Source organism: Streptomyces sp. NPDC006435, from assembly GCF_040612315.1.
Lineage (GTDB): Bacteria > Actinomycetota > Actinomycetes > Streptomycetales > Streptomycetaceae > Streptomyces.
Map to the genome: position 1 here is coordinate 112,281 of NZ_JBEXPY010000012.1, position 55,862 is coordinate 168,142.

General features: G+C 73.3%; 52 protein-coding genes and 1 other RNA gene (2 of these 53 cut by a window edge). 21 read left to right on the forward strand and 32 right to left on the reverse strand.

The window, feature by feature from the left end; translation table 11 throughout:
* Together eda and yaaA are read right to left on the reverse strand one after the other, a co-directional pair.
* Positions 1-202, reverse strand: partial view of a bifunctional 4-hydroxy-2-oxoglutarate aldolase/2-dehydro-3-deoxy-phosphogluconate aldolase gene (eda, locus tag ABZZ04_RS15195; RefSeq protein WP_356932646.1) — the start only. 446 nt of this gene lie to the left of the window's left edge; the window shows 202 of its 648 coding nt (coding positions 1-202); the start codon lies at positions 200-202; its stop codon lies off the left edge, out of view.
* Positions 203-303: 101 nt separating this feature from the next.
* Positions 304-1,104, reverse strand: coding sequence for a peroxide stress protein YaaA (yaaA, locus tag ABZZ04_RS15200; RefSeq protein ID WP_356932647.1), 801 nt, complete (start codon positions 1,102-1,104; stop codon positions 304-306).
* A gap of 175 nt (positions 1,105-1,279) precedes the next feature.
* Here yaaA and ABZZ04_RS15205 point away from each other — a divergent pair, with 175 nt between their 5' ends.
* A complete protein-coding gene (locus ABZZ04_RS15205; RefSeq protein ID WP_356932648.1) occupies positions 1,280-2,722 on the forward strand; it encodes an RNB domain-containing ribonuclease in 1,443 nt (480 codons plus the stop codon).
* Here ABZZ04_RS15205 and ABZZ04_RS15210 read toward each other — a convergent pair.
* Together ABZZ04_RS15210 and ABZZ04_RS15215 are read right to left on the reverse strand one after the other, a co-directional pair.
* A complete protein-coding gene (locus tag ABZZ04_RS15210; protein ID WP_356932649.1) occupies positions 2,667-3,536 on the reverse strand; it encodes a hypothetical protein in 870 nt (289 codons plus the stop codon). The genes ABZZ04_RS15205 and ABZZ04_RS15210 overlap by 56 nt on opposite strands.
* Entirely contained in the window at positions 3,533-4,300 is a 768-nt protein-coding gene (locus tag ABZZ04_RS15215) for a MerR family transcriptional regulator (RefSeq protein WP_356932650.1), read from the reverse strand. The genes ABZZ04_RS15210 and ABZZ04_RS15215 overlap by 4 nt, the downstream gene beginning before the upstream one ends.
* A 178-nt stretch (positions 4,301-4,478) precedes the next feature.
* On the opposite strand from ABZZ04_RS15215, the gene ABZZ04_RS15220 reads away from it, so the two are divergent.
* From ABZZ04_RS15220 to ABZZ04_RS15230, 3 genes are all read left to right on the forward strand, one after another.
* Positions 4,479-5,048, forward strand: a complete 570-nt coding sequence (locus ABZZ04_RS15220) for a Uma2 family endonuclease (RefSeq protein ID WP_356932707.1) — start codon at positions 4,479-4,481, stop codon at positions 5,046-5,048.
* A gap of 87 nt (positions 5,049-5,135) precedes the next feature.
* An RNA gene (gene rnpB, locus ABZZ04_RS15225) (RNase P RNA component class A) lies at positions 5,136-5,537 on the forward strand.
* 159 nt (positions 5,538-5,696) lie between these two features.
* On the forward strand, positions 5,697-6,470 hold the full coding sequence (locus tag ABZZ04_RS15230) for a glycosyltransferase family 2 protein (RefSeq protein WP_356932651.1): 774 nt from the start codon (positions 5,697-5,699) through the stop codon (positions 6,468-6,470).
* 30 nt (positions 6,471-6,500) lie between these two features.
* Here ABZZ04_RS15230 and ABZZ04_RS15235 read toward each other — a convergent pair whose 3' ends face one another.
* A complete protein-coding gene (locus tag ABZZ04_RS15235) occupies positions 6,501-7,148 on the reverse strand; it encodes a response regulator transcription factor (RefSeq protein ID WP_356932708.1) in 648 nt (215 codons plus the stop codon).
* A 217-nt stretch (positions 7,149-7,365) separates the two neighbouring features.
* On the opposite strand from ABZZ04_RS15235, the gene ABZZ04_RS15240 reads away from it, so the two are divergent.
* Together ABZZ04_RS15240 and ABZZ04_RS15245 are read left to right on the forward strand one after the other, a co-directional pair.
* The gene (locus tag ABZZ04_RS15240; protein WP_356932652.1) at positions 7,366-8,355 is read left to right on the forward strand and encodes an ABC transporter ATP-binding protein; all 990 of its coding nucleotides are present in this window, start codon (positions 7,366-7,368) and stop codon (positions 8,353-8,355) included.
* Positions 8,352-9,158 carry an ABC transporter permease gene (locus tag ABZZ04_RS15245; RefSeq protein ID WP_356932653.1) on the forward strand — a complete coding sequence of 269 codons (807 nt, stop codon included), beginning with the start codon at positions 8,352-8,354 and terminating at the stop codon, positions 9,156-9,158. Before ABZZ04_RS15240 ends, ABZZ04_RS15245 begins: the two co-directional genes overlap by 4 nt.
* 80 nt (positions 9,159-9,238) lie before the next feature.
* Here ABZZ04_RS15245 and ABZZ04_RS15250 read toward each other — a convergent pair whose 3' ends face one another.
* From ABZZ04_RS15250 to ABZZ04_RS15270, 5 genes are all read right to left on the reverse strand, one after another.
* Positions 9,239-10,888 (reverse strand): histidine kinase, encoded by a 1,650-nt coding sequence (locus tag ABZZ04_RS15250; protein WP_356932654.1) that lies wholly within the window; start codon positions 10,886-10,888, stop codon positions 9,239-9,241.
* Positions 10,889-10,943: 55 nt separating this feature from the next.
* Positions 10,944-11,165 (reverse strand): hypothetical protein, encoded by a 222-nt coding sequence (locus tag ABZZ04_RS15255; protein ID WP_356932655.1) that lies wholly within the window; start codon positions 11,163-11,165, stop codon positions 10,944-10,946.
* Positions 11,166-11,382: 217 nt separating this feature from the next.
* Positions 11,383-12,054, reverse strand: a complete 672-nt coding sequence (locus ABZZ04_RS15260) for a hypothetical protein (protein WP_356932656.1) — start codon at positions 12,052-12,054, stop codon at positions 11,383-11,385.
* Positions 12,055-12,119: 65 nt separating this feature from the next.
* Positions 12,120-13,196 (reverse strand): SMI1/KNR4 family protein, encoded by a 1,077-nt coding sequence (locus tag ABZZ04_RS15265; RefSeq protein WP_356932657.1) that lies wholly within the window; start codon positions 13,194-13,196, stop codon positions 12,120-12,122.
* 44 nt (positions 13,197-13,240) lie between these two features.
* Positions 13,241-15,694 carry a SpoIIE family protein phosphatase gene (locus ABZZ04_RS15270; RefSeq protein ID WP_356932658.1) on the reverse strand — a complete coding sequence of 818 codons (2,454 nt, stop codon included), beginning with the start codon at positions 15,692-15,694 and terminating at the stop codon, positions 13,241-13,243.
* A gap of 563 nt (positions 15,695-16,257) precedes the next feature.
* Between ABZZ04_RS15270 and ABZZ04_RS15275 the strand changes: the two genes are divergently transcribed.
* A complete protein-coding gene (locus ABZZ04_RS15275; protein WP_356932659.1) occupies positions 16,258-17,157 on the forward strand; it encodes a metallophosphoesterase in 900 nt (299 codons plus the stop codon).
* Here the strand turns inward: ABZZ04_RS15275 and ABZZ04_RS15280 are convergent.
* Positions 17,135-17,500, reverse strand: coding sequence for a VOC family protein (locus tag ABZZ04_RS15280; RefSeq protein WP_356932660.1), 366 nt, complete (start codon positions 17,498-17,500; stop codon positions 17,135-17,137). The genes ABZZ04_RS15275 and ABZZ04_RS15280 overlap by 23 nt on opposite strands.
* A gap of 116 nt (positions 17,501-17,616) precedes the next feature.
* Between ABZZ04_RS15280 and ABZZ04_RS15285 the strand changes: the two genes are divergently transcribed.
* Together ABZZ04_RS15285 and ABZZ04_RS15290 are read left to right on the forward strand one after the other, a co-directional pair.
* A complete protein-coding gene (locus tag ABZZ04_RS15285) occupies positions 17,617-18,180 on the forward strand; it encodes a GNAT family N-acetyltransferase (RefSeq protein WP_356932661.1) in 564 nt (187 codons plus the stop codon).
* A gap of 48 nt (positions 18,181-18,228) precedes the next feature.
* Positions 18,229-19,029 carry an inositol monophosphatase family protein gene (locus tag ABZZ04_RS15290; protein WP_356932662.1) on the forward strand — a complete coding sequence of 267 codons (801 nt, stop codon included), beginning with the start codon at positions 18,229-18,231 and terminating at the stop codon, positions 19,027-19,029.
* A 45-nt stretch (positions 19,030-19,074) separates the two neighbouring features.
* On the opposite strand, the gene ABZZ04_RS15295 is transcribed toward ABZZ04_RS15290, so the two are convergent.
* From ABZZ04_RS15295 to ABZZ04_RS15305, 3 genes are all read right to left on the reverse strand, one after another.
* On the reverse strand, positions 19,075-19,974 hold the full coding sequence (locus ABZZ04_RS15295; protein ID WP_356932663.1) for a PhzF family phenazine biosynthesis isomerase: 900 nt from the start codon (positions 19,972-19,974) through the stop codon (positions 19,075-19,077).
* 141 nt (positions 19,975-20,115) lie between these two features.
* Entirely contained in the window at positions 20,116-20,583 is a 468-nt protein-coding gene (locus ABZZ04_RS15300; protein ID WP_356932664.1) for a lamin tail domain-containing protein, read from the reverse strand.
* A 180-nt stretch (positions 20,584-20,763) separates the two neighbouring features.
* Entirely contained in the window at positions 20,764-21,537 is a 774-nt protein-coding gene (locus tag ABZZ04_RS15305; RefSeq protein WP_356932665.1) for an SDR family oxidoreductase, read from the reverse strand.
* A 271-nt stretch (positions 21,538-21,808) separates the two neighbouring features.
* On the opposite strand from ABZZ04_RS15305, the gene ABZZ04_RS15310 reads away from it, so the two are divergent.
* Entirely contained in the window at positions 21,809-23,437 is a 1,629-nt protein-coding gene (locus ABZZ04_RS15310) for an alkaline phosphatase D family protein (protein ID WP_356932666.1), read from the forward strand.
* A 36-nt stretch (positions 23,438-23,473) separates the two neighbouring features.
* Here ABZZ04_RS15310 and ABZZ04_RS15315 read toward each other — a convergent pair whose 3' ends face one another.
* The gene (locus tag ABZZ04_RS15315) at positions 23,474-24,496 is read right to left on the reverse strand and encodes a Gfo/Idh/MocA family oxidoreductase (protein WP_356932709.1); all 1,023 of its coding nucleotides are present in this window, start codon (positions 24,494-24,496) and stop codon (positions 23,474-23,476) included.
* A gap of 87 nt (positions 24,497-24,583) precedes the next feature.
* Here ABZZ04_RS15315 and ABZZ04_RS15320 point away from each other — a divergent pair, with 87 nt between their 5' ends.
* Positions 24,584-26,005, forward strand: coding sequence for a multidrug effflux MFS transporter (locus ABZZ04_RS15320; RefSeq protein WP_356932710.1), 1,422 nt, complete (start codon positions 24,584-24,586; stop codon positions 26,003-26,005).
* Positions 26,006-26,149: 144 nt separating this feature from the next.
* Here ABZZ04_RS15320 and ABZZ04_RS15325 read toward each other — a convergent pair whose 3' ends face one another.
* Positions 26,150-27,460: a hypothetical protein gene (locus tag ABZZ04_RS15325; RefSeq protein WP_356932667.1), complete on the reverse strand. Its 1,311-nt coding sequence runs from the start codon at positions 27,458-27,460 to the stop codon at positions 26,150-26,152.
* Between the two features lie 141 nt (positions 27,461-27,601).
* Between ABZZ04_RS15325 and ABZZ04_RS15330 the strand changes: the two genes are divergently transcribed.
* Positions 27,602-28,600, forward strand: coding sequence for a small ribosomal subunit Rsm22 family protein (locus tag ABZZ04_RS15330; RefSeq protein ID WP_356932668.1), 999 nt, complete (start codon positions 27,602-27,604; stop codon positions 28,598-28,600).
* Between the two features lie 64 nt (positions 28,601-28,664).
* Here ABZZ04_RS15330 and ddaH read toward each other — a convergent pair whose 3' ends face one another.
* Entirely contained in the window at positions 28,665-29,480 is an 816-nt protein-coding gene (ddaH, locus tag ABZZ04_RS15335) for a dimethylargininase (protein WP_187438498.1), read from the reverse strand.
* Between the two features lie 215 nt (positions 29,481-29,695).
* On the opposite strand from ddaH, the gene ABZZ04_RS15340 reads away from it, so the two are divergent.
* Positions 29,696-30,316, forward strand: coding sequence for a TetR/AcrR family transcriptional regulator (locus ABZZ04_RS15340; RefSeq protein WP_356932669.1), 621 nt, complete (start codon positions 29,696-29,698; stop codon positions 30,314-30,316).
* 155 nt (positions 30,317-30,471) lie between these two features.
* A complete protein-coding gene (locus ABZZ04_RS15345) occupies positions 30,472-31,218 on the forward strand; it encodes a bifunctional DNA primase/polymerase (RefSeq protein ID WP_356932670.1) in 747 nt (248 codons plus the stop codon).
* Between the two features lie 114 nt (positions 31,219-31,332).
* Here ABZZ04_RS15345 and ABZZ04_RS15350 read toward each other — a convergent pair whose 3' ends face one another.
* The 7 genes from ABZZ04_RS15350 to ABZZ04_RS15380 all read right to left on the reverse strand — a co-directional run bounded on the left by ABZZ04_RS15350 (position 31,333) and on the right by ABZZ04_RS15380 (position 38,995).
* Positions 31,333-32,271: a hypothetical protein gene (locus tag ABZZ04_RS15350; protein ID WP_356932671.1), complete on the reverse strand. Its 939-nt coding sequence runs from the start codon at positions 32,269-32,271 to the stop codon at positions 31,333-31,335.
* Positions 32,204-33,187 (reverse strand): iron uptake transporter permease EfeU, encoded by a 984-nt coding sequence (efeU, locus tag ABZZ04_RS15355; RefSeq protein WP_356932672.1) that lies wholly within the window; start codon positions 33,185-33,187, stop codon positions 32,204-32,206. The genes ABZZ04_RS15350 and efeU overlap by 68 nt, the downstream gene beginning before the upstream one ends.
* Before the next feature lie 29 nt (positions 33,188-33,216).
* Entirely contained in the window at positions 33,217-34,491 is a 1,275-nt protein-coding gene (efeB, locus tag ABZZ04_RS15360) for an iron uptake transporter deferrochelatase/peroxidase subunit (RefSeq protein WP_356932673.1), read from the reverse strand.
* A 20-nt stretch (positions 34,492-34,511) separates the two neighbouring features.
* On the reverse strand, positions 34,512-35,648 hold the full coding sequence (efeO, locus tag ABZZ04_RS15365; protein ID WP_356932674.1) for an iron uptake system protein EfeO: 1,137 nt from the start codon (positions 35,646-35,648) through the stop codon (positions 34,512-34,514).
* Positions 35,649-35,826: 178 nt separating this feature from the next.
* Positions 35,827-36,759 carry a heme ABC transporter ATP-binding protein gene (locus ABZZ04_RS15370; RefSeq protein WP_356932675.1) on the reverse strand — a complete coding sequence of 311 codons (933 nt, stop codon included), beginning with the start codon at positions 36,757-36,759 and terminating at the stop codon, positions 35,827-35,829.
* Positions 36,756-37,904 carry an iron ABC transporter permease gene (locus ABZZ04_RS15375; RefSeq protein WP_356932676.1) on the reverse strand — a complete coding sequence of 383 codons (1,149 nt, stop codon included), beginning with the start codon at positions 37,902-37,904 and terminating at the stop codon, positions 36,756-36,758. Before ABZZ04_RS15375 ends, ABZZ04_RS15370 begins: the two co-directional genes overlap by 4 nt.
* Entirely contained in the window at positions 37,901-38,995 is a 1,095-nt protein-coding gene (locus ABZZ04_RS15380; RefSeq protein WP_356932677.1) for an ABC transporter substrate-binding protein, read from the reverse strand. Before ABZZ04_RS15380 ends, ABZZ04_RS15375 begins: the two co-directional genes overlap by 4 nt.
* A 134-nt stretch (positions 38,996-39,129) precedes the next feature.
* On the opposite strand from ABZZ04_RS15380, the gene ABZZ04_RS15385 reads away from it, so the two are divergent.
* The 3 genes from ABZZ04_RS15385 (at position 39,130) to ABZZ04_RS15395 (ending at position 42,986) form a co-directional block, all read left to right on the forward strand.
* Positions 39,130-40,545, forward strand: coding sequence for an HtaA domain-containing protein (locus ABZZ04_RS15385; protein WP_356932678.1), 1,416 nt, complete (start codon positions 39,130-39,132; stop codon positions 40,543-40,545).
* A 78-nt stretch (positions 40,546-40,623) separates the two neighbouring features.
* A complete protein-coding gene (locus tag ABZZ04_RS15390) occupies positions 40,624-42,207 on the forward strand; it encodes an HtaA domain-containing protein (RefSeq protein ID WP_356932679.1) in 1,584 nt (527 codons plus the stop codon).
* 104 nt (positions 42,208-42,311) lie between these two features.
* Positions 42,312-42,986 carry a PhzF family phenazine biosynthesis protein gene (locus ABZZ04_RS15395; protein ID WP_356932711.1) on the forward strand — a complete coding sequence of 225 codons (675 nt, stop codon included), beginning with the start codon at positions 42,312-42,314 and terminating at the stop codon, positions 42,984-42,986.
* Positions 42,987-43,049: 63 nt separating this feature from the next.
* Here the strand turns inward: ABZZ04_RS15395 and ABZZ04_RS15400 are convergent, their stop codons facing one another.
* Together ABZZ04_RS15400 and map are read right to left on the reverse strand one after the other, a co-directional pair.
* Positions 43,050-43,712, reverse strand: a complete 663-nt coding sequence (locus ABZZ04_RS15400; RefSeq protein WP_356932680.1) for a biliverdin-producing heme oxygenase — start codon at positions 43,710-43,712, stop codon at positions 43,050-43,052.
* Between the two features lie 282 nt (positions 43,713-43,994).
* Positions 43,995-44,852, reverse strand: a complete 858-nt coding sequence (gene map / locus ABZZ04_RS15405) for a type I methionyl aminopeptidase (RefSeq protein WP_356932681.1) — start codon at positions 44,850-44,852, stop codon at positions 43,995-43,997.
* Positions 44,853-44,909: 57 nt separating this feature from the next.
* Here map and ABZZ04_RS15410 point away from each other — a divergent pair, with 57 nt between their 5' ends.
* On the forward strand, positions 44,910-45,140 hold the full coding sequence (locus tag ABZZ04_RS15410; protein WP_356932682.1) for a hypothetical protein: 231 nt from the start codon (positions 44,910-44,912) through the stop codon (positions 45,138-45,140).
* Positions 45,141-45,221: 81 nt separating this feature from the next.
* Here the strand turns inward: ABZZ04_RS15410 and ABZZ04_RS15415 are convergent, their stop codons facing one another.
* Both ABZZ04_RS15415 and ABZZ04_RS15420 read right to left on the reverse strand, forming a co-directional pair.
* Complete coding sequence (locus ABZZ04_RS15415) at positions 45,222-46,583, reverse strand: MFS transporter (RefSeq protein WP_356932683.1); 1,362 nt, start codon at positions 46,581-46,583, stop codon at positions 45,222-45,224.
* 112 nt (positions 46,584-46,695) lie between these two features.
* Positions 46,696-47,298: a hypothetical protein gene (locus ABZZ04_RS15420; RefSeq protein ID WP_356932684.1), complete on the reverse strand. Its 603-nt coding sequence runs from the start codon at positions 47,296-47,298 to the stop codon at positions 46,696-46,698.
* Positions 47,299-47,450: 152 nt separating this feature from the next.
* Between ABZZ04_RS15420 and npdG the strand changes: the two genes are divergently transcribed.
* Together npdG and ABZZ04_RS15430 are read left to right on the forward strand one after the other, a co-directional pair.
* Complete coding sequence (gene npdG / locus ABZZ04_RS15425) at positions 47,451-48,161, forward strand: NADPH-dependent F420 reductase (RefSeq protein ID WP_356932685.1); 711 nt, start codon at positions 47,451-47,453, stop codon at positions 48,159-48,161.
* A gap of 104 nt (positions 48,162-48,265) precedes the next feature.
* Complete coding sequence (locus ABZZ04_RS15430) at positions 48,266-48,460, forward strand: hypothetical protein (protein ID WP_356932686.1); 195 nt, start codon at positions 48,266-48,268, stop codon at positions 48,458-48,460.
* Positions 48,461-48,473: 13 nt separating this feature from the next.
* Here the strand turns inward: ABZZ04_RS15430 and ABZZ04_RS15435 are convergent, their stop codons facing one another.
* The gene (locus tag ABZZ04_RS15435; RefSeq protein ID WP_356932687.1) at positions 48,474-49,280 is read right to left on the reverse strand and encodes a site-2 protease family protein; all 807 of its coding nucleotides are present in this window, start codon (positions 49,278-49,280) and stop codon (positions 48,474-48,476) included.
* Positions 49,281-49,558: 278 nt separating this feature from the next.
* On the opposite strand from ABZZ04_RS15435, the gene ABZZ04_RS15440 reads away from it, so the two are divergent.
* Positions 49,559-52,888, forward strand: coding sequence for a BTAD domain-containing putative transcriptional regulator (locus tag ABZZ04_RS15440; protein WP_356932688.1), 3,330 nt, complete (start codon positions 49,559-49,561; stop codon positions 52,886-52,888).
* 81 nt (positions 52,889-52,969) lie between these two features.
* Here ABZZ04_RS15440 and ABZZ04_RS15445 read toward each other — a convergent pair whose 3' ends face one another.
* From ABZZ04_RS15445 to panB, 3 genes are all read right to left on the reverse strand, one after another.
* Positions 52,970-53,818, reverse strand: coding sequence for an ABC transporter permease (locus tag ABZZ04_RS15445; protein ID WP_356932689.1), 849 nt, complete (start codon positions 53,816-53,818; stop codon positions 52,970-52,972).
* On the reverse strand, positions 53,815-54,840 hold the full coding sequence (locus tag ABZZ04_RS15450; RefSeq protein ID WP_356932690.1) for an ATP-binding cassette domain-containing protein: 1,026 nt from the start codon (positions 54,838-54,840) through the stop codon (positions 53,815-53,817). Before ABZZ04_RS15450 ends, ABZZ04_RS15445 begins: the two co-directional genes overlap by 4 nt.
* Before the next feature lie 179 nt (positions 54,841-55,019).
* Positions 55,020-55,862, reverse strand: the 3' portion of a protein-coding gene (panB, locus tag ABZZ04_RS15455) for a 3-methyl-2-oxobutanoate hydroxymethyltransferase (protein ID WP_356932691.1). Its footprint extends 45 nt past the window's final position; the window shows 843 of its 888 coding nt (coding positions 46-888); its start codon lies beyond the right edge, outside the window — the gene reads right to left on this strand; its stop codon occupies positions 55,020-55,022.

Genomic DNA, 55,862 nt, shown 5'->3' on the forward strand with positions numbered 1-55,862 from the left:
GCACCTCGGCCGCGATCGCCTCGATCGCGGCCAGGGCCGCCGAGGTCCGCAACGTCACCTCGATGGCCGGGAGTCCGCCCGCGACCAGGGCACGGGCGAGCGGCACCGCGTCGGCGGCGTCCTCCAGGACGACCACGGGGACGACGGGGGCCAGATCCAGTACGGAGGCGGCAGGGGCCGCGGCGGAGGCAGAGGAGGTCATGCGCCCATCCTGCCGCGAGAACCGCACTGTACGCAACGAGCGTTGCGCATGTTGCAACGTCATGGCTCCGGTGGCCCGCCGCCCGGCACGGGGCCGACGGATCAGTGAATCTCCGTCACCACGACATCGATCGACCACGCCCGACCGGCCCGCGCGGGCGCCTCGGCCTCCACGACGTACCCCAGGTCGCGCAGCACCTCCACCAGCTCGGCGGGCCCCTTCGGACGCGCGCCCGCGACCAGCAGGTCACGGACGATCCGGCCCTTCGTCGCCTTGTTGAAGTGGCTGACCACCGACCGCTTCTCCACCCCGTCCACCAGCTGCGAGTGCAGCACCCGCACGCCCGCCGTGCGCTCCGCCACCCCGCCCTTCGGCTTCCAGGCCGCGGTGTAGGCGGAGGACCGCAGGTCCAGGACGAGCCCGTCCCCGGCCGCCTCCGGCATCACCTGCGCCATCGGGCCGCGCCAGTGCGCCCCGAGCGCGCCCAGCCCCGGCAGCTTCACCCCCATCGAGCAGCGGTACGAGGGAATCCGGTCGCCCACCCGCACCGCGCCCCACAGCCCGGAGAAGACCAGCAGCGAGCCGCCCGCCCGCCGCTTGGCCGCCGTGTCCAGGGAGGCCAGGTCCAGCGCGTCGTACAGCACCCCCGTGTAGATCTCCCCGGCCGGACGCGTCCCGGCCGTGCGCAGCTCCACGTTCTTCGCGACCTCGCCGCGCAGCCCCTCGCTCAGCCCGAGCACCTCACGGGCCTTCTCCTCGTCCGCCGCGCACAGCTCGACCAGCTCGTCGAGGACCGCGGCCCGCGCCGCCGCCAGACCCGGCAGCGACAACGACTCCGGCTTCAGGGGCGCACCGCGCCCCGAGGCGGCCTTTCCCTCGGAGGGCGGCAACAGCACGAGCACGGCGATTCTCCTTCGTACGCACGGGCGGGGACGGGTCCGGGCCCCCGCGCCAGCGTACGGGGAGGCGCGGGGGAGACGCGGCGCACGGGAACGACGACGCACGGGAACGGTGGCGTACGGGAACGGCGGGCCCGTCCGGGATGCCGCCCGTCCGGCCCCGGCCTACGCTCGGTCCATGCCCCGCCGCCACCTCCGCATGACCGGACCGGCCGACACCTCGCTGGGGGCGGCCCTGCGCGGACTGCGCACCGGACTGGACCTGCCCGACGGCTTCCCGCCCGACGTCCTCGCCGAAGCGGCCCGGGCGGCCGGGGACCCGGCGGTCCGGGCCCACGAGGACGCCACGGACCTGCCGTTCTTCACCATCGACCCGCCCGGGTCGACCGACCTCGACCAGGCCATGCACCTCGAACGCCGCCGGCACGGCTACCGGGTGCACTACGCCATCGCCGACGTCGCCGCCTTCGTGCGCCCCGGCGGTGCGCTCGACACCGAGGCCCACCGCCGGGTGACGACCCTCTACTTCCCCGACGGCAAGGTGCCGCTCCACCCCACGACGCTCTCCGAGGACGCCGCCAGCCTCCTGCCGGGAGGCGTCCGCCCCGCCGTGCTCTGGCGGATCGACCTCGACGCCGAGGGCGCCGTCGTCACCACCTCGGTGCGCCGGGCCCTCGTCCGCAGCCGCGCCCGGCTCGACTACGCCGGAGTCCAGCGGCAGATCGACACCGGCACCGCCGAGGAATCCCCGGCCCTGCTCCGGGACGTCGGACGGCTCCGCCAGGAGCAGGAGACCGCCCGCGGCGGCATCTCCCTCGACGTGCCCGAACAGGAGGTCGTCGAGCGCCACGGCACGTACGCCCTCGCCTACCGCGCCCCGCTGCCCACCGAGGCGTGGAACGCCCAGATCTCCCTGCTGACCGGCATGGCCGCCGCCCACCTCATGAAGGAGACCGGCACCGGCATCCTGCGGACCCTGCCGGTCGCCCCGGACGGCGCCGTGGCCCGGCTCCGCCGCTCGGCCGAGGCGCTGCGCATCGACTGGCCGCACCACGTCCCGTACGCGCGGCTCGTCCGCTCACTCGACCCGCGCAGGGGCGACCACGCCGCGTTCCTCCAGGAGTGCACCACCCTGCTGCGCGGCGCCGGGTACACCGTCTTCGAGCACGGCGAACTCCCCGTCCCCGCCGTCCACGCCGCCGTCGCCGACCTCTACACGCACTGCACCGCCCCGCTGCGCCGCCTCGTCGACCGGTACGCGGCCGAGCTGTGCCTCGCCGCCGACGCGGACCGGAACCTGCCCGAATGGGTCCTCGCCGCACTGCCCGGCCTGCCGAAGGAGATGGCGGGCGGGACGGCGCGGGCCAACACCGTGGAGCGCGAGTGCGTGGACCTGGTCGAGGCGGCCCTGCTCAAGGACCGGGTCGGCGAGGTCTTCGACGGGTACGTGGTCGACGTGAAGGACCAGGAGCCCACCGTCGGCACCGTCCACGTCGTCGACCCGGCGGTCGTCGCCCGGATCGACGGCGGCGACACCGGGCTCCCGCTGGGGGAGCGGCTGCGGGTCAGGCTGGACCGGGCGGATCCTGGCTCGGCGAAGGTGCTGTTCGTGCCCGCGTGAGCGCGGCCACGACGGCACCCGGGTCGTCCGCGTGGAACCGGACCGTCCGGGCCAGCCCCCGCCCGCCCAGCGGCCGTACGTACTCCACCGGAGCGGTCAGTTCCACGCTCACGGTCGTCTGCCCGCCCACGACGAGATCGAGCGACCCGTCCGGCCCCGGCCGGACCAGTCCCCCTTCGGGGAAGCGCCGCTCGACCCGCGCCCCGGCGACCGCCCCGGCGGGAACCCGCAGGTCGAACAGGCCGCCGTAGCGGATGCGCAGCGCCCCGTCGGCGCCCACCACGTGCGGCCGGGTCACGCACGAGGCGTGCAGCGCCAGGACGAACACCACCCCGTACACGTCGACCACGAGCAGCACTCCGTGCACGAGCGGCCACGGGACCAGCAGCGCCAGCATTACCGTCTCGACCACGGAGACGAAGAGCAGGCCGTACATCATGGCCGTCTGCGGCCCCGTGTACGGGGCGGTGACGGCACCCTCGGGCACGGCGTGCCGTCGGCGCAGCAGCCACAGCCCGAGACTGTGCAGAGCCCGCGCCTCGTGCCCGACGAGCCGGCGCACCGGTGCCGGTACGGCGTCGCGCAGCGCCGCCCGCAGCGCCTTTGGCCACCCGAGCCCGGCCCGCCGCCCCGCACGCAGGAGCCGCCACAGCACCGCGCACTCGAACCCGAACACGGCCACCACCAGGGCCTCCGCCGTGAGCAGCACCGCCCCCGGTATCCGGACCCCGGCCAGGAGGCAGCCCGCCAGAGCCACCTCGGCCGCCATCACGCCCCCGATCACCCACCCCGGAACCCGCACCCGCGTCCTCATCCCGCCCCCTCCTCCAGGTCCGTTCCTGTCCGCTTCTCCGCCATCCGGGCCGCCAGCCCGGTCATCACCCGGCGCACCACCTCGGCCTGGGCGGGCGCCCAGTCGTCGAGCAGGGCCTCGCCGAAGCCCGGGACGGCCGGCCCGTCCGAAGGGATCTCCGCCAGCACCTCGTCCGGCACGGCGGCCAGCACGTCGTCGGCGAGCGGCCCGATCCGCGGATCGTCCACGGCCGCCCCGGCCAGCGCGTCCAGCCGCTCGTACAGGAGGGGCAGATCCGGGTCCTCGGCCATCGTCGTCAGCGCGGCACGGACCCCGCCGCCGAGCCCCGCCGGGTCCAGCAGCGTCAGATGCTCACGGTCCCTGGCGGCCGAGGGGGAAGCGCCGGCCGGCCCCGTGCCCAGCAACTCGGCGAGCGCGGGCGGCACGGGCCCCTCGGCGGAGACCGGCGTCTCCAGCAGTTTCGCCAGCCGGTGCCGCCGCTCCCGGATCTCGTCCTCCTGCCGGGCCAGATCCGCGTCCAGCCCGGCGAGCACGTCCATGAGCTCGTACCCCGCCGTGTCGGCGAGGACGTCCCGCACCTCGTCCAGCCCGAGCCCGAGCTCGGTGAGCCGCCGGACCCGGGCCAGCACCACGGCGTCCCGCACGCCGTACGAGCGGTAGCCGTTGGCCCGGCGGGCGGGCTCGGGAAGCAGACCGATGTGGTGGTAGTGCCGAATCGCCCGCGAGGTGACCCCGACGAGCGCGGCGATCTCTCCGATACGCATGGGGCCAGTAGAAACCTTGACGCCACGACAAGGTCAAGCGCGCCCGACCCCGCCGGTATCCGGCGACGCCGCCCCCTCCTGTGCCACGATCGAGCGATCTGTTCCCATCTCACGGACGGCGGGCCCGACGATGTCCCAATCCGGCGAGCGACCGAGGAAGGGGCGTGACATGACTGCCATGCCGTACGAACCGCTCACGCAGGCGGACGTCCTGCTGGAGGGCTTCCTGGCGCTGGATACGCCGGAGGGCTTCCGGGCCGAGCTGATCGAGGGGGAAATCGTCGTGACGTCGCCGCCGGACGGGGACCACGAGGACTACATCAGCCTGATTCTGAAGCAGGTGATCAGGCGGTCCCGGACAGATGTGGATTTTTCTGGAAACAAAGGGCTGAAGCTGGCAAGCGGCGGACGCTGTCCCAAGAACCACGTCATTCCCGATGGCACCTTCGCCCCCACGGAACTGCGCCTGTACCGGGGAGCCGACCCCTGGATGCCGTGCGAGGGGGTGGCCCTCGTCGTCGAGGTCACCTCGACCAAGCCCCGGGCGGACCGCACGGACAAGCGTCACTGCTATGCCCGCGGACCCATCCCGCTCTATCTCCTGGTGGACCGGGAGCAGTCCTTGCTGACGCTGTTCAGCGACCCGGAGGGCGACGACTACCGTCAGCACTGCACGATCCCGTTCGGCAGGCGGCTCACCCTCCCGGAGCCGTTCGCCTTCGACCTGGAGACCGAGGAACTCATCTGAGACCCGGCCGAACCCGATCCGAACCGGCCCGAACCCGGGCCCGTCCGGCCGCCCCCGCCGGGCGGGTAGCATGGTCGGCACGGCAGACGAGCCGGGCGGACGGCCGCGTGGGGATCCCCGGATCTCCCCGAGGAACGTCCGGGCTCCACAGGGCAGGGTGATGGCTAACGGCCACCCGGGGTGACCCGCGGGACAGTGCCACAGAGAACAGACCGCCGAGGACCTCGGTCCTCGGTAAGGGTGAAACGGTGGTGTAAGAGACCACCAGCGCCCGGGGTGACCCGGGCGGCTAGGTAAACCCCACCCGGAGCAAGGTCAAGAGGGGCCGTCCCAGGACGGCCCTGCGCGAATGATCGAGGGCGGCCCGCCCGAGTTCGCGGGTAGACCGCACGAGACCGGCAGCAATGCCGGTCCTAGATGGATGGCCGTCTCCCCGGCCGCCGCGAGGCGACCGGGTGACAGAACCCGGCGTACAGCCCGACTCGTCTGCCGGCAGGCCCGGGTTCCACTGCACCGGCCTCGGCCGGTGCCTCCCGCGCACCGCCGGTGCGCCGCGTGGCCCCGACCGGCGACAACCCGCGTGGCGGTTCCCATTACGATTCCAGTGCTTGAATGAACCATCGTTTTCGGTCGGCAAGGAGAAACGCTGTGCCCCTGGTGTCCGTCGTGATGCCCGTGTACAACTCGGCAGCGACCCTCGGCGCGGCGGTCCGGTCGGTGCTCTCGCAGACCCACAGCGACCTGGAGCTGCTGGTCACCGACGACAAGTCCTCCGACGACTCCATGGACCTGCTCATGGAGTTCGCCCGGCAGGACGAGCGCGTCCTGCCGAGATCGGCACCGGAACAGGGCGGTGCCGGCCGGGCGCGCAACCTCGCCATCGAGCGGGCCCGTGGGGATTACGTCGCCTTTCTCGACAGCGACGACATGTGGCTCCCGGAGAAGACCGAGCGGCAGCTCGCGTTCGCCGCTGCGGGCAGTGCGCCCCTGACGTTCACCTCGTACTTCAAGATGGACGCCGATCACGAGGGCGAGAGCGTCGACTTCGTCCCGAACGGGCGCGTGATCCATGCGCGGGAGCACGTGGACTACCGCGCGATGCTGGTCCGGGACTACATCGGCGCTCTGACCGCCATGTACGACCGCAACGTCCTCGGCACGCGGCTGATGCCGGAGATGCGGAAGCGGCAGGACTACGCCCTGTGGCTGTCGATCATGCGTGACGGGGCCGACGCCCGGGGCCTGGCCGAGCCGCTCGCGGTGTACCGGGCCCACCAGGCGGGATCGCTGTCCTCCAACAAGCTGTCGCTGGTCCGGTACAACTGGGAGCTGTACCGCGAGCACGAGGGACTGTCGGTCCCGCGGTCGACGCGGGCGCTGGCCGGCGCCGCGTGGCAGTCGCTGCGCAACTCGCGGATCTAGGGTCTGCCGGCCCGGGAGGCGGGGCGCGGTCTACGGGCGTTCGACCACGCCCGCCTCGTGGGCGGCGATGGCCGCCTCCACCCGGTTGCGTACCCCGAGCTTGCTGAGGATCGCGCTCACGTGGGCCTTGACGGTGCCCTCCACCAGGAACAGCTCCGCCCCGATCTCGGCGTTGGACAGTCCCGCTCCGAGGAGTGCCAGTACGTCGTGCTCCCGCTTCGTGAGCCGTTCCACGACGTGCCGTGACGGTGGCTCGTGCGGGGGGCGGCCGGCGCGCAGTACGCCGATCACCCGGGCCGCCACCTTCGGCGAGAGGTAGGCGCCCCCGGCGGCCACCGCCCGTACGCCGTTGAGCAGTTCACGGGGGTCGTCCGCCTTCAGCAGGAAGCCGCTGGCCCCCTCGTGGAGGGCACGGGTGATGAAGTCGTCCTCGCCGAACGTGGTCAGCATGATCACGGCTGTCCCGGGGCGGTCGCGGTACATCCGGGCTGCCGCGGCCAGGCCGTCCATGCGGGGCATCTGGATGTCCAGCAGGACCACGTCGGGGCGGTGCAGGCGGGCCAGTTCGACGGCGGCCCGGCCGTCGGCGGCCTCGGCGACCACTTCCATTCCCGGCTGCCGCGCCAGGATCGCGCGGATCCCCGAGCGGATCATCGCCTCGTCGTCGGCGAGGAGGATCCGCACCGGTGGTTCGTCATGAGGAGTCTCCCGCGTCCCTTGCACGGGACGAGCCTAACGCCGCGGACGCCCCGGCCGGCCTCGTCGGCCGGTCCCCTGCGCGGGGTGCGGAACGACCCCTGACGAAAGTGAGTGGTGGCCCTGGCGAACGGCCGATGTGCGCGGTCCTCCCGCTTCCTAGCGTGGTGGCAGTGAGAGCGATCCGAAGGGAAGAGCTGTGATCACCCTGCGAGGCCTGACCAAGCGTTACGGCGAGACCGTCGCCGTGGACGGCTTGACGCTGGACATCGAGGAAGGACGGGTGACCGGCTTCCTGGGGCCCAACGGCGCCGGCAAGTCGACCACCATGCGCATGATCCTCGGCCTGGACCGTCCGTCCGGGGGCGAGGCGCTCATCGACGGGAAGCCGTACTCCTCCTTCCGCCACCCGATCCGCGAGGTCGGCGCACTGCTGGACGCCAAGGCCCTGCACCCCGCCCGTTCCGCGCGGGCCCACCTGGTGGCGCAGGCCCGCAGCAACGGCATCGCGACGAGCCGGGTGGACGAAGTGCTGGAGACGGTCGGCCTGGCCAAGGTGGCGCGGCGCCCGGCCGGGGCGTTCTCCCTCGGCATGTACCAACGGCTCGGCGTGGCGGGCGCGTTGCTCGGCGACCCGAAGGTGCTCGTCCTCGACGAACCGGTCAACGGGCTCGATCCGGACGGCGTCCGCTGGGTGCGCGAGCTCGTGCGGTCCCTGGCCGCGGAGGGCCGGACGGTCTTCCTGTCCAGCCACCTGATGAGCGAGATGCAGCTGACCGCCGACCAGTTGGTGATCATCGGCCGGGGCAGGCTGCTGGCCGACACCCCGATGGCCGACCTGCTGGCAGGCAGCTCGTCGGCTTCGGTACGGGTGCGCACCCCCGACCCGGACGACCTGCGCACACTGGCCGACCGTCTGCGGCGGGGCGACGGCGTACGGGTGGAGGTGCCCTCCGCCGACGAGATCGTCGTGCGGGGCCTCGGCGTCGAGGAGGTCGGCGACCTGGCCCACGGACTGGGTGTACGGCTGCACGAACTGCGCGCCGTATCGGCCTCGTTGGAGCAGGCCTACATGGAACTGACCGCGCGGAGCGTGGAGTACGGGACGGGGCACAGCGTGGCGTACGGGACGGGGAACACGGTGTTCGAGGAAGCGGGTTCCGGGCGGGCACAGGAGGCCCGAGCATGAGCGCCGTACCCATTGCGCAGGACACCGGGCGGCGCGGACGTTCGGGAACCCACTACACCGGGGGCGGATTCCGCGGGGCGTTCGCCGCGGAGCGGACCAAGCTGTGGTCCATCCGCACGCCCTACGTCTGCCTGGTGACGGGCCTGGTCGTCACCGGGATCTTCACCTTCTACTACGGGTCGATCGCCCGGATCAACGACAAGCCGGTCCAGCCGGTGGGCAACGCCTCGGTGTCCTCGGTCGTCCTCACCCAGTTCGCCCTGGTGGTCCTCGCGGTGACCATGGTGACGAGCGAGTACGCGACCAGCAGTGTGCGCGCCTCACTGCTGTGGGTACCGGTCAGGCACCGCGTCCAGCTGGCCAAGGCGCTGCTGAGCGCCCTGGTGGGCCTCGTCGCGGGAGTGGTGTTCGGGGTGCTGGGCATCGCCCTGGCCTGGGGCCCCTTCCGGGGGCACGCCGACTTCGAACTGTCCGAGGCGGTCTCCCAGATCCTCGCCATGGCCGTCTACTGCGCCCTGATCGGGGTGATGGCGGTGGGGGTGTCGTTCGCGCTGCGGACCGCGGCGGGAGCGGTGGCCGTGCTGTTCTTCCTGATCTCCGCCCTGCCCAGCATGCTGGTCGGGCTGGGCGGCCCGGTGCTGCTGGCCATCAACGACTACATGCCGCAGACGGCGGGCGGCCACCTCATGCTGGGCGACGGCAGCGCCCCCTACCCGGCCGCGGTGAGCCTGCTGATCCTGGTGGCGTGGACCGCCGCCGCCCATGCGGCCGGTGCCTGGGTGCTCCGGCGCAGGGACGCCTGATCCGCGACGCCCCGGCGACTTTGGAACCCGGCCCCGTACGCACGCCCCCTCCCCGGGAAACGCGCGTACGGGGCCGGGGCTCAGGACGCGCCGGGGCCGCCGCCCGGCATGACGTCCTTGGCGACCAGACGATCACCGGAGAAGCACAGCCGGTACATGTCCACCTGGTCCAGGAGGTTGCCGTTCGACCGGTAGAACTCGCACTCGCTGCCGTACGGCCGGGGAGCGGACCGCGCGGTGTCGGGCGGGTAGCGGTAGCTCCGCGCCGGCAGGAGACGGGCGAACTCCGCCCGCTCCTGGCCCACTCGGATGGCGGCGTAGGACGTCGGGTGCAGTATGCACGTCGCCAGTTGGTAGGCGAGGTACCCGGCGGACGGCAGGACCGTCAGGGCGAGCGCGGCCGGTGCGACGAACGCCATCGCGAACCGCAGCCGGACCCTGCGCCGCGCGTCGCCCATCCGGCGCGCCGACTCCGCCCCGTCGTCGGGCGGGGACTGCGGGACGGGGTTCGGCCGGGTGCCGCCCACCCGGTCCGGCAGCACGGCGGTCACCCGGAACCCCTGCTCGAACGGTCCGGCGTGCAGGACGCCGCCGAGCGCGCCCACCCGTTCCCGCAGTCCGGCGAGACCCCGGTTTCCCGGCACCGCCCCGGGCGACGGGCCCACCGGGGAGGTCGAGTTGGTCACCCCGACCTCGGTACGGCCGCCCTCGTGGACGATCCGGACGTGCACGGCGCTGCCGGGGGCGTGCTTCGTCGCGTTCGTCAGCGACTCCTGCACCACCCGGTACACGGCGTGCCCGACGAGCGGGGACGGGGAGGGGCTGTCGCCCTCCCGGACCAGGTCCACCGCGACACCGGACGCGACCGCCCGTTCCAGGAGCTCCTCGACGGACTCGACGGAGGAGTCCTCGGGGCCCGCGCCGGGGCCGTCGCGCAGCACCGTCACCGTCTCCCGCAGATGGTCGACGGCATCGGACACGGTCCTGCGCAGCTCCGCCACGTCGTCACGGTCCTGCTCGCCCAGGGTCGGTGACAGCTCCAGCGCACCCGCCCGCAACGCGATGAGACTCAGCACGTGTCCGAGGGAGTCGTGCATGTCGGCCGCGATGCGGGTCCGTTCCCGCAGCCGGGCCTGCTCGGCGACGAACCGCTGCCGCTCCTCCAGGGTCCGCGCCAGTCGCCAGCCGCCCGACACCAGGGCCCGCCGCGCCTGCCGGTAACGGCCGACGAGCCACGGCACCAGCAGGGCCAGGGGCAGCACGGTGACCGCGTAGAACCACCAGATCGCACCCCGCCCGAGCACCGCGCACAGCGCGAGGTCGAGGGCCAGGCACGAGGTGAGCACCACCAGGGGAACGCGGCCCGCCCTCACCCTGGCCCCCATCAGATACGTCATCGCGGTCAGCGCCAGGGCGTAGGCGTTGGCCGGGGTCGACTCGTCCACGAGGCCCAGCGCGCACAGCCCGTTGACGGCGAACACCGCGGTGCCCGGCCACCGGCGGCTCGCCGGAACGGCCACCGCCAGTACGAGGAAGGGCAGCACCACGTCCCGGGTCACCGAGGGCTGCAGCGCGGACCGGAACTCCCACACCCCCGCACCGGCCAGCACCATCCACAGCGCCGCGTCGAACAACCACGCCCTTCCGGACGCCGACGACGGTCCCGCGGCCCCGGACGGCACGTCCGCTTCCGTTTCCGTGCCCGTGCCCGTGCCCGCGTCCGTATCCACTTTCGCGCTCCCGCCACGCTTCACCACATGGCCGACCCTACCGATCGGGCCGGGCTCAGCAGGGGGTCGCGGTGTGCGTGTGCGCGGGCGCCCGACACCGGCCGGCGAACTGTTCACGGTGCCGCGCCGCGAGCCCTTCGGCGCCATGGGCGTCCCGGTTCGTCAGGAACTCGCGGAACAGGGCCGGAAGAACCTCGAAGACCCCCTGGTCGTCGCCGTGGTGGTGCAGCAGGATCCGGCTCCAGGACCACGCGGGGTCGAAGACGTCGTAGCGCATCTCGACCCATCTTCCCCAGTACTCGTGCGGAGAACGCCCGGGGGCCCGGATCCGGGTTCGGAACGGGACACGCCGATGTAGTAGCCGGTCAGGAAGGTGGCGGCGGAGGAGACGGTCCGTTCGCCTGTGAACACGGCGGGCCGACGGCACAGGTTGTCGAGCAGGTCCAGGAATCGCGCGTCGTCCAGCCGGCGATGGTATGTGACGCGGCAGGGGCTCAGCCGGGCGTGCGGCGCCGGTGGCCCATCGTCCGGGACGTCGCCGCGACCAGCAGCAGCGTGGCCGCTCCGACGACCGTCCCGAGGACGGGGAACGTGATCACGGGGGCCGTTCCCTTCGGGGCGACCAGGTCGTGCGGGTCGGCGTACACATGGATGCGGTCACCGACGCGGGTGTACGCGGTGCAGACCTTCGTGCCCGCGACGGATGTCCCGCGGCCGTCCGGGAGCCGGAGCCCGCACGTGTAATCGTCACCTCCGGTGATCGGCTTCCGGGAGCGGGTGACCTCGGTGACCGTCACGGGCGTCCGTTCGCCGCGCAGGCTCAGCACGGCGTCGCGGAGGCCGGCCAGCATCGAGATCAGCAGGACTATCAGGCAGGGCAGTATCACCAGCAGCTGCTTCTCCGTCGGTACGAGGATCAGCGGCAGACCGAGCACCACGACGACCGACGCCACGATCAGCGGCAGTTTCGCGAGCTCCCAGTCGTGCCCCAGGACGACGCCCACCAGCCCGCACCCCACCAGCACCAGCGCCGCTCCGAGGCCCAACAGCGCCCCCGCCAGGCGCGGTCGGCGCGGTGTCCACTTCTGCATCGACCGGACCACGCGCGCCACGGCGTCCCCGGCGCGTTCCCAAGCATCCCCGGCGCGTTCCCAGGCATCCCTCATGCCGCCCACGTCCCCGCCCCTCCCACATGCCTGCTGGAGAGTCGGCCCCCTGTCGGCACTTGCTCTCAGCCGTTCCCGCCGCCCCGTTGTTCGAACCTTTGTACCGGGGGCCGGTCGTTCCGGGCGTCCTCCTCACCGTCCGGGTTCTCGTCCGGGTTCTCGTAACTCGTGAACCAGTGCCGGTCGAAGTGGCGCGCGGTGGAACGGGGGAACCGCGGGTCGGTGAGCAGGCGGTGGACGAACTCTGCCGTCGAGCCGTCGAACCGGTCCCACTCGCCGTAGTCGTCATCCGTGACGAGGATGGGCCACCGGCCGGGGTCGGTGCCCTCGGTGAGCCAGTAGAACGAGCTCTGCTGCTCCGTGCTCGCCCACTGCAACAGGCCCCCGGGAGCAGGGTGGAGGCGGTACGGCCTCCACGACCCACCGCCGTTCTCCGCGGCCGCCCGGGCCCAGAACTCGTTGAACTCGACGAGGTCGAGGCTGCCGGGCGGGCCGTCGGCGATCAGGAGGCCGAGGTAGTCGTCGAAGTCGCCGTGACCGAACCGTTCGACGAGTTCCTTGTAGTCACCGGGCAGCGCCGTCCCGAGCCGGGACTCGACCGCCGCCCAGTCGACGGCGGCGCCCCGCTCCCGGGTCCATCCGGTGACGGCGACGACCCGGTCCACCCAGGTCGTCCCCTCCTCCGGCCCGCTCGACCACTTCTCCTTCCCCCGCCCCGTGCCCGGCACGGACCGCTCGTCCGGCCGCCGGGACACCGCCTCCGCGCCCGGCTGCCGTGGTACGGACCACCCGGCCACCAGCACCACCGGCCGCACCGCCCCGTCGGTCCGGACCGCACCGCAGCCGATCCACCGGTCGGCGTGGTTCCACGCGCGCATCTCGACGACCCGGTCCCCGAACGGGGCGAGGAGCGGTGCCCCGGTGCGCGCGGTCACCGTCGGATCGACGTACCCGCCCATGGCCAGGTTGCGTGCCTGCCCGTACCAGCTGCTCAGCACCCTGCTCAGGGCCCTGAAATCGACCGACTCGTCCGTCGGCAGGCGGGCGGGGTCCTCACCGTCGCCGACCGGGCCGCACACCGTGTCCCACCCGTCATGGGTCACCAGGGCGTCGACGGCGGCGAGCAGTTCCTGTTCGTCCATGACCGGGAGTCAAGCACGGGCCTGTGACAGCCGGACCGGTTCCGTCACCGGGGTACGCCGACGGGGCCCGTGGTGTCCGTGGCGTCCCCGGTGTCCGGTGTCGCGGGCGGGATCGGCTGTTCGGCCCAGATCGTCTTGCCGTGCCGGGTGTAGCGGCTGCCCCAGCGCGTGGTGAGCTGCGCGACCAGGTACAGGCCGCGGCCCCCCTCGTCGGTGAGCCGGGCCCGGCGCATGCGGGGCTGGGTGGCGCTGGTGTCGGAGACCTCGCAGGTCAGCTGGCCCGCCCGGATCAGCCGCACCTCGACCGGGCCGCCGGTGTAGCGGATGGCGTTGGTGACCAGCTCGCTCAGCACCAGTTCGGTGGTGAAGACCAGCTCCTCCAGTCCCCAGGCGCGCAGTTGCCGGGCCGACTCCTGCCGGACCCGGGCGACGGCGGCCGGGTCCGGGTCCACCGGCCAGACGGCGGTGTTCCCGGCCGGCACCGCGTGGGTACGGGCGAGCAGCAGCGTGACGTCGTCGGCGAGGTGGTGCACGGGTCGGCCGGAGACGATCTCCCGGCCGAGTTCCCGCAGCGGTGCGGTGGTGGCGCCGGGGCGGGCCAGACGGCGGCGCAGTTCGGCCATGCCCTCGTCCAGGTCGATGTCGCGTCCCTCGATCAGCCCGTCCGTGTAGAGCGCGAGAATGCTGCCGGCGGCCAGTTCGACCTCGGTCACCTCGAAGGGCAGACCGCTGACGCCCAGCGGCGGCCCGGGGTTCAGCTCCACGTACGAGACGGTCCCGTCCGGATGCACGACGGCGGGCGGGGGATGTCCGGCCGAGACCATCGCACAGCGCCGGGAGACCGGGTCGTAGACGGCGTACAGGCAGGTGGCGCCGATCGGGTCGGTCCAGCCGTCGGGCAGCCCGTCGTCGTCCGGTCGGGTGAGGTCGTGGGGTTCGTCGCGGAGCTGGGAGACCAGGTCGTCCAGGTGCACCATCAGCTCGTCCGGTTCCAGTTCGAGGTCGGCGAGGGTGCGGACGGCGGTGCGCAGCCGCCCCATGGTGGCGGTGGCGCCCAGCCCGTGGCCGACGACGTCCCCGGCGACCAGGGCGACCCGGGCGGAGGAGAGCGGGATCACGTCGAACCAGTCGCCGCCGACACCGGTGGCGGGGTCGGCCGGCAGATAGAAACCGGTAGTGGTCACGGCGACCGTCTCGGCCTGTGCGGGCGGCAGCAGACTGCGCTGCAGCCCGATGGCCGACCGGTGCTCCCGGGCGTAGCGGCGGGCGTTGTCCAGGGCGAGGGCCGCGCGTGCGGCGATCTCGCGCAACAGGTCCAGGTCGGCCGGTTCGTAGTCGGGGCGGCCGGGCGCGCGCCGGACGGTCACCCGGCCGAGGAAGCTGCCCCGGGCCCGCAGCGGGGCGGTCATCGAGGCGGGGGAGCCGGTGGCGGACGGGTCGGTGTCGGCCGGGACCACCGTGCCGACCGGCACCTCCGTCGAGGGTTCCCCGGCCACGGCGGTCCGGCGCAGCGCCAGCCGCCCGTCCTTGCCCGGGACCGGTTCCTCGCCCGTGAACACCGCCTCCGCGATCTCCACCACGGCGAGGTCGGCCAGGCCGGGCACCAGCACGGCGGCCAGCTCCACACCGGTGCCCATGACGGACAGCGATCCGCCGACGGCCGCGGTGGCGTGGTGCAGGATCGCCAGGCGTTCGTCGGAACGGCGCTGCTCGGTGATGTCCGTGAACAGCGCGGTGACGCCGAAGACCTGCCCGTCCGGCGCCTGGAGCCGGAACGCCGAGACGGCCATCACCGCCCCGCCCCGGGGGTCCTCGATGGTCCGTACCCGCTCCTCCGCCAGGATCAGCGGCCGGCCCGTCCGCAGGACCTCCCGCAGCCGCCGCTCGACCGCCGCGGCGTCGTCGGCCTCCAGGAAGTCGCCCAGGCGCCGGCCGCGCAGGTCCGGCGGGAGACCGGTGTACGGGAACAGGTGGGTGTTGGTCCTGGCCAGCCGCAGCTCCTCGTCGAAGACGGCGAGGCCCAGCCGGTCCTGGAGGAAGAGCTCCCGGGTGAACGCCCGGTCCTGCCGCCACCGGGAGACCATCCCGGCAGGGGCCCCGAGCACGAAGTACCGCGCCGGTTCCACGGAGGCCCCGGGAACGGCGTCCGTGCCGGGGCCGGGGCCGGTGTCCTCGTCCGCGAGGGGGAGGATCTGGAAGACGATGCTCAGCTTCTCGCCCCGGCCGGTACGCACCACCGCCTCGCCGGACCGGACGGCCCCGGACCGGACGCCCTCGGGCCGGTCGACCCACAGCCCGGACCGTGCGCCGGGGTCCGCGAGCAGCTCCCGTACCGGACGGCCGCGGACGGCGTCGGCGGGGAGCGCGAGCAGCTCCGCCGCCGCCGGGGTCCAGCCGATGATCCGTCCTCCGGCGTCGAGCAGGGCCCCGGCCGCGCCGTCCGCGAACGGGAGCCCGCTGTGCACGGACGCGCCTGGGAGGGTCTTTCCGTCCACCACGTACTCAGCTCCCTTTCCCGGCGCCGCCCACGATTCCGCGCCGGGCGCCGCTCTCCGTGCCGCACGCCCCGGTCGTGGAATGCCCGAGCCCTTCCCGGAAGGCCCGTGCGCCCGCGTCCGTGTCCGCACCCGCGGCCACGGACTTCTCCATCATGCCCCCGCTGGTTCCGGCCGCCAGTCCCGAGAGCCACCGATCGGCCCCCTCGCCGGCCCCGGGGGAGTGGTGGAGCCCTCCGGGCGGCCGGACCGGCGGGGCCGACCCGCCCGGAGGCGCCGATTCCGCCGAGTGGACCGGGCGAGGCGACGTCAGAACCCGCGCCCCCACGTCGAACCCCATGCACCTCTCCTGCCAAGCTGAGTGACCGTATGAGGATTCATGCCCGCCAGGTGCTGGATCATCGAGTCGATCGGGCGAGTTCCGCGGCACCCGCGGGGCATGGTCCCGTTCAGTGGTTCCAGCGGTTCCGGTGGCCCCAGCGGTTCCGGTGGTTCCGGTCGGCTCAGCCGGCTCAGTCGTCCTGGTCGTCCATAGTCGTTCCAGCTGTTCCTCGGGAAGGTTCTGCATGTCCGATCGCGCCGTTGGAAGCCGTGGCTCGCTGATGGCGGTGAGCGACCTCCACGTGGGGATGGCGGACAACCGCCCCGTCGTCGAGTCCCTGCGGCCGGAATCGGACGAGGACTGGCTGATCGTCGCCGGTGACGTCGCGGAGCGGTTCGCCGATGTGGAGTGGGCGCTGCGGCTGCTCGCGGACCGGTACGCGCGGGTCATCTGGACCCCGGGGAACCACGAGCTGTGGACGCCCAAGAACGACCCCGTCCAACTGCGGGGCCTGCAGCGGTACGAGCACCTGGTCGAGCTGTGCCGGAGCCTCGGGGTGACCACGCCGGAGGACCCGTATCCGCTGTGGCGGGGGCCGGGCGGGCCGGTGGCCGTCGCGCCCGTGTTCCTGCTGTACGACTACACCTTCCGGGCGCCGGGCACCACGACCAAGGAGGAGTCCCTGGAGTACGCGCACCGGACGGGGGTGGTGTGCACCGACGAGTTCCTGCTGCACCCCGACCCGTATCCGAGCCGGGACGCCTGGTGCCGGGCCCGGGTCGCGGAGACGGAACGGCGGCTCGCGGCGCACGACCCGCAGATCCCGCTGGTCATCGCCGGGCACTGGCCCCTCGTGCGCGACCCGATGGCCGTGCTGTGGTACCCCGAGTTCGCCCAGTGGTGCGGGACGGAACTCACCGCCGACTGGCACCGGCGCTTCAACGTGGCGGCGATGGTCTACGGCCATCTGCACATCCCCCGCACGACCCGGTACGACGGCGTCCGCTTCGAGGAGGTCTCCATCGGCTACCCGAGGGAATGGCGCAAACGAGGTCATCCCAAGGGGTTGCTGCGGCGGATCCTCCCGTACGAGGACGACTCCGTCACCGAGCCGGTGGCCGTCAGCGGTGCCCCAGGACGTTGACGACCCGGCCGTCCGGGTCGCGCACGAAGAAGCGGCGCACGCCCCACTCCTCGTCGCTCAGGGGGTACACGATCTCCGCTCCGCTCTCCTTCATGGCGGCGTGGACCGCGTCCACGTCCTCCACCTCCACGCTCATGTCCGGCGAGACCGGGGCGGTCGCGTCGGAGCCCATGACGCTCAGCTGCACCGAGGGTTCCGACGGCGAGGCGAGCGTCACGATCCAGCCGTGGTTCATGACCTCCTGGAGCCCCAGCCGGCCGTAGAACTCCGCACTCCGCCGCATTCCCTCGGTGGTGGGGACGCCGGTGGTGCGGATGTTGGGGACGACTCTGCGGACGGACATCGACAACTCCTTCGGTGGGAACGGGGCATGGGCTCCGGGGACCGGGACCCGGGACCGGGGCCCGGAGGCCGGAACGGACTTCGTACCACCCGTCGGCGGGCATAAAGTGCCGGGCTGTGAGCAACGAGATATCCGATGGCCAGTTTCCTTCCCGGTCCGGGACGGCGCAGCACGTGCCCCTGAGCTTCCGTCGCGCGGGCGAGCCCGACCTGCCGGAGCTGGTGCGGCTGCGGGACGACGCGGCACGGTGGCAGATCGCGCACGGCATCGACCAGTGGAAGCCGGGCGAACTCGGTGTCGGGCACTTCCGGAAGCGGTTGGACGAGGGAGAGGTCTGGCTCGCCTCCCTCGGGGAGGACGGGCCCCTCGCCGGGGCCTGGGAGCTGTGGTGGGACGACCCGGCGGCCTGGGGTCCCCGGGCCCCGGACGCGGGTTACGTCCACCGGCTCATGACGGACCGTCGCGCAGCGCCCCCCGGCACCGGGCGGCGGATGCTGGCACGGGCGGAGGCCCGGATCGCCGAGGCGGGCCACGCGTTCTGCCGGCTCGACTGCCTGGCCGGCAACGCCCGGCTCCGGGAGTACTACGAAGCGGCGGGCTACGGGACCGTCCGCGAACGTGCGAAGGACGGCGGCCTCGGCCACGTGTACCGGGTCACCCTGTTGGAGAAGCGGCTCTGAGGGGAGGCCCGGACCCTCCCGGAGGCCGGTGTCGTTACCCTGCACGACATGGTCGACTCCTTTGCGGAAACCGATGATCACGAGGTCGCCGCGGCTGCGGCACGGGCCGGTGCGGACGTGGTGCGCGGCATGTACGGCCGACGGCTCGACCGCATCGACAAGGGTGCCGGGGACTTCGCCACCGCCGCCGACGTGGCGGCCGAGCGGGCGATCCTCGACGTCATCCGCGCGGCCCGGCCCGAGGACGCGGTGCTCGGCGAGGAGGGCGGGCAGCGGGGCGCGGCCGACTCCGTGCGCCAGTGGCTGGTCGACCCCCTGTGCGGCACGCTCAACTACGCGGTCGGCACCATGCTGGTGGCCGTCAACGTGGCGCTGCGCGGCGGGGCGGCGGCCGTGGCCGACCCCTTCGGCGGCGAGGTCTTCCTCACCGACGGGAAGACCGCCCGGGTGCGGCGGGACGGGACCGACGCGCCCCTGGTGCCCGCCGCCGGGACCCGGCTGGTGGACGTCAACCTGGACCCGCCGTTCCCGGGCGCGCCCGGGTTCCGGGGCACGGACCTGCTGGCCCACCCCAAGTTCGTCGAACGGTTCCGGCCGCGGGTGGTGTCCACGACGCTGGCCCTGGCCTGGGTCGCGGCCGGCCGGCGCGCTGCGTACGTCACCGACGGCGGCGACCTGTCCGGGAGCGTCCACTTCGCGGCCGGCATCGCTCTGTGCAGGGCCGCGGGCTGTGTGGTCACCGGCATCGACGGCGTCCCGGTCGAGCGGGGCGGCCGCGGGATCGTGGCCGCCGCGGACGCCGAAACCCACGGGCTGCTGATGTCGATGATCGACGGCCGGGGCGTGTGACGGCGGGAGCGGTGCCGCCCGGAGCCGGAGCCGGGCGGCGGGCCGTCAGGCGTCGATCCGGGTTCCCGTTCCGCTCACCCGCACCCGGGGGTCGCCCGCGCGCAGCTCGACGGTGAGGGTGCCGGGGCGGCCCATGTCCTCGCCCTGGTGGAGGGTGACGACCGCACTGTCCGGGGCGAGGCCCTCCGCGCGCAGATAGGCGCCGAAGGCCGCCGCCGCCGCGCCGGTGGCGGGGTCCTCGACCACGCCGCCGACCGGGAACGGGTCACGGACGTGGAAGACGTCCGGCGCCGCCCGCCACACCAGTTGAAGCGTCGTCAGGTCCAGGCGGTGCATGAGGGTTTCGAGGCGCGCGAAGTCGTAGGAGAGGCCGGCGAGGCGTTCGCGGGTCGCGGCGGCCAGCACCAGGTGACGGGCGCCCGCGTAGGCGATCCGGGGCGGCAGGGCCGGGTCGAGGTCGGCGGCCGGCCAGTCCAGGGCGGCGAGCGCCTCGGCCAGGTCGTCGGGTGCGATCTCCGTGACGTGCGGTTCGACGCTGGTGAGCGTGGCGCGGAGCTCGCCGCCCTCCCGGGCGACGGTGACCGGCACCGGGCCCGCGAGCGTGCTGAACACCAGCTCGCCGGGGCCGTCGCGCTCGGCCAGCGCGAGGGCCGTCGCCACGGTGGCGTGGCCGCAGAACGGAACCTCGGCCTTCGGGCTGAAGTAGCGGATGGTGTACCCCCGGCCGGCCGGGGAGCCCGCGTCGGTCCCGGAGTCCGCGCCGTCCGGCTCGTACCGGCCCGTCAGGAACGCGGACTCGCTGTAGCCCAGCTCCGCGGCGACGGCGAGCATCGCGGCCCCGTCGAGACCGGACGCGTCCAGGACGACTCCTGCCGGATTGCCGCCCTGCGGGTCGGCGGAGAACGCGGTGTAGCGCAGGACCTCGGTGGCCGAATTCTGATTCATGCCGCTGATCAACTCCGTCGCGGCCCGAGCCATTCCCCGACCGGTCGCCGGACGTCCGCGAATGGCGGTGAATGACCTGAATGGCCCCACCCGGCCCCGATGCGGGGGCCGGGCCGGGGCGGGCTGCGGCGGGGGCCGGGGTCAGTGGCAGTTCTTGGTGCCCTTGCTCGACCTCGTCCAGGAGCAGGAGTCCTGGAGCTTGCCGTTCGGCTTGATCAGCCGGGCCTTGTCGCCGGTGTTGTTCCAGACGTACGAACCGCGGTTCCAGTAGACGTGGCCCGACGCGTTCTTGCCCCGGCCCGTGTGGACCTTGACGGTCTTGCCGGCGCCGACGGTGTAGTTGCCGAAGGTGTACGTGTAGCCGGTGTTGTCCTTGAGCTTGTAGCCCTTGAGCTGGAGCTTGGACTTGCCGTTGTTGTGGATGTCCACCCACTCGGCGTTGAGGGACGTGTTGCTGCGGTTGTCCTTGCCGGGGCTGTCGTACTGGATCTTCCCGAGGTGCAGTCCGGCCTGGTGCGGGGCGGCCGACGCCGGGACCGTGGCGAACAGGGAGCCGGCCAGGGCGGTGGCGGCGGCCAGGGCGAGGGGCGCCGCGACGCGTATGCGCATGCTGTGGTCCTTCCGTGGAGCTTCGGTGAAGAACTGTGAGCATAAGGGGGCGTCGAGGGCGGTCCGGTCGGGGGGTGCGGTTCCGGCGGACGGCAACCGCCCCCGCCCGGGGCCCGGTTCGGGCGGGGGCCGCCGGTCTCGCCCGGCGCGTGGCGCGCGTCCCGCGTGCGGCGCGGGTCCTCAGCCGCGTCCCACGTACGGCATCGTCGTCGCCATGACCGTGGCGAACTGCATGTTCGCCTCCAGCGGCAGCTCCGCCATGTGGAGCACCGTCCGGGCCACGTCCGCCGCCGCCATCACCGGCTCGACCGCCAGTTCGCCGTTGGCCTGGAGGGTGCCGGTCCGCATCCGCTCGGTCATGTCCGTGGCCGCGTTGCCGATGTCGATCTGGCCGCAGGCGATCCGGTACGGACGGCCGTCCAGCGACAGCGACTTCGTCAGCCCGGTCATGGCGTGCTTGGTCGTGGTGTAGGCGACCGAGTGGGGGCGCGGCGCGTGGGCGGAGATCGAGCCGTTGTTGATGATCCGGCCGCCCTGCGGGTGCTGCCCCTTCATCAGCCGGTACGCGGCCTGCGCGCACAGGAACGCGCCCGTCACGTTCACGTCCACCACCGCCCGCCAGTCCTCCACCGCGAGGTCCTCGACCGGCGCGGCGCCCGGTCCGAACGTGCCCGCGTTGTTGAAGAGCAGGTCGAGGCGGCCGAAGCACTCCCGTACCGAGGAGAAGAGCGCCGTCACGTCCTCGGGGCGGGACACGTCGGCGGGGACGGTGATCACCCGGGCGTCCGCCCCGGCCAGCATCGCGGTCTCGGCGAGGGGCCCGGGGCGCCGGCCCGCGAGCGCCACCGACCAGCCGGCTCCGGTCAGGGCGAGCGCCACCGCGCGGCCGATCCCGGAACCCGCACCCGTCACGACCGCCGTCTTCGCATCCGAGTTCAACGCTTTGTTGCTCATGGGGCCGCAGCGTACGCCCTTCCCGCCCCGGGGCACCCGGGACGGATGAGGTCATAGAGGGTCAAGAATGCCTGCGGGACAGGAGGTTCACCCCTCGGCCGGCCGTCGGGGGCGGGCCCCGCGATCGGCCGCGAATGCGCGCTTTGTCCCGTGAACCCGTTCCTGCCGCATTACTCATCCCCCCGACGCCCGATCGACGCGAACACGACAGCCGCTCGATGTGCCGGGCCGGTGGACTGACCGAGTACACCACCAGTAAGGGGAGGGACAGATGACGCACTCATCGCACCAGCAGGAGATGCGCGACGCCGCCAGGAACGTCGGCCGCCGCCGTTTCCTCACGGTCTCCGGTGCCGCCGCCGCGCTCGCCTTCTCGGTCAACCTGCCGACCGCGGGCACCGCGAGCGCCGCCGAGCTGGACGCCCGGAGGATCACCGACGATCCGTTCACCCTCGGCGTCGCCTCCGGCGACCCGCTGCCCGACTCGGTCCTGCTGTGGACGAGACTCGCGCCGCGCCCGTACGAGGCCGACAGCGGACTGCCCCGGGCCCGGGTGCGGGTGCGCTGGGAACTCGCCCGCGACGAGCGCTTCTCCCGCATCGTCCGGCGCGGATCGGTCACCGCCCACCCGGAGTTCGACCACAGCGTCCACGTCGAGGTCAAGGGCCTCGACGCCGACCGCGTCCTCTACTACCGCTTCCGCGCCGGCAGCTGGATCAGCCCCGTCGGCCGGACCCGCACCGCCCCCGCCCGCGGCGCCCGCAACAGCGAGCTGAGCCTGGCCGCCGTCTCCTGCCAGGCGTACCACGACGGTTACTTCACCGCGTACGGCCACCTCGCCCAGGAGGACGTGGACGTCGTCCTCCACCTCGGCGACTACCTCTACGAGTACGCCGTCAACGCCACCGGCGGGGCCCGAAACCACACCGACCGCAGGCTCCCCGCCCACTTCAACCGGGAGACGGTCACGCTGGAGGACTACCGGCTGCGGTACGCCCTCTACAAGTCCGACCCCGACCTGCGCGCCGCCCACGCCGCGCACCCCTTCGTCGTCACCTGGGACGACCACGAGACCGAGAACAACTACGCGGGCGGCACCCCCGAGAACGACGTCCCGCCGGAGGAGTTCCTGCTGCGCCGGGCCGCCGCCTACCGCGCGTACTGGGAGAACCAGCCGCTGCGCACCCCGCAGCGGCCGACCGGCCCCGACATGAAGCTCTACCGGCGCCTCCAGTTCGGCCGGCTCGCCCAGTTCGACATCCTCGACACCCGCCAGTACCGCAGCGACCAGGCGTACGGCGACGGCTGGCAGAAGCCCGGCCCGGAGTCCGAGGACCCGTCGCGCACCATGACCGGCGCCGCCCAGGAGCGCTGGCTGCTCGACGGCTGGCACGCCTCGCGGGCCACCTGGAACCTCGTCCCCCAGCAGGTCGTCTTCGCCCGGCGGCACGACGTCCCCACCGACGCGTTCAAGGTGTCCATGGACGCGTGGGACGGCTACCCCGCCTCCCGGGAGCGGATCCTGCGGGGCGCCGAGGCGGCGGGGATCGACAACCTGATGGTGCTGACCGGCGACGTGCACGTCGGCTACGGCTTCGACCTGAAGAAGGACTTCGGCGACCCGTCCTCGCGCACCGTCGGCACGGAGATCGTCGCCACGTCCATCACCAGCGGCAAGGACGGCTCGGACAAGCCCGGCAGCTGGAACAACCAGATGCAGGCCAACCCGCACATGAAGTTCTTCAACGGCCGACGCGGCTACGCCGTCATCACGCTGGACCAGAAGCAGGCGCGTGCCGACTACCGCACGGTGTCGGCCGTCACCACCCCCGGCGCGCCGCTGTCGACCGCCGCCTCCTTCGTCACGGAGGTGGGCAACCAGGGCCTCATGCCCGCGTGACCCTCCAAGGCCTGCCGGGTGGCCTCCGACGGGCCCTCAGCCGTCGGCCGGGTAGCGGACGCCGATGCGGTCACGCACCGCGTCGAGCGTCCGCATCACGGCGAGGGAACCGTCCAGCGGCACCAGCGGCGACTCCGTCTCGCCGGCCCGCAGCGCCCGCGCCACCTCGGCCTGCTCGAACTGCATGCCGCGCAGCCCCCCACCGGTCCCGTCGGCCCCGTCGGTCCCGGGGCCCCCGGCGGTGAACTCCTCGGGTTCGTGTCCCGGCCGGTGCAGCACGAACTTCTCCGGGTAGAAGAAGCCGGGCGGGAAGTCGATCCGCCCCTTCGTTCCGGTGATCGACGCGGTCCGCGGGGTGTCCGCCACGATCGAGCAGTTCAGCAGCGCCGAGGCGCCCGCCTCCGACCAGCCCAGCAGCATCGCGGTGTGCAGGTCGACGCCCTCGGGGGAGAGCAGCGCGTCCGCCTGCACCCGGTCCGGCTCGCCCAGCAGCAGCTGCGCGAACGAGACCGGGTAGACCCCGAGGTCCAGCAGCGCGCCACCGCCCAGCGCCGGGTCGCGCAGCCGGTGCCCGGCCCCGAAAGGACCCGTGATCCCGAAGTCGGCCTGCACGGTGCGGATGTCGCCGACGGCGCCGTCCCGCACCAGTTCCGTCATGCGCCGGACGACCGGATTGCAGTACGTCCACATGGCCTCCATCAGGAAGAGCCCCCGGTCCCGGGCGAGCCCCACCAGCTCCTCCGCCTCCCGGGCGTTGAGCGTGAACGCCTTCTCGCACAGCACGTGCTTCCCGGCCTCCAGGCAGAGCGCGGCGGCCTCCCGGTGCGCCGAGTGCGGCGTCGCCACGTACACCACGTCGACCTCGTCGTCGGCGGCGAGCGCGGCCCAGTCGCCGTACGCCCGGGGTATCCCGAACCGCTCGGCGAACGCCCGCGCGGAGGTCTCCGTACGGGACGCGACGGCCACCACCTCCGAACCCGGCAACGACCGGAGGTCCTCGGTGAATGTCGCGGCGATACCGCCGGTGGCCAGCACGCCCCACCGCACGACCCTGTCCATGCCCGTCATGACTGCTCCCCAGGAAGGTCTCGACCAGTCCAGCTGAGCTGAGAGCATAGATGCGGATTCAACGACATGGAGATGACAATGCCGGAGAGCGGCGCAAGCCGGGCCCAGCAGGAACGTACGCACATATCGACCACCGGGACCGGGACGGCGGAGCCGGGAACCGCCACCGGCACCGGGACCACGGACCGGAAGACCGACCGGACCGGCAAGGCGGACCCGGCCGACCGGACCGACGGGGCCGCCGCAGGCGCCGCCGGGCCGCCCCCGGGCAGTCCGGCCGCCACCGGAGCGGCCCGCCGCACCGGACTCCTGGTCACCCTCGTCCTCGGCGGCCTCACCGCACTGCCGCCGCTCTCCATGGACATGTACCTCCCGGCCCTGCCCGCGGTCACCGAGTCCCTGCAGGCCCCCGCCGCGACCGTCCAGCTCACCCTCACCGCCTGCCTCACCGGCATGGCGCTCGGGCAGCTCGTCGTCGGACCGATGAGCGACCGGTGGGGCAGGCGCGGACCGCTGCTCCTCGGCATGATCGTCTACGTCGTCGCCACCGCGATCTGCGTCTTCGCCCCCACCGCCGAACTCCTCATCGGCTTCCGCCTGCTCCAGGGACTGGCCGGCGCGGCGGGCATCGTCATCGCCCGCGCCGTGGTGCGCGACATGTACGACGGCGTGGAGATGGCCAAGTTCTTCTCCACCCTGATGCTGATCTCCGGCGTCGCACCGATCGTCGCGCCGCTCATCGGCGGACAGGTGCTGCGGTTCACCGACTGGCGGGGCGTCTTCGCCGTCCTCACCCTCGTCGGCCTGGTCCTCACCCTGGTCGTCTGGAAGTGGCTGCACGAGACCCTGCCGCCGCAGGACCGGCACACCGGCGGGATCGGCGACACGCTGCGCACCATGCGCGGACTGCTCGCCGACCGGGTCTTCACCGGCTACATGATCGCGGGCAGCCTCGCCTTCGCCGGCCTCTTCGCGTACGTGAGCGCCTCGCCGTTCGTCATGCAGGAGATCTACGGGGCCTCGCCGCAGACGTTCAGCCTGCTCTTCGGCATCAACTCCATCGGGCTGGTCGCCGTGGGCCAGATCAACGGCAAGCTGCTGGTCGGCCGGGTCAGCCTGGACAAGGTGCTGGCCTTCGGGCTCTCGGCCATCGTGCTGGCCGCCACCGCGCTGCTGCTGATGACGTCCGGGGTCTTCGGGGACGTGGGCCTGGTACCGGTCGCGACCGGGCTGTTCGTGCTGATGTCGGCGATGGGGCTCGCGGCGCCGAACACCAACGCACAGGCCCTGATGCGCACGAAGCACGCCGCCGGGTCCGCCTCCGCGCTGCTCGGCACCTCGTCGTTCCTGATCGGTGCGGTGGCCTCCCCGCTCGTCGGGATCGCGGGCGAGGACACGGCCGTTCCGATGGCCCTGGTGCAGCTGGTGTGCGGGGTGGGCGCGCTGGCCTGCTTCCTCGGGATGTGCCGGCCCTGGCAGCGGACGTCGCCGACCTCCTGACGCGGGCCCCGCGACGCGCGGCGGCGGGACCCGGGGCGCGTTCGGCCCCGAACCCGCCGCCGACCCGGTCGGGGAAACGGGACGGGCCGGGCGGACCGGGCGTGTGCCCGGCCCGCCCGGCCCGTCGTGGTCCGGTGGGCGGCCCTACGAGGCCGACCTCGGGTAGCCGAGCAGGTGCGGGCGGTCCTTCTCGTCCGTCCAGCGGAACAGCCCGACCCCGTCCGCGGTCTCCGCGCCCGGCAGCCGCACGTTGGACGGCAGGGCGCCCGTCGAACCGCTGCGGACCGCGACCGCGACGGGGGTGCCGCCGCCGGCCAGGACGTCGGCCGCGTTGCGCGCGCTCGTCGCGCCGTACGCGACGCCCTCGTCGTTCACGGACGCCAGCGTCAGCGGCTTCGTGCCGTCCGCCCCCTCGAAGCAGAACCCGCGCTTCGTGGCCAGGTCGAAGGCGAGCGGCCCGGCCACCAGGTAGCTGCCCGACGGGGCGGCGACCAGCTGCGGGTACTGGCCCGGCTTTATCGCCGGCTTGCTGCACTCCACCGAGGCCAGCGTCTTGCCCGACTCCGCGTCGTGCACCGCCCACAGGTCGTGGGTGGCGGCGCGCTTGGCCTTCTTGTCGAGCTGCCACTTCGCCAGGATCAGACCGGGGATCACCGAGGTCGGGATCCCGCTGACCCTGTCCGTCCCCTTGGGCGCGACGTTGCGGCTGAACCAGCCGCCCTGCACCCAGAACTCCCTGGACCCGCTGACCAGCACCCCCTTCTGCGTCAGCCCGCGCACCTCGGTGAGCTGCTTGCAGGTCTTGCAGCCCTTCGGGTACTTGAGCGTCGAGGGCTTCACGTCCGACACCCGGCCGGTCACCGGGTCGACCACCGTGCTGTTGGTCCGGCCGTCGCTGATGAGGATGCCGGGACCGGTGGTGGAGACCGTCGGCACGGAGTTCCATGGCACCTCGACGCGCCGCCGGGAGCCGTCCTCCACGTCGTAGACGTCCAGCGAGACGATGGTGTCGGCGGGGGTCAGCGCGTTCTCGCCGACCTTTCCGTACGCCCACGTCACGAAGTACTCGTGGTCGTCGACGGTGACCTGGAGAAGCCGCGGGAAGTGCTTCGGGGACGGGGGCCGCCAGCTCTCCCCGTGCCAGCCGGGCTGCCCGGTCTTCGAATCGATGGTCCGCAGCTGGTACTTGGTGTCCGACTCCCTCACCAGATAGGCGAGACGGCCCGTCGTCCGGGACAGCGCGTAGTCGGGGGAGGTGCCGATGAGCTCCCATCCGTTCTCCGGGGCGTACGCGGAGGGAACGGTGAGCTGTGTCACCTCGGCCGGGCTCTTCTTGGTCTGCTTCTTCGGCTCGTCGTCGTTCTTCTCGCCACTTCCGCACGTGGCCAACAGAAGAAGCATGACAAGCACGAGTACTCCGCCGACCAGAACCAGGCGCACGATCTTCTGTCTCATGGTTCCCCTCGATGGGTAATCCCGACCTCGCGGCGGTCAGCGTAGCAACTTGGGCAGGCATCGCGGCAGTTCGGATTCCGCGCAGTTCTACGCGGATAGCGCGGCGGCGCCGGGTGCGTCGTCTTTGCCTACAATTCGTCGGTGAACGCCACCCTCCCCAATGCGGAAACACTGCGTGCGGCGCTGGCCGGACTGCTCGACGGCCTGCCGCCCAGGCAGGCGTCCCGGGCCGTCGACCGGCTCATCGCCAACTACCGCGGCACCACCCCCACCGACGCGCCGGTGCTCCGCGACCGCTCCGACGTCGCCGCGTACGCCGCGTACCGGATGCCCGCGACCTTCGAGGCGGTACGGTCCGCCGTCGACGCCCTCCGGGAGGCGGCCCCCGACTGGGCTCCCGCCACCCACACCGACGTGGGCGGCGGCACCGGAGCGGCCGGCTGGGCCGTGGCGGGGGCCTGGGAGGGGACCAGGACGACGGTGCTGGACTGGTCCGAGCCCGCGCTCGCCCTCGGCCGCGAGCTGGCGGAGCTCTCCGGCGCCCCCGCGCTGCGCGCCGTCGAGTGGCGCCGGGCCCGGATCGGAGAGGGCCCCGGCCTCGCCGCCACGGACCTGGTCACCGTCTCCTACGTGCTCAAGGAACTCACGGCGGACACCCGGGCCGCCCTCGTGGACGCTGCCGCCGCGGCGGCACAGGCGGTCGTGGTCGTCGAGCCGGGCACCCCCGACGGCTACGCCCGCGTCATCGAGGCCCGCGACCGGCTGATCGCCGCCGGCCTGACGATCGCCGCGCCCTGCCCGCACAGCGCCGCCTGCCCCATCGAACCGGGCACGGACTGGTGCCACTTCTCGGCCCGGGTCAGCCGCTCCTCGCTGCACCGGCAGGTCAAGGGCGGCTCGCTGCCGTACGAGGACGAGAAGTTCAGCTATGTCGTGGCGACCCGCTTCGAGGCGCGGCCCGTCCGGGAACGGGTCGTCCGCAAGCCGCAGATCCGCAAGGGGCAGGTGCTGCTGGACCTGTGCACCCGCGACGAGGCCCTGAGCCGCTCCACGGTCACCAAGCGGCACGGCGGGCTGTACCGGGCCGCCCGGGACGTCGCGTGGGGCGACGCCTGGCCGCCGCCCGGCGAGCAGGACTGAGAGCCTGCCGGGCGGCCCGCCCGGCAGGCTCAGGGGGCCGCCCGCGGACGGGCGGCCCACCCGCTCACGCCCGCAGCTCCTGGGTGCAGCACTTCACGCTGCCGCCGCCCTTCAGCAGCTCGCCCAGGTCCATCGGCACCGGCTCGAAGCCGCGTGCCCGCAGCGGGTCGAAGAGCCCCGTCGCGCCCTGCGGCAGCAGCACGTGGAGCCCGTCGCTCACCGCGTTCAGGCCGAACGCCGCGGCGTCCGCCTCCCGGGCGATCAACGCGTCGGGGAAGAGCCGGGCGAGCACCGCGCGGCTGCCCGGCGAGAACGCCTCCGGGTAGTACATGACCTCGTCGCCCGCGTCGTCGAGCACGGACAGGGCCGTGTCCAGGTGGTAGTAGCGCGGGTCGACCAGATCGAGCCCGATCACCGGGCGCCCGAAGAACTCCTGCGCCTCGCCGTGCGAGAGCGGGCTGGACCGGAAGCCCCGCCCGGCCAGGACGTACGACGAGGTGACCGCGAAGTCGCCCTCGCCCTCGTTGACGTGGTCCGGCTCGTGGACCTCGGTGAAGCCGTTGGCCCGGAACCACTCGCGGTGGGCCCCGGCCTCCTCGTACCGCTCCCGGTACGCGAACCGGGCGCCCAGCACCCGGCCGTCGACGACGGTGGCGCCGTTGGCGGCGAACACCATGTCGGGCAGGTCGGGGCGGGGCGTGAGCAGCTCCACGGTGTGCCCGAGGGCGCGGTACCGGTCGCGCAGGTCCTCCCACTGGGTCTGGGCCAGGGGGAGGTCCACGGGCTTGCTGGGGTCCATCCAGGGGTTGATGGAGTACGTCACCCTGAAGTGCGTGGGGGCGCACATCAGGTAGCGGCGGGGTGTGGCTTCACGAGGCATGCATGCTCCTCACGAAAGGCAGGGGTCGCCTGCCGGGGACAGCGCACTGGTGTGTGCGTGGGTGAGCCCATGGTCCGCTCTCCGGGGCCCGGCGCACAGTGATCCGATCGGGTGGTTCCGCACGACGGGCAGCCGGGTCCCGGACGCCGGGCCGCGGCGGACGAGTTGCGGGGAGACGATACGTATCGACTCGTGGCGTTGCTAGATTGGCCGGCATGACAGAGAACCGGACGCCCGACTCCAGCCGCCGCAGCGAACGCTCGCGCCGCGCGATCCACGACGCGGCGCTCGGCCTGGTCGGCGAGGTGGGCTACCCGAGGACCACCATCGAGGCCATCGCCGCGCGGGCCGGCGTCGGCAAGCAGACGATCTACCGCTGGTGGCCGTCCAAGGCGGCCGTGCTCCTGGACGCCTTCATCGCCCTCGGCGAACGGACCGCCGGACGGGCCGAGGGGGAGCCCGCCCCCGCGCTTCCCGACACCGGTGACCTCGCCGCCGACCTCGGGACCGTCCTGCGGGCCACCGTCGACGAACTGAACGACCCCGCCTTCGAGGCGCCCACCAGGGCGCTGGCCGCCGAGGGGATCGTCGACCCGCGGCTCGGCGCCGAATTCGTCGAGAAGCTGCTCGCCCCCTCGTTCGAGCTGTACGCCGCACGGCTGCGAGCCGCCCAGGAGGTCGGGCAGGTGCGCGCCGACGCCGACCCGCGGGTCGCCCTGGAGCTCCTCGTCGGCCCGGTCACCCACCGCTGGCTGCTGCGCACCGGCCCGCTCACCCACGACTACGCGGACGCGATCGTCGACCACGTCCTGCGCGGGCTGCTGCCGAACCCCTGAGAGCCGCCCCGAGGCACACCCGTCATTTCCTGACAAGAGGGGGCATTGTGCCCGGCCCGTGGTGTCGTCGTCCGTACCCCGCTTCGGGAGTCCGGCCACCCGAGGCGCAGGATGGTGGGACCATGGGCAGGGGCAACATTCAGGTAAGGGGATAGATGGGCGCCGATTTCGGCCGTAATCGCGGCTCAGAGAGCAAGTTTTCCCAATGGCTTCGCCGCCGACCCAAACCGCACCAGAGCGAGGTCGACGACACCGCCCGGGAGGCGCTGCTCCTGGCTGTCGCCGAAGCCGGAATGCCGATCGCGCCGGCCGCTCATCCGGTCGGGTACCGATGTTCGTGCGAACGCATCGGCTGTCCCACGCCCGCCCGCCATCCCGTCTCCTTCGCCTGGCAGACCCAGTCCACCACCGACCGGGCACAGATCGAGCGCTGGGCCCGCAGTCAGCCGCAGGCCAACTTCATCACCGCGACCGGCATGGTCCACGACGTCCTCGACGTGCCGCTGGCCGCCGGCGAGCAGGCCCTGGAGCGGCTCCTCGCCGCGGGCATCGACGTCGGCCCCGTCGCCCGGTCCGGCGACGACCGGATGCTCTTCTTCACCGCCACCCGGGGCACGCCCGAGGACGAGGACGAGTGGTGGCCGTGCGAGCTGGACTGCCACCCCGAGACCATGGACGAGCACCCCGGCATGCGGTGGCACTGCCGCGGCAGCTATGTGCTGCTGCCGCCGGCCAGGCTGCCGGGCGAGCTGGACGTGCGATGGGTGCGCGGGCCGGAGCATCCGCTGCCCGACCCGCTGACGCTGCTGGAGACGCTCACCGACGCGTGCGCGCAGTACGCCGACGCCGCGGACCAGAGCGAACTCGACCACGACGCGGTGGCCTGGCCGTTGAGCCGTTGAGCCGTTGAGTTGCTGAGCCGCTGGGCCACCGGCCGGGCGGTTCGGGACGGTCCGGAACCGGGCGGGCCGTCCCGTACAGGTGGTGGCCGCCGGGTCACGGCCGCCCCGGCACCGTCAAGAGCCCTTCGCCGCCGTCAGGCCGGGCAGCCGGTTCAGCACGACCACCTTGCCGTCGTTCTCCGTCGCGCCCTTCTTCGGGACGTACACCAGCTGGCTGGAGATCCGTTCCTTGGTGAGGGTGGACTTCACCTCACCGGTCAGCAGCGCCGACACGTCGTCGTTGACCGGCGGGCGCAGCCCCTTCGCCGCGGTCTGCCGCTCGAAGTGCTTGCTGCTGAAGAAGACCAGCGCCCCGCCGTCCTTCGTCCGCAGCCCCAGCGGGGCGAACGTGTCGCGGTTCAGCGGCTGGTCGATGTACTGGTACGAGAAGCCCGCCCGCCGGGTGTTCCGGCGGGTCTCCCGCCAGCCCGAGGTGGTGGAGCCGGGGGCGAAGACGTCCGGGGTGCCCTGCTGGAGGTAGTCCGTGTACTGCTTGCCCAGGTCCTCCGGGGCCACCGCCAGCCCGGCGGCGTCCGCGGCCACCGGCGTGGCCCGGCCCTCGTCGTCCTTCACGAACCCGGGCATCCGGGAGGGGGCGACGACCGCCAGATAGGCGGCCTTCCATCCGGCGTCGGGCCCGGCCTTGGTGAAGACGAGCAGCCAGCGGGTGTCCAGCTTCCCGCTGTCCTGGTCGCGGTTGGAGTCGGTGTCCGCGAGGAACCACCGGGGCCAGCCCGCCTTCTTCGGGATGACGTATTCGGCGTCGGTCAGCTCCAGCGGCATGTGCTTCGGATTGCCGTCCGGGCTGTTCTTCTGCCGCGCCTTCAGCCCGGCCTGGTTGATCGCGCCGAGCGGGCCGGTGACCCGGTCCGCGTCCAGGGCCGGGTCGTACGCCTTGTCCGCCGCGTTGTACGCGGTGGTGAAGTCCTTCAGTGCCTGCGCGGCCTCAGACCTGGTTGCCGTCGGCACCACTTCCAGCTCGCCGTGCACCGTCACGCACCCGCTCGCCGTCAAGGACAGCACCGTCGCCGTCGCGAGCCCCGTCGCCAGCCGAATCGGCCTCAGGCTTCTCATCCGTTGCTTTCCGCGCCTTCTGATCCGTCGCCCCTCCGGAGGGGGCCCCTGACCGTCCGAACCCTACCGGGGCGAGGAACAGCACGAGCGTGGGTATCAGATACAGCGCCCACACCGTGACCTGGAGGACGGTCGGGTCGGGCTGGAAGTTGAACGTGCCCTTCAGCAGCGTGCCGTACCAACTGTCCGGCGGGATCGTGGAACTGATGTCGAACGCCCGGTCGTGCAGGCCGCCGACGAACTCGGCTTCCTGCAGGTCGTGGACGCCGTACGCGAGCACACCCGCGGCCACGACCACCAGCATGCCGCCGGTCCAGGTGAAGAACTTCGACAGGTTGATCCGCAGCGCGCCCCGGTAGAACAGCCAGCCCAGCACGACGGCGGCCGCGATCCCGAGGAACGCGCCGATCATCGGGTGCCAGCCGTCGTCCGCCGCGTGCACCGCGCGCCACACGAACAGCGAGGTCTCCAGGCCCTCCCGGCCCACCGCGAGCAGCGCCGTGGCGACCAGCGCGCCGGTGCCCATGGCGAGCGCCGCGTCGAGCTTGCCGTGCAGCTCCGACTTCAGGTGCCGCGCGGTGCGCCGCATCCAGAAGACCATCCAGGTGACCAGGCCGACGGAGATGATCGACAGCGAACCGCCGAGCGCCTCCTGGGCCTTGAACGTCATCTCCTGCGAACCGAATTCGAGCCCGGCGCCGAACGCCAGGCTGATGACGACGGCGATCCCGACACCGGTCCAGATCGGCACCAGCTTGTTCCGGTTGCCGGTCTTCACCAGGTAGGCGATGAGGATGCAGACGACGAGGCTGGCTTCCAGTCCCTCGCGCAGGCCGATCAGGAAGTTGCTGAACACGTCCTGGTTCTCCTTTCCGTTTCGACCCGTTACGAGAACAGCGCCCGGCCCCACCAGTCGTCCTTGTCGCGGACGCCCGGCGGGACGGCGAAGTGCGCCGAACCCACGTGCTGGATGTACTCGTTGAGCGCGTCGTGCGCCGCGAGGCGCCGCTGGAGCGGGATGAACGCCTTGCGGGTGTCGCGCTGGTAGGCGATGAAGAACAGCCCGGCGTCGAGTCGTCCCAGACCGTCGGTGCCGTCGGTGAAGGAGTAGCCGCGGCGCAGGATCGTCGCGCCGTCGTTGCTGTCCGGGTGGGCGAGGCGCACGTGCGCGGTCGGCAGCATCGCCTTCAGGAACGGCTCGTCGTGCTCCTTGGGCTTGCCGACCGCGGCTCCCTCGCCCTTGTCGCGGCCGAAGACGTCCTCCTGCTCCTGGAGCGAGGTACGGTCCCAGGTCTCGATGTGCATCCGGATGCGCCGGGCCACCAGGTACGAACCCCCGGTCATCCAGTCCGCCCGGTCCTTCCCGCCGACCCACACGTGCTCGTCCAGGGCGGCGGTGTCGGTGCCGGAGACGTTCCGGGTGCCGTCCTTGAAGCCGAACATGTTGCGCGGGGTCTGGGCGTCCGGAGTCGTCGAGGACGTCTTGCCGAAGCCCAGCTGGGACCAGCGGATCGCGACGCGGCCCATGCCGATCCTGGCGAGGTTGCGGATGGCGTGCACCGCGACCTGCGGGTCGTCCGCGCACGCCTGGACGCAGAGGTCGCCGCCGCTGCGGGTCGCGTCGAGGTTGTCGCCGGGGAACTTCGGCAGGTCCACCAGCGCGTCGGGCCGCTTGTCCTCCAGGCCGAACCGGCCCTTGGCGAAGAGCGAGGGGCCGAAGCCGATGGTGAGGGTGAGCCGGGACGGCTTGAGCCCCAGCGCCTCGCCCGTGTCGTCCGGCGGGGCCTCGGCGAGGCCGCCGTACGCCCCGTCGCCGACCGCGTGACCGGCCGTCATCCGCTCCGCCGCCCGCGTCCACTCCTTGAGCAGCGCGACCAGTTCGGCGCGGTCCTTCGTCGTCACGTCGAACGCGGCGAAGTGCAGCCGGTCCTGCACGGCGGTGGCGATGCCGGCCTGGTGCGCGCCGTGGAACGGCACCGCCGCGCCGCTGTCCGCGGCCGGTACCGCCGTGTCGCCGGACCGCACCGCGGCGACCGTGCCGCCGGCCGCGACCGCGCCGAGCGCGAGCCCGGCACCGCCCCAGCCCAGCAGCGCCCGCCGGGACGGGGCGGGCCCGGAGGCCCGTTCCGGGGTTTCGTCGGCCGGTGTCTGCTCGGACATGACCAGAGCCCTCCCGCTCGTTACTTCGTGACCGCGGCGGCGAGCCGGGACAGCGGCTCGGCCAGTGCGTTGACCGCGTCCGACAGCTCCTTGCGGTCCGCCTTGCCGACCTTGTCGTACGAGGTGAAGTCGTAGGAGCCCTTGTCCGCGCGGTACTTGTCCAGCAGCGTGTTCAGCTCGGCGAACCGCTTGTCCAGGTCGGCGGTCAGGGCGGCGTCGTTCTTCGAGGCGATCGGCTTCAGCAGCTCGTAGGACTTCTGGGCGCCCTCGACGTTGCCCTTGAAGTCGACCAGGTCGGTGTGGCTGTAGCGCTCCTCCTCACCGGTGACCTTGCCGGTGGCGACCTCGTCGAGGAGCTCCTTGGCGCCGTTGGCCATCGAGGTCGGGGTGATCTCCGCGGTGCCGACCCGCTTCTGCCAGTCGAGCAGGTCCTTGTACAGGAGCGGGGCGAGGGCCTTCTCCTCGGCGCCCAGCTTCTTGTCCTGCCACAGCGCCTTCTCCAGGCGGTGCCAGCCGGTCCACTTCTGGCCGTCCTCCAGGCCGTCCTCGCGGATGTCGACCTTCGGGTCGATGTCGCCGAAGGACTCGGCGACCGGCTCGGTGCGCTCCCAGCCGAGCCGGGAGTCGGCGTAGAGCTTCTTGGCGGCCTCGATGTCACCGGCGGCGACGGCGTCCGTGAACTTCTTGGCCTTCGGCAGCGTCTCGTCGGCCTGGGCCTGGACGTAGGTGCGGTACTCCGCGACCGCCTTGTCCATCTCGGGGCTGCGCTTGACCGCGGTGCCGCCGGTGACCTTCAGCTTCTGCCGGATGCCGTGGCCCTTCATGCCGGGCTTGCAGGCGATCTCGTACGAACCGGCCTTGATCTCGGCGGTGATGTTCGCCTTGGTGCCGGGGCCGATGTTCTCGCGCTCGGCGACGATGCGGTCGTCCGGGAAGAGGATGTAGACCTCGGTGACCTTGGAGCCCTTGTTCTCCACGGCCAGTTCGATGTGACCGGCCGGCAGCTCCTTCTTCGACACCTCGCAGGCGTCGTCCTTCGCGACGACCTGCACGGCGCCGTCGCCCTTGCCGTCGCTCTTCTCCGCGCAACCCGTGACGGCGGTCAGGGCGGCCGCGGTCGCGGCGGCGGTGACGACGGAGAGACGAACGGCTCGCATGCGGACTCCACGAAGGCTGAGGGGAGAAGAGGGGAAGGTCGGACAAAGGCTGGTGAGGCGGACCTAACTTAACCGAGGCTTACTTGACCGATACCCACCCGTGCAGTGATTCAGCTCTCATCCCCGGGGCCCGGGAACGGGGCGATCACGAGTGCCCCATGAAGGGCCCACGGAATGGTCAAGCGGTGGTCAAGTCGCCTTGGATCCCGTCCGGTCGGTCCGGTCGGTCGAGGCGGTCCGGACGGGGCGGGGAGGGGTGGGGAACGGCCGCGCGGGGGCGGGTCGGTACGACGAGGGGAACCCCGGTCCGCGGGTGCGGGAACACCTCGACCGGCTGCCGGTAGACCTCGCCCAGCAGCCCGTCCGTGAACACCTCGCCGGGCGGGCCCGCCACCGCGATCCGCCCGCCGTGCAGCACGGCCGCCCGGTCCGCGTACGCCGCGGCCAGCCCCAGGTCGTGCAGCACCACCACGACCGCGTCCCCCGCCGCGGCCCGCTCCCGGCAGATCCGCAGCACCAGTTCCTGGTGGCGCAGGTCGAGCGCGGCGGTCGGCTCGTCGAGCAGCAGCAGCGGGGCGCGCTGCGCCAGCACCCGGGCCAGGGCGACCCGGGCCCGCTCGCCGCCGGACAGCGCGGAGAAGGGGCGCGGGGCGAAGCCGGTGACCTCGGTCGCGGCCATCGCCCCGGCGACGGCCGCGTCGTCCTCGTCCGCCCGCGCGGTGCCCGCCCACGGTGCCCGCCCCATCCGGACGACGTCCTCGACCGGGAACGGGAACGACAGCGCGGCGGACTGCGGCAGCACGGCCCGGCGCAGCGCCAGATCGGCGGCCGGCCAGTCGGCGACCGGGCGTCCGTCGATCCGGACCTCGCCGCTCCCGGCGGGAAGGTCGGCGGCCAGTGCGGCCAACAGGGTCGACTTCCCGGCCCCGTTGGGCCCGACGAGCGCCAGCACCTCGCCCGCGTGCACGGTCAGGTCGATGGAGTCGAGCACCTGCCGCTGCCCCAGCCGCACCCGCAGCCCGCGTGCCTCGGCGACGGGGGAGCCGGGGGAGACGGGGGCGGGCGGCAGCCGCCGAGCGCGTGCCCGGAACGGATTTCTCGGGGCCCTCATGCCCAACCACCTTGCTTGCGACGGGTCCTGCGCAGCAGCCAGAAGAAGAACGGGCTGCCGAAGAACGCGGTGAGCACACCGAGCGGGAGTTCGGCGGGGGCCGCGACGGTACGGGCCGCGAGATCGCCCACCACCAGCACCAGGGCCCCGCCGAGCGCGCTGCCGGGCACGAGGAAGCGGTGCCCGGGACCGTTCGCCATCCGCAGCAGATGCGGCACCAGCAGCCCCACGAACGAGATGATCCCGGCGACCGCCACCGCCGCGGCGGTCAGCAGCGCCACGACGAGCACCAGCGCGATCCGCAGCCGCTCGACGTCGACCCCCAGGTGCCGGGCGGGCCGCTCGCCGAGCGCGAGGAGGTCCAGCTTCCGGGCGTGGAACGGCGCGACGAGCAGCCCGAGCGCCGCGCAGGGCAGTACGGCGAGCACCTTCGGCCAGGTCGCCTGGGCCAGCGAACCCAGCTGCCAGAAGGTGATCTGGGAGATCTGCGCGTTGTCGGCGAAGAAGACGAACAGCCCGATCAGCGCGCCCGCGAAGGCGTTGACCGCGATGCCGGTGAGGATCAGCGTCACCACCTCCGTCCGCCCGCCCGACCGGGACAGCGCGTACACCAGCAGCACGGTCGCGAGCCCGGCGACGAACGCGCAGACGGTGATGGTCCAGTTGCCGAGGAAGGTCAGCCCGAGCGCGATCGAGCCGACCGCGCCGACGGCGGCCCCGGAGGAGATCCCGATCACCCCGGGCTCGGCGAGCGGATTGCCGAACACGCCCTGCATCAGGGCGCCCGCGCAGCCCAGCGAGGCCCCGACCAGCAGGGCGAGGGCGACCCTGGGCAGCCGTACGTTCCACAGCACGCTCTCGCCGACCCGGTCCAGCGCGGCGCCGCCGAGACCGATCCGGTGCTGGACGGAGGCGAGGACGTCGCCGAGCGGGATGTGGTACGCGCCGAGACCGGCGGAGAGCAGGCAGGCCACCGCGAGCGCGGCGAGCAGGGCGGCGGTCAGGACGAGGGCGCGGGGGCGCCGGGCCCCCGGTGCCGACAGCCGTTCCGACGGCTGTTCTGACGGCGCGGCGGCGTCGGTCCGGGGGTGTTCGGGGGGCGGGGCGGCGTCGGAACGGATGTGCTCCGGGGAGGCGGTGGTCATCCGTCGGCCCCGTCCTCCGGGTGGAGCTGCGCGATCAGGTCGCTCAGCACCCGGTCGGTGCGCGGCCCGTAGTTCAGCAGTACCCCGTCGTCGATGGAGACGATCCGCCGGTCCATCCCGGCCGGGGTCTCGGCGACGCCCGGGATCTTCACCAGCCCGTCGACGCCGCCCACCGATTCGAGCCCCTTGCGCATCACCAGGATGGCGTCGGGCGCGGCCTTCGCGAGTGCCTCGCTGGTGATGGCGGTGAAGTCCTTCTCCAGCCCGGACGCCTTGCCCGCGTCGACGGCCCCCGCCGCTTCGATGAGCGAACCCGCCCCGGAATCCCGGCCGCCCAGCAGATGGACGGAGGCCGAGCCGCGCAGGTAGAGGAAGGCGACCCGGGGCTTTCCCCGCCCCTTCGCGGGGGCGGGCACGGACTTCTCGACCGCCTCGATCCGGGACCGGGTGCGGTTCTTCAGCCCGGTACCGGCATCCGGCACGCCCAGGGCGGCCGCCACGGCGTCGATCCGGCGGTCGACGTCGGAGAGTTCCTTCGCCGGGGCGACGACGACCAGCGGGATGCCGGCGTCCCGGATCTGCTCGACGGCCTCCGCCGGTCCGGTCGTGGTCTCGGCCAGGACGACGGTCGGCCTCAGCGACAGCACGCTCTCCGCCGAGACGTCGTGCGCGCGGGTCACCACCGGGAGCTCCGCGGCCTGTTCGAAGGTGGCGGTGATGTCGCGGGCCACCACCCGATCGCCGAGGCCGAGCGTGAAGACGATCTCGCTCAGGCCGCCGGTCAGCGGGACGATCCGGTCCGCGGAGCCGATGGTGACCCGGGTGCCGTCGGCGGACTTCACGGTGACGGGCAGCCGTGGTCCGGGCGTGGTGGCCAGTGGCTCGACCCGGTCGGCGGCCCGCTCCGGACGGGCGGCGCCGGTTCCGGTACGGGCGTCCGTACCGGTGTCGTCGCCGCAGCCGGCCAGGACGAGGGCCAGGGCGAGTGCGGCGGCCAGTGCCCCCAGCGGGCCCCGGGCCCGGCCCGGCCGGCGCCCCGGCCGCCGGTCGCCGCCCTGGCCCGGTGGGGCGAAGTCCTGCGAGAAGCGCACTGGGGCACCGTCCTGTCGTTCCGCGGTGGGGTGTTGGTCATGGTCTGCGAGGGATGTGGTGAAAGGGGTACCACCACAAGACGCATGTAGCTTAGGTTAGCCTTACCTCACTTTCCAGACCTCGGAGGGATTCCATGCTGTCGTCCGGACCTGCCCGCGCACTCGCCGTCGCGCTCCTCGCGACGGTGTCGGCGGCCCTGCTCCCGGCCGTCGAGGCGCAGGCGGCGGCCCGCCCGGTTCAGGGCGGCAGACTGGACTGGGGCATCAAGTCCTCCTTCCAGAGCTATGTCACCGGCCCCGTGGCGAACGGGAGCTGGAGCCTGACCGGCGGCGCCGCCACGGCCGGCGGCAGCCGGTTCCGCTTCCACTCCGCCACCGGTTCCTACGACCCGGCGACCGGGGCCTTCGGCTCGTCCTTCTCCGGCGGGGTCCACTTCGTCGGCCACCGGAAGGCCGACGGCAGCCATGAACTGGACCTCACCATCAGCCGTCCCACCGTCCGCATCACGGGCGGCAGCGGCACCGTGTACGCCGACATGGTCGGCAAGGACCGGAGGAGCGGCCGGGTGACCTCGACCGCCCAGGTGCCGCTCGCCACGCTCGGCCTGTCCGGGATCGACATGAAGGGCGGTTCCACCCCCGTCGCCCTCCGCGACGTCCCCGCGACACTGACCGCGCAGGGCGCCAGGGCGTTCGCCGGCTACTACACGGCGGGCACCCCGCTCGACCCGGTCAGCCTCTCCGTGGACACCACCGCCCCGGCGGGGAAGCCGGCCGCCTCCAAGTCCCCGGAGGAGAAGGAGAAGGCGCCGGACCCGAAGAGGAACGGCACCGGCCGGGCCGCGGGGCGCTTCGAGGACGCCGCCGTCGACTGGGGTGTCCGCCGCACCTTCCGCGAGTACGTCACCGGCTCCGTCGGCAGGGGGAGATGGACCCTGGCCGACGGTGCCCGGGACGGCGGGGCACTCTTCCGCTTCCCGCGCGGCAAGGGCACGTACGACCCCCACGAGCGGTCCCTGGACGCCGACTTCGCCGGCAGCGTCCGCTTCACCGCCGCCGACGGGCTCGATCTGGAACTGTCCGCCGTCGCGGTCCGGGTCGAGAAGGGGCGGGGCACGCTGCTGGCCGACGTGCGCGGCGACGGCGACCGGCGGAAGGCCGTCCCGCTGGTCACCTTCACCGCGAAGGACTTCGCGCCGAAGAACGGCCTCGCGGTCCTCACCGAGGCCCCCGCGACCCTCACCGCCGAGGGCGCCGGGGCGTTCGGCGGGCTCTACCGGAAGGGCACCGCGATGGACCCGGTCTCGTTGGCCGTGGCCGTCGACGCCGGGGCCGAGCTGCCCGCCCTGCCCGACCTGGGCAGCGCCCCCGACCCGTCCGCCGAGCCGTCCGCGCCGCCGGTGGGGAAGGCCGCCGCCGCGGCCCCGGCCGACGACTCGGGTCCCGGCACCGTCCTGTACCCGGTCGTCGGAGGCGCGGCCGTACTCGCCGCCGCCGCGGGCTCCCTGTACCTCGTCCGCCGCCGCGGCGCCCGGCGGAACGCCGACTAGGACCCGCCCCGCCCCCTCCCGTTCCCCGTTCCCCTTTCCCCACCTCCGTTTCGCCCCCCCCAGAGGAGTCCCACGACCATGGCAGCCACCCGCCGCCCCGTAGCCCTCGCCGCCGCCGTCGCCACGGTGGCCGCCCTCGGCGTGAGCGCGCTCGTCCTTCCCGCGACCGCGGCCACGACCGCGACGACCACCGACGGTGCCGCCGCGGCACCGAAGCTGGAACTGAAGGACGGCACGCTGGAATGGGGCCTCAAGGAGTCCTTCCGCAAGTACCTCGCCGCGCCGTTCTCCGGCGGGAGGATCACCGTCCAGGACGGCGCCACCCAGGCATCCGGCAACGGCGTGTTCACCTTCGTCGACGGCAGGGGCACGTACGACAAGGCCACGTACGCCACCGACACCGCGTTCAAGGGCGGCGTCCACTTCTACGCCCACGGCGGCGAGCTCGACATCACGCTCTCCGACGTGAAGCTCGCCACGGCCGGCACCGGCGGCGCGATCACCGTGGACGTCACCACCCCGAAGGGCACCAGCGACGACGTGAGGTTCGCGGCCCTGGACCTCTCCGGGGTGAAGCCGGGCCGGGGCGCGGACGGCGCGATGGTCTTCGAGGACATCCCGGCGACGCTGACGAAGGCCGGCGCCGAGGCGTTCCAGGGCCAGTACAAGGAGGGCGAGGTGCTCGACCCGGCCACCCTCTCGGTGAAGGCGGTCGTGCCCCCGTCCCCCGACCCGAGCACGGAACCGTCCACCGGGCCGTCCACCGGCCCGAGCACCGAGCCGTCCACCGGCCCGTCCACGGAGCCGAGCGGTGGGCCCACCTCGTCCACCGCCCCGTCCCCCGACCCGTCCGGCTCCTCCTCCACCGAACCGGCCGCCGAGCAGGGCGAGATCCTCGACGGCACCCTGGACTGGGGCGTCAGGGAGTCGTTCCGCGCGTACGTCACGGGCCCGATCGCCCAGGGCCGGATCGAGACGGCGGCCGGTGCCACCGCCTCCGCCGGCGGCTACCGCTTCCCCGGCGCCACCGGCCGCTTCGACGCCGAGAAGCAGACCCTCGCCGCGAAGTTCGACGGCAAGGTCCGCTTCCTGGGCCACGAGGAGGACGGCGAATACACCCTCGATCTCTCCCTGACCAACCTGGAGGTCCGGGTGGACGGGGCGAAGGGCACGCTCGTCGCGGACGTCAGCTCCAAGGACCGCAAGACCAAGGATGTCTCGGTGCGCACCGGCCTCGCCGTCGCCGACCTGAAGCTCCCCAAGGGCGAACTCGCCGCGAAGAAGGGCGTGCTGAAGCTCTCCGGCGTCCCGGCGACCCTCACCGCCGACGGCGCCGGGGCGTTCGCCGGGATGTACAAGAAGGGCGCGCGGCTCGACGCGTTGACCATCGCGGTCGCCCTCGACAAGAACGCCGAACTCCCCGGCACCAAGGGTGGATCCGGCGCCTCCGGCACCGCGGGCGGAGGCACGGCCGCCACCGGTGGCGGCAGCGTGGGCGGCGGATCGGCCGGTGGCTCGGTCGGCGGTACGGTCGAGGGCCCGGGCGCCCTCGCCGCCACCGGCTCCGACCTCCCGGCCGGTGCGCTGATCGCCGCCTCGGGCGTCGTCGTGGCGGCCGGTGCCGGGGTCGTGGTCGCCGCCCGCCGTCGCCGCACCGCCTGACCCGCCCGCCCCGGGAGGGCGACCCCGCCCGGGTGCCGGACCGTTCGTACGGCCGGTGCCCGGGCGGATGCTTGAATGCGCACGTGAACGACAGCGACTTCGACATGCCCGCAGGCATCGACGTACTGCGGGTGTTCTGCGGCCCCGACGGCAGGCACGGCAACGCCCTCGGGGTCGTGCGCGACGCCCGCGCGTACCCCGACGAGGCGTCCCGGCAGGAGCTGGCCCGCCGGCTCGGGTTCAGCGAGACCGTGTTCGTAGACGACCCCGAGCGCGGGCACGTGGACATCTACACCCCCGGGCTCCGCCTCCCCTTCGCCGGGCATCCGCTCGTCGGCGCCGCCTGGCTGCTCGACCTGGAGATCCTGGAACTGCCGGTCGGGGACGTGTTCGCCCGCCAGGACGGGGAGTTCACCTGGATCACCGCCCGCCCCGAGTGGGCACCGCCGCGCCTGCTGGAGCAGTACGCGTCCGTCGCCGAGGTCGAGGCGCTGACCGGGCCCCCGCCGGGCGAGGGCTGGCTGTACGTGTGGGCCTGGGAGGACGAGGCGGCGGGCCGGGTCAGGGCGCGGGCGTTCCCGAGGCGCGACGACGGCATTGTGGAGGACGAGGCGACGGGGGCGGCGGCCCTGCTGCTCAGCGCCCGACTGGGGCGCGCCCTCAACATCATCCAGGGGCGCGGCTCCCAGCTCCTCACCGCGCCCGCCCCCGACGGCACGGTGGAGATCGGGGGCCGCGTCGCGCTGGCCGGCGCGGCCGAGCACGTGCTGCACGCATGACGGCGCGGCGGACGGGGGCGGCCGTTGCACTCCGGTCGCCCCGCCCGCCGCGCCGTCCGGACGTCACGCGCTGAGCGGGAACACCTCTCCCAGCTCCTGGAACACCGCGGTGTTCAGCGCGAACGCGCGCTTGCACTCGTCGACGACGCGCTGCTTCTCCAGGTCGTCGGCGTCCAGCCGGTCCAGCAGCTCGCGGTAGTCCCGCTTGAACGAGGCGGGGTTGGGGATCTGCTCGAAGACGTAGAACCGCACGCCGTCGCCCTTGCGCGCGAAGCCCCAGGCGCGCTCCGCCCGGTCGCGGATGATCTGGCCGCCCGAGAGGTCGCCGAGGTAGCGGGTGTAGTGGTGCGCGACGTATCCCGCGGGCCAGGAACGGGCGCACTCGGCGACCCGGGCGGCGTATGCGGCGGTGGCGGGCAGCGGCTCCAGGCCCGCGCGCCAGTCGGCGCCCCGCAGATGGGCCAGGTCCCGCTCCAGCTCTGCGGTGCGCATCAGCTCGGGCCGTATGAAGGGCCCGGCCACCGGGTCGGTGCTCAGCTCCCGCGCGCCCTCCTCCAGCGCCCGGTACACGAACCACAGCTGCTCGGTGTAGCGCGTGTAGGCGTCCACTCCGAGCCGCCCGCCCAGCAGGTCACCCATGAAGGACGAGGTCTCCGCCTCGGTGTGCTGCTCGTGCGAGGCGGTGCGGATGAGCGTCGAGAAGGGTGTGGCGGCGGTTGCGTCCAAGGCGGGCCTCCGGGGCCGAGGGGGACGGGAAGTCCAGGAAGGGACGGGAACACCGGCGGCGGCCCCTTGCGGAGGCCGCTGTCGACATCCCCGATCCTGCTACTTAGGCTTACCTAAGTCAACAGCTTCCCGACGCCCTGTCGGGAAAGTTTCCGACAGTCTGTCGGTAAAAACGATACGCCTGATTCCGCGCCCGGGGGAGGGGGCGGTCCCGGGGGCGGACATGCGGAAGCGGCCGCCCCCGGGGAGGACGGCCGCTTCTGCGGGACTTCTACCGCACGGTCACGGGAGCGTCAGGATCTCGGCGCCCGTGTCCGTCACCACCAGCGTGTGCTCGAACTGGGCGGTGCGCTTGCGGTCCTTCGTCACGACGGTCCAGCCGTCGTCCCACATGTCGTAGTCGTGGGTGCCCAGCGTCAGCATCGGCTCGATGGTGAACGTCATCCCCGGCTTCATCACCGTGGTCGCGTGCGGGCTGTCGTAGTGCGGGATGATCAGGCCGGAGTGGAACGAGGAATTGATCCCGTGCCCGGTGAAGTCCCGCACCACCCCGTAGCCGAAGCGCTTGGCGTACGACTCGATGACCCGCCCGATCACATTGACCTGCCGCCCCGGCCGGACCGCCTTGATGGCCCGGTTCAGCGCCTCCCGGGTGCGTTCCACGAGCAGCCGGGACTCCTCGTCCACGTCGCCGCAGAGGTACGTGGCGTTGTTGTCGCCGTGCACGCCGTTGATGTACGCCGTCACGTCGAGGTTCACGATGTCGCCGTCGCGCAGCACCGTGGAGTCCGGGATGCCGTGGCAGATCACCTCGTTCAGCGAGGAGCAGAGCGACTTGGGGAAGCCCCGGTAGCCGAGCGTCGACGGGTAGGCCCCGTGGTCGCACATGAACTCGTGGGCGACCCGGTCGAGTTCGTCCGTCGTGACGCCCGGTGCGATGTGCTTCGCGGCCTCCTCCATCGCCTGCGCGGCGATCCGGCCCGCGATGCGCATGCGCTCGACGGTGTCGGCGTCCTGGACCTCCGGGCCGGTGTACGGCGTCGGGGCCGGCTTGCCCACGTACTCGGGGCGCCGGATGTTTCCGGGAACGGAGCGGATGGGAGTGATCTCCCCGGGTACGAGCAGCGACTGGCCAGACATGTCAGCGAGTCTAACCAGCGCGCTTGGGGCAGCATGGCCCCGAGGGAAGGAGCCGTGATGGCCCTGTTCAAGAAGCGCACCGTGGGCAAGCCGGGTGAATGGTTCTACTGCCTGCAGCACCAGAAGGTCGAGGAGGGCCCCGAGTGCCCGGCCAAGGACCGTTTCGGGCCGTACGCCACCCGCCAGGAGGCGCAGCACGCGATGGACACCGCGCGGGAACGGAATATGGAGTGGGAGAACGACCCCAAGTGGCACGACCGGGACACCCCCGCGGACCCGGAGGCGTGAGGGGCCCCGGCCCGGCCGGTCCGGAGCCGCTCGGGAAGGCCGGGGCCGGGTCCTTCGGGGCCGGCCCCGGGCTCCCGCCGCTCAGGCGCCGGAGGCACCGGCCTCCGCGCCGCCCGCGGCCCGTTCCGTCTGCTCCGTCTGCTCCGCCTCGCGCTGCGCCCGCCTGCGCACCGCGTCCTCGTCGGTCTCGGAGTCGTACGTGAGCAGCTTGGGGAGGGTCGCGGCGAGCAGCGCGACCGAGGCCACACAGGCCACGCCCCCGCTCCAGATCGCCGCCCTGGTCCCCGTCCAGCCCGCCATCGCACCGGCCCGCACCTGACCCAGCTGCGGTCCGACGCTGTACGAGAGCACCTCGATGCCCGCCAGCCGTCCCCGCAGCTCCTCCGGAATGGTCTGGTTCCAGATCGTGGAGCGGCCGAGCCCGCTGAGCATGTCGCCCGCGCCCGCCACCGCCAGGCAGACCAGCACCAGCCACACGTTGCCGAACCATCCGGCCCCCGCGATCGCCAGCCCCCAGACCGCGGCCCCGAACACCACGAACAGCCCGTGCCGCCGCACCCGCGACGTCCAGCCGCTGGTCAGCCCCAGCACCAGCGACCCGACCGAGTCCGCGGCGTACATCAGGCCCAGCGACCAGTCGGCGTCCAGGTCGTCCGCCAGGAACGGGAAGATCGCGTTCGGGAAGGCGAAGAACATCGCGGCCATGTCCACCGCGTACGTCCCCAGCAGCACCGGCCGGCTCCAGGCGTACTTCGCGCCCTCCATGATCCCGCGCAGCGACGGCTTCGCGTTGTCCCGGACCGGCGGCGCGGGCGCCAGGCGCAGGCACAGCAGCACGGAGACGGCGAAGGTGACCACCGTGACCGTGTACGCCGTGGCGTGCCCGGCGTAGGCGACCACCAGCCCCGCCACCGCCGGGCCGGTGATCGCGCCGAACTGCCAGCGCAGCGAGTTCAGCGCGGCGGCCGCGGTCAGCTGCTCGTGCGGCACGATCCGGGCCATCAGGGAGTCCAGCGCCGGCCGCTGGAGCCCGGAGAGCGCGGAGACCCCGGCCGCGACCACGTACAGCGGCCAGAGCACCGGACTCGGCAGCGCCGCGTTGACCAGGAGCACCAGGGCGAGCACCCCCAGCCCCGCCTCCGTCGCCAGGATCACCTTGCGGCGGTCCACGGCGTCCGCGAGCGCCCCGCCGTACAGGCCGAAGACGATCAGGGGCACCAGCTCCACCGCCCCCATCGCGCCGACGGCCAGCGGGGAACCCGTCAGCTCCTTGATCTGGAGCGGCAGCGCGATCAGCGCCATGAAGCTGCCGAAGTACGTCACCAGGCCCTGGATCCACAGCAGCCGGAAGTCGGCGTGGGAGCGCAGCGGCGTGAGGTCGGGCAGCAGGGCGAGGAGCCGGGCGACCGGGGACGCGGCGGGCGGGGGCGGTGCAGAGGTCACGAGGGGCCATGCTCCGGCGCGGCGGCCGCACGGTGCAACAGCTTTTCGCGGTGGTGGCGGCGGTCGTGGTGGTGGCGGTGGCCGTTGCGGGCGGGCCGCCCGGGACCGTGGCTCACCAGCGGGGCGGGGGAGGCGCCGTCAGCTGGTCGACGAGACGGGACAGCCGGTCCCGGAAGCCGCGACGGCCGCGCGGCGCGGGCGCGCCGTTCTCCCCGGCGGCCGCGCTCACCAGATGCTGCACGGTGTCCAGGTCGATGTCGTCGGCACCGGTCACCGCGAGCGTCTCGTGGGCCAGCCCCCGGACCTCCGGGTCGCCGCCGTCCAGCGAGAGCACCGTGGCCCCGGCGCGCCGCGCGTCGTGCACCCGCTCCAGCAGCCCCTCCCCGGGCCGCCGCGGGGCCACCAGGAGCAGCGTCTCGCCCCGCCCGGCCGCCTCGATCCGGCCCAGGCCCACCGCCAGGTGCGCCGGGCTGCCCGGCTCCACCCGGTGGCGCACCAGGGTGGGCACCAGCTCCGGCAGCCCGGACCAGGCGGACTCGTCGACCAGATGGGCCGCCAGATGCCACGGCTCGTACTCCGCCGTCCCCACCAGCAGCAGACCGCCGCCGTGCGGGACGACGGACGACCTCAGCGTCCCGGCGAACCTCCGGGTCGCGGCGGGCCACTCGGTCCCGGCGAGCACTTCGCGCAGCAGGGCGACACGTACGGCATCCATGGCCCGGCATCATGCCCCGGCACCCGCGCCCCGCACCGGAGAACGGCACCGGACCAGCCGAACGGGGCATCGGGACGACAGCGGGTCCCCGGTCGCCGGTCCGACTGATGGACGGCGGATCCCCGGTCGCCGGTCCGGCTAATGTCGGAGCCATGACTACGAATGACAACGGTGGCGCGGCCAAGCCCCCCGCCAAGGACCCCTGGGACCTCCCCGACGTCTCCGGCCTGACCGTCGGCGTGCTCGGCGGGACCGGACCGCAGGGCCGCGGACTGGCCTACCGGTTCGCCCGCGCCGGACAGAAGGTGATCATCGGATCCCGGGCCGCCGACCGGGCCCGGACCGCCGCCCAGGAGCTGGGCCACGGCGTCGAGGGCGCGGACAACGCGGAGTGCGCCCGCCGCAGCGACATCGTGATCGTCGCCGTGCCGTGGGACGGTCACGCCAAGACCCTGGAGTCGCTGCGCGACGAACTCGCGGGCAAGATCGTCGTCGACTGCGTCAACCCCCTCGGCTTCGACAAGAAGGGTGCCTACGCCCTGAAGCCCGAGGAGGGCAGCGCCGCCGAGCAGGCCGCCGCCCTGCTGCCGGAGTCCCGGGTCACCGCCGCCTTCCACCACCTCTCGGCGGTGCTGCTCCAGGACGAGGCCATCGAGGAGATCGACACCGACGTGCTGGTGCTGGGCGAGGTCCGCGCCGACGTCGAGACCGTCCAGGCGCTGGCGGGCCGCATCCCCGGCATGCGCGGCATCTACGCCGGACGGCTGCGCAACGCCCACCAGGTCGAGTCGCTGGTCGCCAACCTGATCTCGGTCAACCGCCGCTACAAGGCGCACGCCGGGCTCCGCGTCACCGACGTCTGACAGCCGGACCGAGGCCGCCCCGGCCCGGCCCGGCGACGGGCGGAACGGGGCATGGGGGACACTGGACGGGACCCGTGCACCACTCCGGACAGGAGCCGCTCCCCATGCCCCGACTCGCCCTCTACTCCGCCGCCGTCTGCCTCCTGGCCCTCGTCGCGGCAGTGATCTCGTTCGTCCGGGGCAGCCTCCTGCTCGGGATCGTCTGGGTGCTGCTGGTCGGGCTCTCGTCCAACATGGCGTGGTTCTACCTGCGGCGGCAGCGCGTACGGGCCGCGCAGGCCGCACAGTCCGCCGGCTGACCACCGGCCCCGCTCAGGGGGCCGTCGCGCAGACCGGGTACTCCTCGTTCCAGTTCTCCCAGAACTGGTACGCGGCACGGCCGCACTCCGCGCCGAGCCGGTCCACGCCCAGCGCCTCCAGCAGGCCGTGGACCGCACCGAAGAAGACCTCGTTCACCTCCGGGACCCACAGCAGGCCGAACACCGCGAGCAGCCCGAACTGCGCGAACGGCTCCACCCGGCGACGGATCCGGTACGGCAGCCAGGGCTCGACCACCCCGTACCCGTCCAGCCCCGGGACCGGCAGGAGGTTCAGGATCGCCGCGGTGACCTGGAGCAGGGCCAGGAACGCCAGCGCGTACCGGAACTCCCTCGGGACGCCGTCCAGCGCGTGCAGCCAGAACGGCGCCGTGCACACGAGCGCGAACAGCACGTTCGTCAGCGGGCCCGCCGCCGAGACCAGGCTGTGCCTCCAGCGGCCGCGGATCCGGCCCCGCTCGATGAAGACCGCCCCGCCGGGCAGCCCGAAACCGCCCATGATCACGAACAGCACCGGCAGCACGATGCTCAGCAGCGCATGGGTGTAGCGGAGCGGATCGAGCGTGAGATAGCCCTTCGCGGCGACGGAGGTGTCCCCGCTGTGCAGCGCGGTGCGGGCGTGCGCGTACTCGTGCAGGCAGAGCGAGACCACCCACGCCGCCGTGACGAAGACGAAGACCGCGAGCCCGTAGGGATACCCGGTGTCCGTCCACACCGCCCAGCCCGCGACCGCCGCCACGGCGGCGATGCCGAGGAAGACCGGGCTGATCCGCCGGTCGCTGCGGGCTGCTGCGGTGCTCATCGGCGGACTCCTGACGGGCGCACGGGGGAGGCGGGGGACGGGAGGGGCCAGGGGCGAGGGGACGGGTGACGGGGTGACGGGGGGGCGGGTCCGGTCGACCGTACCGGCGGCACGGCACGGACGTCTCGTGAACGCCCCGCGCCGGGCCGGTGGTTCCGCACCCCGGCGGTTCCGTGCCCGTGCGCTGTGTGCCTGTGCCCGGTGTCCCGTGCCCTCCGGCCCGGCGGCCCGCGTCCCGGCTCCGTCGCTCCGGCGTCCCGGTCGCGGAGAATGGGCGGGTGCGCTACTGCATCCTCGGGACCACTCGGGCATTCCGCGACGACGGCACGGCCGTCGCCATCGGCGGGGCACGGCTGCGCGCCCTGCTCGCCGCCCTCGCGCTGCGCGCCGGCCGCACCGTCCCGGCCGCCGTGCTCGTCGACGAGGTGTGGGACGGGGATCCGCCCGCCGACGCGACGGGCGCCCTCCAGGCGCTCGTCGGACGGCTCCGGCGGGCCCTCGGCCACGCGGCGGTCGCCTCCGCGGAGAACGGCTACCGGCTGGCCGCCGAGCCGGACGCGATCGACCTCCACCGCTTCGAACGGCTCACGACGGAGGGCACCCGGTCCCTGGCCGAGGGGGACGCGGCGAAGGCCCTGAGCACCCTCGACGAGGCACTCGCCCTGTGGCGCGGCCCGGTCCTGGCCGACCTGCCCGACCGGCGCGCCGCCGAGGCCCGCTGGGAGGCCCGCCGCCTGGACGCCCGGCGCGGCGGGCTCGGTGCCGCCCTCGCGCTCGGCCGGGCCGAGGAGGCACTGCCCGAACTCGTCGCCCTGTGCGCCGAGCACCCCCTGGACGAACCGCTCCAGGCGCTGCGGCTGCGGGCCCTGCGCGACGCCGGACGCACGGCACAGGCGCTGGCCGCCTACGACGAGGTGCGCACCCTGCTCGCCGACCGGCTCGGCACCGACCCCGGCCCCGAACTGCGTTCGCTGCACGCCGGGTTGCTCCACCAGGAGCCGGTGCCCCGGCCCGCGCCGCAGGCCCCTGCGCCACCCGCCCGCACCGGGACCCCCGCCGCGCCGCGGGGAAACCTCCGGGCCAGGCTCACCAGTTTCGTCGGGCGCGAGGACGACATCGGGGCCCTGCACCACGACCTCTCGCACGCCAGACTGGTCACCCTCCTGGGCCCCGGCGGCGCGGGCAAGACCCGGCTCTCCCAGGAGGCCGCCGAATCCGTCGCGGACGCCTGGCCGGACGGGGTCTGGCTGGCCGAACTCGCCCCCGTCGACGACCCCGAGGCCGTACCGGAAGCCGTGCTGACCGCGCTCGGCGCCCGCGAGACCGTGCTGCGCGGCGCGGGCGCCGAGGGACTGCGGGCCGCCGAACGGAACCCGGCGACCCCCCTCGTACGCCTCACCGAGCACTGCTCCCGGCGCCGCATGCTGCTGCTCCTGGACAACTGCGAACACCTCGTCGGGGCCGCCGCCGCCCTCGCCGACCACCTGCTCGCCCACTGCCCCCGGCTGACGGTGCTCGCGACCAGCCGGGAACCCCTGGGCGTCCCGGGCGAACTGGTCCGCCCCGTCGACCCGCTGCCCGACCCGGTGGCGCTGCGCCTGTTCGCCGACCGCGGCGCGTCGGCCCGGCCCGGCTTCCGGACCGACGAGGACCCGGCCGCCGCGGCCGAGATCTGCCGACGCCTCGACGGGCTGCCGCTCGCCATCGAACTCGCCGCGGCCCGGCTGCGGATGCTCACCCCGCGCCAGATCGCCGACCGGCTCGACGACCGGTTCCGGCTGCTCACCAACGGGGCCCGCACCGCGCTGCCCCGGCAGCAGACCCTGCGCGCCGTCGTCGACTGGTCCTGGGACCTCCTGGACGCACCCGAGCGCGCCGTGCTGCGCAGGCTGTCGGTCTTCGCCGGCGGCTGCACCCTGGCCGCGGCCGAGGAGGTCTGCGCGGACGGGGCCGGGGACGCGCGCGAGGTCGCCGGGCTGCTCGGCTCGCTGGTCGACAAGTCCCTCGTCGTCGCCACGCCCGCCGCGGACGGCGACATGCGCTACCGGCTGCTGGAGACCGTGGGCGAGTACGCCGCCGAACGGCTCGACGAGGCGGGCGAACGGGACGCCGTGGAGCGGCGCCACCTGGTGCACTTCCGGGAGCTGGCCCGTACCACCGATCCCGAACTGCGCGGCGCCGGGCAGCGGTCCGCCATCGACCTCCTCCAGCGCGAGCAGGAGAACCTCCGCACCGCCCTGCGCCACGCGGTCGCCGCCCGCGACGAGCAGGAGGCGCTCTGTCTGGTGCTCTCGCTGTCCTGGTACTGGCAGATACGCGATCTGCACGCCGACGCGCTGCACTGGGCGGCCGAGGCCGCCGCGCTGGGGCCCGACCCCTTCGCCCCGCCCGCCGAGCCCGCGCCCTCCCTGTACGAGCGCTGCACCGACGCGCCGCCGCCCATGAACCCCGAACTGCTCCAGGAGGCGCGGCGCCAGGTGGCCCTGGTGCACCTGCTCAGCGCGGACCACACCAAGGAGACCTGGCACGACGAGAAGGGCAGGGCCCGGCTGGGCGTCATCGCGAAGACCTACCGGGCGGGCCAGCCGCAGACCTGCCGGGTCCCGGCGGCGCTCTGGTTCTTCGCGGTCATGCTCACCGGCGAACTGGAGGACCTGCGGGGCCTGCTGGGCGAGGCGGTCCGGTCCTGCCGCGACCTCGGCCACGAGTGGGAACTGGCCGCCGCGCTCCACATGCGGGCCAACGTCCTGTCCAACCGGCCCGAATGGGCGGCCGAGGCGCGGGCGGACGCCGACGAGAGCCTGGAGATCTTCCGCCGGATCGGCGACGACTGGGGCGCGGCCGAGGCGCTCTCCTCCCGGGGCGAGGCCGGCGAGCGGCTGGGCGAGTACGCGCGGGCGGCCGAGGACTTCCGGGCCGCCATCGACCACGCGCGCAGGCTCGGCGCCCGGGCCCAGGTGGCGGTGCTGCGCACCCGGTACGCGTCCGCGCTCGTCGAACTGGGCCGCGGCGCGGAGGGCGAGACGATCCTGCGCGAGGTGCTCGCCGAGGAAGGCGGGACCGCGCACGAGATGCTGCCCGTCGCCCGGCTCAACCTCGCCATGTGGCTGGGCCGCAGCGGCCGCACCGGCGAGGCGCGCGAGCAGATGGACGCGGCGCGCGAGGAGTTCCGAGCCGGGACGGCGGAGGTCTTCGACGGGTTCGTAGTGGGCGCACTGGCCTGGCTGGACAACCAGGACGGGCGGCACGCCGACGCCCTGCGCCGGGTCCTGACGACGCTGGAGCGGTCCCACGACCCGCTGACGCGGATGATGGCGCCCCACGTGCCCGTCATCCACCTCGTCGTCCTGGCCCGGGCCCTGGTCGGGCTCGGCGGTGAGCGGCGGGCCGCGGACGCGGCCCGGCTGCTCGGCGCCGGCCGGGCACTGCTGCCCCGGGGCCACGTGCCGACGTGGAGGGAGCGGGACGACCTGGACCGGACGGAACGCGGTGCCGTCGCCGTCCTCGGCCGGGCCGCCTACGAGGCCGCGCACGCGGAGGGCGGCGGCCTCTCCATGGAGGAGGCCGCCGCCCTCGGGGAGACGTACCGGGAACACCCGTACCGGTAACGGTGAGCCGCGCGCCCCGGCCGCGAAGGGCCCGCCCCGGCCGGGAAGCCCGGCAGGGGCGGTCGGGCCGGGGTCCGTCCGTCAGCCCTTCCCGCGGAACCTGGCCACCGCGAGCGGCGCGGCCACCGCGGTGATCGCCGCGGTCCAGCCGAGCGTCACCCACACCGAGTGGGAGACGGGCCCGCCCATCATCAGGCCGCGCATCGCGTCCGCCAGGTTGGACAACGGGTTGTACTCGGTGAAGGTCCGCAGCCAGCCCGGCATCGTCTCGGTCGGGGCGAAGATGGAGGAACCGAACTGGAGCGGCATCAGCACGAGCATCCCCGTTCCCTGGACCGCCTGGGCCGTCTTCATGGCCAGCCCCAGCAGGATGAAGATCCACATGATGGCGGCGCTGAACACCGCCGACAGCGCGACCGCCCCGATCAGCCCGAGCACCGGGTTCCGGAGCTCCATGCCGAGCGCGAAGCCCATGCCCAGCAGGATCAGGGTGGCGACCATCACCCGGCCCAGCTCGACCACGATCTTCGCGACGAGGACCGAGGAGCGGGCGATCGGCATCGTCCGGAACCGGTCCATGACGCCCTTGCGGAAGTCGTCGTTGACCCCGGTGCCGACCGCCGAGGCGATGCTCACGCCCATCATCGACATCAGCCCGGGCACCAGGTAGTTCAGATACTCCTGCCGGCCGCCGCCCATGCTGCCGCCGACCGAGCCGCCGAACACGTACACGAACAGCAGGATGAAGACGACGGGCATCAGGAGGGCGTCGAACATCGACTCCGGATCCTTCTTGATCTGGAGCAGATTGCGCCGGACCAGCGCGCCGATGTGGCGCAGACTGCCGCGCAGCCCGATCCGGCCCTCGTCGTGGACCTGATCCGCCGGGGCCGGGCCGACGGGAGCGGGGGACAGGGTCGTCGTGCTCATGCCGCGACCTCCTCGGGGATCGTGTCGACGGCGGAAGCGTTCTTCTTACCGCCGGTGATGGCCAGGAACACCTCGTCCAGGCTGGGCAGCACGGTGGTGACGTGCGCCAGCGGGAAGCCCCGGGCGCCGAGCAGACCGATGACCGAGGTCAGCTGCTCGTCGCTGAGGACCGGTACGCACAGCAGCCCCTCGTCCGGGACGGTCTGCACGCCCCCGGGCCCGTCCAGGCCCGCCTCCCGGACCGCCCGGGTCATGGCGGACAGGTGCGCCGGGTCGGAGGGCCGGATCTGCAGGGTGCGCCCGCCGACCCGGGTCTTCAGCTCCTCCACCCCGCCGTGGGCGATGACCCTGCCCCGGTCGATGACGGTCAGCTCGCCGGCGAGCTGCTCGGCCTCCTCCATGTACTGGGTGGTGAGCAGCACGGTCGTCCCCTCCGCGACCATCCGCTGCACCTCGTCCCAGACCTCGTTGCGGGTACGGGGGTCGAGCCCCGTCGTCGGCTCGTCCAGATACAGGACGGCCGGGCGGCCGATCATCGAGGCGGCCAGGTCGAGCCGGCGCCGCATGCCGCCGGAGTAGTCCATCGCGGCGCGCCCGGCCGCGTCGGTGAGCGAGAACCGTTCGAGCAGTTCGTCGGCCCGGGACCGGGCGTCCCTGCGCGACAGGTCGAGCAGCCGCCCGATCATGTAGAGGTTCTCCCGGCCGGAGAGCTTCTCGTCGACCGAGGCGTACTGGCCGGTCAGGCCGATGGTGCGGCGCAGCTGCCGGGGCTGGCGCACCACGTCGAAGCCCGCCACGACGGCGTGGCCCGCGTCGGGCCGGACCAGGGTGGACAGGCAGCGCACGAGCGTGGTCTTGCCGGCGCCGTTGGGGCCGAGCACACCGAGCACGGTGCCCTCGCGCACGTCGAGGTCCACACCGTCCAGCGCCCTGGTCGAGCCGTAGTGCTTGACCAGTCCCCGGACCTCGACGGCGTTCGGGCCGCTCCTGGGGTTCTTGTCGATTCGCGTCATGCCGACCATGGCACCAGCCGTCACCGACAGCCCGCCGACAGCAGGCCGACAGCCCGCCGATGGGGGATGTCGGCGGGCTGTCGGTGGTGCGGGAAATGGTCTGGTCCCCGGCCCTTCTCGCAGGTCAGGGGCTTCTTCACGGGGCGCGGGCCGCGGGCCGCTTTGCGGAGCCGCCCGGGAGCCGCGTCCTAGTGGAAGGTGTGCTCGGCGGCCGGGAAGGCGCCTCCCACGACCTCCTCGGCGAACTCCTTCGCCGCGTCGCCCAGCACCTTGCGCAGGTTCGCGTACTGCTTGGTGAAGCGCGGCACCTTGCCGCCGGTCAGCCCGACCATGTCCGTGTAGACCAGCACCTGGGCGTCCGTGTCGGGACCGGCCCCGATGCCCACGGTCGGGATGTGCAGGGTGCGGGTGACCTCGGCGGCCAGCTCGGCCGGCACCAGCTCCAGGACGACGGCGAAGGCGCCCGCGTCCTGCACGGCCTTGGCGTCGCGCAGCAGCTGCTGGGCGGCCTCCTCGCCGCGGCCCTGCACCCGGTAGCCCATCGCGTTGACGGACTGCGGGGTCAGGCCGATGTGGGCCATGACCGGGATCCCGGCGTCCACCAGCAGCCTGATCTGCTCGTGGCTCCGTTCACCGCCCTCCAGCTTGACCGCGCCGACCCCGGACTCCTTGATCAGCCGGGTCGCGTTGCGCAGGGCCTGCACGGGGCCCTCCTGGTACGAACCGAAGGGCAGGTCCGCCACGATCAGGGCGCGCCGGGTGCCCCGTACGACGGCGGCGGAGAGGATCGCGATCTCGTCCATCGTGACGGGCACGGTGGTCTCGTAGCCGAGGTGGCAGTTGCCCATGGAGTCGCCGACGAGCATGACCGGGATGCCGGCCTCGTCGAAGACGGACGCGGTCATCGCGTCGTAGGCGGTGAGCATCGGCCACTTCTCGCCGCGCCCGGTGGCGGCGGTGATGTCGTGGACGGAGATGCGGCGGGTGCTCTTCCCTCCGTACAGCGCCTTGCTGCTGTCGGCGGGGGCTCC

Bases quoted from the DNA above. Each gene is read 5' to 3' on its own strand.
- ABZZ04_RS15220 (WP_356932707.1), top strand. From the start codon at position 4,479: ATGCCGTACGAACCGCTCACGCAGGCGGACGTCCTGCTGGAGGGCTTC.
- ABZZ04_RS15265 (WP_356932657.1), bottom strand. From the start codon at position 13,196: ATGGACGAACAGGAACTGCTCGCCGCCGTCGACGCCCTGGTGACCCAT.
- ABZZ04_RS15395 (WP_356932711.1), top strand. From the start codon at position 42,312: ATGCCCGCAGGCATCGACGTACTGCGGGTGTTCTGCGGCCCCGACGGC.
- ABZZ04_RS15345 (WP_356932670.1), top strand. From the start codon at position 30,472: ATGGGCGCCGATTTCGGCCGTAATCGCGGCTCAGAGAGCAAGTTTTCC.
- ABZZ04_RS15340 (WP_356932669.1), top strand. From the start codon at position 29,696: ATGACAGAGAACCGGACGCCCGACTCCAGCCGCCGCAGCGAACGCTCG.
- ABZZ04_RS15325 (WP_356932667.1), bottom strand. From the start codon at position 27,460: ATGAGACAGAAGATCGTGCGCCTGGTTCTGGTCGGCGGAGTACTCGTG.
- ABZZ04_RS15275 (WP_356932659.1), top strand. From the start codon at position 16,258: ATGTCCGATCGCGCCGTTGGAAGCCGTGGCTCGCTGATGGCGGTGAGC.
- ABZZ04_RS15215 (WP_356932650.1), bottom strand. From the start codon at position 4,300: ATGCGTATCGGAGAGATCGCCGCGCTCGTCGGGGTCACCTCGCGGGCG.
- ABZZ04_RS15390 (WP_356932679.1), top strand. From the start codon at position 40,624: ATGGCAGCCACCCGCCGCCCCGTAGCCCTCGCCGCCGCCGTCGCCACG.
- ABZZ04_RS15450 (WP_356932690.1), bottom strand. From the start codon at position 54,840: ATGGTCGGCATGACGCGAATCGACAAGAACCCCAGGAGCGGCCCGAAC.
- ABZZ04_RS15320 (WP_356932710.1), top strand. From the start codon at position 24,584: ATGCCGGAGAGCGGCGCAAGCCGGGCCCAGCAGGAACGTACGCACATA.
- ABZZ04_RS15315 (WP_356932709.1), bottom strand. From the start codon at position 24,496: ATGGACAGGGTCGTGCGGTGGGGCGTGCTGGCCACCGGCGGTATCGCC.
- ABZZ04_RS15375 (WP_356932676.1), bottom strand. From the start codon at position 37,904: ATGACCACCGCCTCCCCGGAGCACATCCGTTCCGACGCCGCCCCGCCC.
- ABZZ04_RS15260 (WP_356932656.1), bottom strand. From the start codon at position 12,054: ATGAGGGATGCCTGGGAACGCGCCGGGGATGCTTGGGAACGCGCCGGG.
- map (WP_356932681.1), bottom strand. From the start codon at position 44,852: ATGTCTGGCCAGTCGCTGCTCGTACCCGGGGAGATCACTCCCATCCGC.
- ABZZ04_RS15420 (WP_356932684.1), bottom strand. From the start codon at position 47,298: ATGGATGCCGTACGTGTCGCCCTGCTGCGCGAAGTGCTCGCCGGGACC.
- ABZZ04_RS15280 (WP_356932660.1), bottom strand. From the start codon at position 17,500: ATGTCCGTCCGCAGAGTCGTCCCCAACATCCGCACCACCGGCGTCCCC.
- ABZZ04_RS15430 (WP_356932686.1), top strand. From the start codon at position 48,266: ATGCCCCGACTCGCCCTCTACTCCGCCGCCGTCTGCCTCCTGGCCCTC.
- efeB (WP_356932673.1), bottom strand. From the start codon at position 34,491: ATGTCCGAGCAGACACCGGCCGACGAAACCCCGGAACGGGCCTCCGGG.
- ABZZ04_RS15435 (WP_356932687.1), bottom strand. From the start codon at position 49,280: ATGAGCACCGCAGCAGCCCGCAGCGACCGGCGGATCAGCCCGGTCTTC.
- ABZZ04_RS15445 (WP_356932689.1), bottom strand. From the start codon at position 53,818: ATGAGCACGACGACCCTGTCCCCCGCTCCCGTCGGCCCGGCCCCGGCG.
- ABZZ04_RS15290 (WP_356932662.1), top strand. From the start codon at position 18,229: ATGGTCGACTCCTTTGCGGAAACCGATGATCACGAGGTCGCCGCGGCT.
- ABZZ04_RS15255 (WP_356932655.1), bottom strand. From the start codon at position 11,165: ATGCGCTACGACGTCTTCGACCCCGCGTGGTCCTGGAGCCGGATCCTG.
- ABZZ04_RS15245 (WP_356932653.1), top strand. From the start codon at position 8,352: ATGAGCGCCGTACCCATTGCGCAGGACACCGGGCGGCGCGGACGTTCG.
- ABZZ04_RS15295 (WP_356932663.1), bottom strand. From the start codon at position 19,974: ATGAATCAGAATTCGGCCACCGAGGTCCTGCGCTACACCGCGTTCTCC.
- ABZZ04_RS15310 (WP_356932666.1), top strand. From the start codon at position 21,809: ATGACGCACTCATCGCACCAGCAGGAGATGCGCGACGCCGCCAGGAAC.
- efeO (WP_356932674.1), bottom strand. From the start codon at position 35,648: ATGCGAGCCGTTCGTCTCTCCGTCGTCACCGCCGCCGCGACCGCGGCC.
- ABZZ04_RS15205 (WP_356932648.1), top strand. From the start codon at position 1,280: ATGCCCCGCCGCCACCTCCGCATGACCGGACCGGCCGACACCTCGCTG.
- ddaH (WP_187438498.1), bottom strand. From the start codon at position 29,480: ATGCCTCGTGAAGCCACACCCCGCCGCTACCTGATGTGCGCCCCCACG.
- ABZZ04_RS15305 (WP_356932665.1), bottom strand. From the start codon at position 21,537: ATGAGCAACAAAGCGTTGAACTCGGATGCGAAGACGGCGGTCGTGACG.
- ABZZ04_RS15370 (WP_356932675.1), bottom strand. From the start codon at position 36,759: ATGAGGGCCCCGAGAAATCCGTTCCGGGCACGCGCTCGGCGGCTGCCG.
- ABZZ04_RS15410 (WP_356932682.1), top strand. From the start codon at position 44,910: ATGGCCCTGTTCAAGAAGCGCACCGTGGGCAAGCCGGGTGAATGGTTC.
- ABZZ04_RS15210 (WP_356932649.1), bottom strand. From the start codon at position 3,536: ATGAGGACGCGGGTGCGGGTTCCGGGGTGGGTGATCGGGGGCGTGATG.
- npdG (WP_356932685.1), top strand. From the start codon at position 47,451: ATGACTACGAATGACAACGGTGGCGCGGCCAAGCCCCCCGCCAAGGAC.
- ABZZ04_RS15385 (WP_356932678.1), top strand. From the start codon at position 39,130: ATGCTGTCGTCCGGACCTGCCCGCGCACTCGCCGTCGCGCTCCTCGCG.
- ABZZ04_RS15300 (WP_356932664.1), bottom strand. From the start codon at position 20,583: ATGCGCATACGCGTCGCGGCGCCCCTCGCCCTGGCCGCCGCCACCGCC.